The 57671-nt window shown below is 52.3% G+C and carries 58 protein-coding genes and 1 other annotated feature (2 of these 59 running past the window's edge); of the genes, 7 read left to right on the top strand and 51 right to left on the bottom strand.

Annotation, left to right across the window (positions count from 1 at the left end; translation table 11 throughout):
- The 5 genes from alaS to AC0YNW_RS01050 all read right to left on the bottom strand — a co-directional run.
- On the bottom strand, nucleotides 1-1273 hold the beginning of the coding sequence (gene alaS / locus AC0YNW_RS01070; protein ID WP_475830416.1) for an alanine--tRNA ligase. Its footprint begins 1361 nt before the window's first position; only the first 1273 of its 2634 coding nucleotides appear in the window; its start codon is at nucleotides 1271-1273; the stop codon falls past the left edge of the window.
- Nucleotides 1274-1607: 334 nt separating this feature from the next.
- Complete coding sequence (locus AC0YNW_RS01065; protein WP_387472623.1) at nucleotides 1608-2678, bottom strand: AI-2E family transporter; 1071 nt, start codon at nucleotides 2676-2678, stop codon at nucleotides 1608-1610.
- Between the two features lie 165 nt (nucleotides 2679-2843).
- A complete protein-coding gene (locus tag AC0YNW_RS01060; RefSeq protein ID WP_116045676.1) occupies nucleotides 2844-3047 on the bottom strand; it encodes a hypothetical protein in 204 nt (67 codons plus the stop codon).
- Between the two features lie 21 nt (nucleotides 3048-3068).
- Nucleotides 3069-3605, bottom strand: coding sequence for a PRC-barrel domain-containing protein (locus tag AC0YNW_RS01055; protein WP_387472625.1), 537 nt, complete (start codon nucleotides 3603-3605; stop codon nucleotides 3069-3071).
- Between the two features lie 21 nt (nucleotides 3606-3626).
- Nucleotides 3627-4778 (bottom strand): cysteine desulfurase family protein, encoded by a 1152-nt coding sequence (locus tag AC0YNW_RS01050; protein WP_475830415.1) that lies wholly within the window; start codon nucleotides 4776-4778, stop codon nucleotides 3627-3629.
- A 187-nt stretch (nucleotides 4779-4965) separates the two neighbouring features.
- Between AC0YNW_RS01050 and AC0YNW_RS01045 the strand changes: the two genes are divergently transcribed.
- On the top strand, nucleotides 4966-5142 hold the full coding sequence (locus AC0YNW_RS01045) for a hypothetical protein (protein ID WP_475830414.1): 177 nt from the start codon (nucleotides 4966-4968) through the stop codon (nucleotides 5140-5142).
- Nucleotides 5143-5297: 155 nt separating this feature from the next.
- Here AC0YNW_RS01045 and cymR read toward each other — a convergent pair whose 3' ends face one another.
- On the bottom strand, nucleotides 5298-5717 hold the full coding sequence (gene cymR, locus AC0YNW_RS01040; protein ID WP_387472631.1) for a cysteine metabolism transcriptional regulator CymR: 420 nt from the start codon (nucleotides 5715-5717) through the stop codon (nucleotides 5298-5300).
- A 154-nt stretch (nucleotides 5718-5871) separates the two neighbouring features.
- On the opposite strand from cymR, the gene mnmA reads away from it, so the two are divergent.
- Nucleotides 5872-6999 carry a tRNA 2-thiouridine(34) synthase MnmA gene (mnmA, locus tag AC0YNW_RS01035; RefSeq protein WP_387472633.1) on the top strand — a complete coding sequence of 376 codons (1128 nt, stop codon included), beginning with the start codon at nucleotides 5872-5874 and terminating at the stop codon, nucleotides 6997-6999.
- Between the two features lie 26 nt (nucleotides 7000-7025).
- On the opposite strand, the gene AC0YNW_RS01030 is transcribed toward mnmA, so the two are convergent.
- The gene (locus AC0YNW_RS01030) at nucleotides 7026-8372 is read right to left on the bottom strand and encodes a hemolysin family protein (RefSeq protein WP_475830413.1); all 1347 of its coding nucleotides are present in this window, start codon (nucleotides 8370-8372) and stop codon (nucleotides 7026-7028) included.
- Between the two features lie 101 nt (nucleotides 8373-8473).
- On the bottom strand, nucleotides 8474-9052 hold the full coding sequence (locus AC0YNW_RS01025; RefSeq protein WP_475830412.1) for a hypothetical protein: 579 nt from the start codon (nucleotides 9050-9052) through the stop codon (nucleotides 8474-8476).
- 229 nt (nucleotides 9053-9281) lie between these two features.
- Here AC0YNW_RS01025 and AC0YNW_RS01020 point away from each other — a divergent pair, with 229 nt between their 5' ends.
- Together AC0YNW_RS01020 and AC0YNW_RS01015 are read left to right on the top strand one after the other, a co-directional pair.
- Nucleotides 9282-9869, top strand: a complete 588-nt coding sequence (locus AC0YNW_RS01020; protein ID WP_475830411.1) for a copper resistance protein CopC — start codon at nucleotides 9282-9284, stop codon at nucleotides 9867-9869.
- A complete protein-coding gene (locus AC0YNW_RS01015; RefSeq protein WP_475830410.1) occupies nucleotides 9866-10954 on the top strand; it encodes a copper resistance D family protein in 1089 nt (362 codons plus the stop codon). Before AC0YNW_RS01020 ends, AC0YNW_RS01015 begins: the two co-directional genes overlap by 4 nt.
- Before the next feature lie 95 nt (nucleotides 10955-11049).
- On the opposite strand, the gene AC0YNW_RS01010 is transcribed toward AC0YNW_RS01015, so the two are convergent.
- Nucleotides 11050-11325, bottom strand: a complete 276-nt coding sequence (locus AC0YNW_RS01010; RefSeq protein WP_475830409.1) for a hypothetical protein — start codon at nucleotides 11323-11325, stop codon at nucleotides 11050-11052.
- 96 nt (nucleotides 11326-11421) lie between these two features.
- On the opposite strand from AC0YNW_RS01010, the gene AC0YNW_RS01005 reads away from it, so the two are divergent.
- Complete coding sequence (locus AC0YNW_RS01005; protein ID WP_475830408.1) at nucleotides 11422-11892, top strand: DinB family protein; 471 nt, start codon at nucleotides 11422-11424, stop codon at nucleotides 11890-11892.
- A 30-nt stretch (nucleotides 11893-11922) separates the two neighbouring features.
- Here AC0YNW_RS01005 and AC0YNW_RS01000 read toward each other — a convergent pair whose 3' ends face one another.
- The 16 genes from AC0YNW_RS01000 to AC0YNW_RS00925 form a co-directional block, all read right to left on the bottom strand.
- Nucleotides 11923-13227 (bottom strand): replication-associated recombination protein A, encoded by a 1305-nt coding sequence (locus AC0YNW_RS01000; protein ID WP_475830407.1) that lies wholly within the window; start codon nucleotides 13225-13227, stop codon nucleotides 11923-11925.
- Between the two features lie 82 nt (nucleotides 13228-13309).
- Nucleotides 13310-14065: a class I SAM-dependent methyltransferase gene (locus AC0YNW_RS00995; RefSeq protein ID WP_475830406.1), complete on the bottom strand. Its 756-nt coding sequence runs from the start codon at nucleotides 14063-14065 to the stop codon at nucleotides 13310-13312.
- Between the two features lie 26 nt (nucleotides 14066-14091).
- On the bottom strand, nucleotides 14092-14478 hold the full coding sequence (locus AC0YNW_RS00990; RefSeq protein ID WP_475830405.1) for a VOC family protein: 387 nt from the start codon (nucleotides 14476-14478) through the stop codon (nucleotides 14092-14094).
- Nucleotides 14479-14706: 228 nt separating this feature from the next.
- The gene (locus tag AC0YNW_RS00985) at nucleotides 14707-15375 is read right to left on the bottom strand and encodes a YdeI/OmpD-associated family protein (RefSeq protein WP_475830404.1); all 669 of its coding nucleotides are present in this window, start codon (nucleotides 15373-15375) and stop codon (nucleotides 14707-14709) included.
- Nucleotides 15372-16127: a tRNA threonylcarbamoyladenosine dehydratase gene (locus AC0YNW_RS00980; RefSeq protein WP_475830403.1), complete on the bottom strand. Its 756-nt coding sequence runs from the start codon at nucleotides 16125-16127 to the stop codon at nucleotides 15372-15374. The genes AC0YNW_RS00985 and AC0YNW_RS00980 overlap by 4 nt, the downstream gene beginning before the upstream one ends.
- Before the next feature lie 27 nt (nucleotides 16128-16154).
- A complete protein-coding gene (gene aspS, locus AC0YNW_RS00975; protein WP_387472878.1) occupies nucleotides 16155-17975 on the bottom strand; it encodes an aspartate--tRNA ligase in 1821 nt (606 codons plus the stop codon).
- Between the two features lie 65 nt (nucleotides 17976-18040).
- Nucleotides 18041-19288 (bottom strand): histidine--tRNA ligase, encoded by a 1248-nt coding sequence (gene hisS / locus AC0YNW_RS00970; protein WP_387472656.1) that lies wholly within the window; start codon nucleotides 19286-19288, stop codon nucleotides 18041-18043.
- 583 nt (nucleotides 19289-19871) lie between these two features.
- Nucleotides 19872-20039, bottom strand: coding sequence for a hypothetical protein (locus AC0YNW_RS00965; RefSeq protein WP_387472658.1), 168 nt, complete (start codon nucleotides 20037-20039; stop codon nucleotides 19872-19874).
- 97 nt (nucleotides 20040-20136) lie between these two features.
- Nucleotides 20137-20580 carry a D-aminoacyl-tRNA deacylase gene (dtd, locus tag AC0YNW_RS00960; RefSeq protein WP_475830402.1) on the bottom strand — a complete coding sequence of 148 codons (444 nt, stop codon included), beginning with the start codon at nucleotides 20578-20580 and terminating at the stop codon, nucleotides 20137-20139.
- A 13-nt stretch (nucleotides 20581-20593) separates the two neighbouring features.
- A complete protein-coding gene (locus AC0YNW_RS00955) occupies nucleotides 20594-22774 on the bottom strand; it encodes a RelA/SpoT family protein (protein ID WP_387472880.1) in 2181 nt (726 codons plus the stop codon).
- Nucleotides 22775-23044: 270 nt separating this feature from the next.
- Entirely contained in the window at nucleotides 23045-23575 is a 531-nt protein-coding gene (locus AC0YNW_RS00950) for an adenine phosphoribosyltransferase (protein ID WP_387472662.1), read from the bottom strand.
- A 46-nt stretch (nucleotides 23576-23621) separates the two neighbouring features.
- The gene (gene recJ, locus AC0YNW_RS00945; protein ID WP_475830401.1) at nucleotides 23622-25637 is read right to left on the bottom strand and encodes a single-stranded-DNA-specific exonuclease RecJ; all 2016 of its coding nucleotides are present in this window, start codon (nucleotides 25635-25637) and stop codon (nucleotides 23622-23624) included.
- A gap of 34 nt (nucleotides 25638-25671) precedes the next feature.
- On the bottom strand, nucleotides 25672-26088 hold the full coding sequence (locus AC0YNW_RS00940) for a cation transporter dimerization domain-containing protein (protein WP_387472666.1): 417 nt from the start codon (nucleotides 26086-26088) through the stop codon (nucleotides 25672-25674).
- 125 nt (nucleotides 26089-26213) lie between these two features.
- Nucleotides 26214-27134, bottom strand: a complete 921-nt coding sequence (secF, locus tag AC0YNW_RS00935; protein WP_475830400.1) for a protein translocase subunit SecF — start codon at nucleotides 27132-27134, stop codon at nucleotides 26214-26216.
- The gene (secD, locus tag AC0YNW_RS00930) at nucleotides 27124-28362 is read right to left on the bottom strand and encodes a protein translocase subunit SecD (protein ID WP_475830399.1); all 1239 of its coding nucleotides are present in this window, start codon (nucleotides 28360-28362) and stop codon (nucleotides 27124-27126) included. The genes secF and secD overlap by 11 nt, the downstream gene beginning before the upstream one ends.
- 82 nt (nucleotides 28363-28444) lie before the next feature.
- Nucleotides 28445-28690, bottom strand: coding sequence for a post-transcriptional regulator (locus AC0YNW_RS00925; RefSeq protein ID WP_475830398.1), 246 nt, complete (start codon nucleotides 28688-28690; stop codon nucleotides 28445-28447).
- 196 nt (nucleotides 28691-28886) lie between these two features.
- On the opposite strand from AC0YNW_RS00925, the gene spoVB reads away from it, so the two are divergent.
- Nucleotides 28887-30446, top strand: a complete 1560-nt coding sequence (spoVB, locus tag AC0YNW_RS00920) for a stage V sporulation protein B (protein ID WP_387472674.1) — start codon at nucleotides 28887-28889, stop codon at nucleotides 30444-30446.
- Here spoVB and AC0YNW_RS00915 read toward each other — a convergent pair.
- Nucleotides 30439-31200: a YetF domain-containing protein gene (locus AC0YNW_RS00915; protein ID WP_387472676.1), complete on the bottom strand. Its 762-nt coding sequence runs from the start codon at nucleotides 31198-31200 to the stop codon at nucleotides 30439-30441. The two genes, spoVB and AC0YNW_RS00915, sit on opposite strands and share 8 nt — an antisense overlap.
- A gap of 220 nt (nucleotides 31201-31420) precedes the next feature.
- On the opposite strand from AC0YNW_RS00915, the gene AC0YNW_RS00910 reads away from it, so the two are divergent.
- A complete protein-coding gene (locus AC0YNW_RS00910) occupies nucleotides 31421-31813 on the top strand; it encodes a TIGR04086 family membrane protein (RefSeq protein WP_475830397.1) in 393 nt (130 codons plus the stop codon).
- 198 nt (nucleotides 31814-32011) lie between these two features.
- Here AC0YNW_RS00910 and yajC read toward each other — a convergent pair whose 3' ends face one another.
- The 25 genes from yajC to minC form a co-directional block, all read right to left on the bottom strand.
- Nucleotides 32012-32326, bottom strand: coding sequence for a preprotein translocase subunit YajC (yajC, locus tag AC0YNW_RS00905; RefSeq protein ID WP_387472680.1), 315 nt, complete (start codon nucleotides 32324-32326; stop codon nucleotides 32012-32014).
- Between the two features lie 15 nt (nucleotides 32327-32341).
- Nucleotides 32342-33490, bottom strand: a complete 1149-nt coding sequence (gene tgt / locus AC0YNW_RS00900) for a tRNA guanosine(34) transglycosylase Tgt (RefSeq protein ID WP_387472682.1) — start codon at nucleotides 33488-33490, stop codon at nucleotides 32342-32344.
- A 9-nt stretch (nucleotides 33491-33499) separates the two neighbouring features.
- Entirely contained in the window at nucleotides 33500-34546 is a 1047-nt protein-coding gene (gene queA / locus AC0YNW_RS00895; RefSeq protein WP_475830396.1) for a tRNA preQ1(34) S-adenosylmethionine ribosyltransferase-isomerase QueA, read from the bottom strand.
- A 10-nt stretch (nucleotides 34547-34556) separates the two neighbouring features.
- Nucleotides 34557-36674: a SpoIID/LytB domain-containing protein gene (locus tag AC0YNW_RS00890; protein ID WP_475830395.1), complete on the bottom strand. Its 2118-nt coding sequence runs from the start codon at nucleotides 36672-36674 to the stop codon at nucleotides 34557-34559.
- A gap of 23 nt (nucleotides 36675-36697) precedes the next feature.
- Nucleotides 36698-37702, bottom strand: coding sequence for a Holliday junction branch migration DNA helicase RuvB (gene ruvB, locus AC0YNW_RS00885; protein ID WP_387472688.1), 1005 nt, complete (start codon nucleotides 37700-37702; stop codon nucleotides 36698-36700).
- A 25-nt stretch (nucleotides 37703-37727) separates the two neighbouring features.
- Nucleotides 37728-38360 carry a Holliday junction branch migration protein RuvA gene (ruvA, locus tag AC0YNW_RS00880; RefSeq protein ID WP_387472690.1) on the bottom strand — a complete coding sequence of 211 codons (633 nt, stop codon included), beginning with the start codon at nucleotides 38358-38360 and terminating at the stop codon, nucleotides 37728-37730.
- Entirely contained in the window at nucleotides 38357-38860 is a 504-nt protein-coding gene (gene ruvC, locus AC0YNW_RS00875) for a crossover junction endodeoxyribonuclease RuvC (protein ID WP_475830394.1), read from the bottom strand. The genes ruvA and ruvC overlap by 4 nt, the downstream gene beginning before the upstream one ends.
- Nucleotides 38861-39076: 216 nt before the next feature.
- Nucleotides 39077-39760, bottom strand: coding sequence for a BofC C-terminal domain-containing protein (locus AC0YNW_RS00870; protein WP_475830393.1), 684 nt, complete (start codon nucleotides 39758-39760; stop codon nucleotides 39077-39079).
- Nucleotides 39761-39931: 171 nt separating this feature from the next.
- Complete coding sequence (locus AC0YNW_RS00865) at nucleotides 39932-42619, bottom strand: LysM peptidoglycan-binding domain-containing protein (protein ID WP_475830392.1); 2688 nt, start codon at nucleotides 42617-42619, stop codon at nucleotides 39932-39934.
- A 1161-nt stretch (nucleotides 42620-43780) separates the two neighbouring features.
- Complete coding sequence (gene ilvE, locus AC0YNW_RS00860; protein WP_475830391.1) at nucleotides 43781-44662, bottom strand: branched-chain-amino-acid transaminase; 882 nt, start codon at nucleotides 44660-44662, stop codon at nucleotides 43781-43783.
- A gap of 39 nt (nucleotides 44663-44701) precedes the next feature.
- Nucleotides 44702-45577 (bottom strand): prephenate dehydratase, encoded by an 876-nt coding sequence (gene pheA, locus AC0YNW_RS00855; RefSeq protein ID WP_475830390.1) that lies wholly within the window; start codon nucleotides 45575-45577, stop codon nucleotides 44702-44704.
- On the bottom strand, nucleotides 45574-46560 hold the full coding sequence (thrB, locus tag AC0YNW_RS00850) for a homoserine kinase (RefSeq protein WP_475830389.1): 987 nt from the start codon (nucleotides 46558-46560) through the stop codon (nucleotides 45574-45576). The genes pheA and thrB overlap by 4 nt, the downstream gene beginning before the upstream one ends.
- 4 nt (nucleotides 46561-46564) lie before the next feature.
- The gene (locus AC0YNW_RS00845; RefSeq protein WP_475830388.1) at nucleotides 46565-47851 is read right to left on the bottom strand and encodes a homoserine dehydrogenase; all 1287 of its coding nucleotides are present in this window, start codon (nucleotides 47849-47851) and stop codon (nucleotides 46565-46567) included.
- 33 nt (nucleotides 47852-47884) lie between these two features.
- Nucleotides 47885-48322: an ACT domain-containing protein gene (locus AC0YNW_RS00840; protein ID WP_387472706.1), complete on the bottom strand. Its 438-nt coding sequence runs from the start codon at nucleotides 48320-48322 to the stop codon at nucleotides 47885-47887.
- A gap of 113 nt (nucleotides 48323-48435) precedes the next feature.
- A complete protein-coding gene (gene obgE / locus AC0YNW_RS00835) occupies nucleotides 48436-49761 on the bottom strand; it encodes a GTPase ObgE (RefSeq protein WP_387472708.1) in 1326 nt (441 codons plus the stop codon).
- Nucleotides 49762-49774: 13 nt separating this feature from the next.
- A complete protein-coding gene (locus tag AC0YNW_RS00830) occupies nucleotides 49775-50512 on the bottom strand; it encodes a Spo0B domain-containing protein (RefSeq protein WP_475830387.1) in 738 nt (245 codons plus the stop codon).
- Between the two features lie 226 nt (nucleotides 50513-50738).
- Nucleotides 50739-51050 (bottom strand): 50S ribosomal protein L27, encoded by a 312-nt coding sequence (gene rpmA / locus AC0YNW_RS00825; protein ID WP_120107824.1) that lies wholly within the window; start codon nucleotides 51048-51050, stop codon nucleotides 50739-50741.
- A 46-nt stretch (nucleotides 51051-51096) separates the two neighbouring features.
- Nucleotides 51097-51432: a ribosomal-processing cysteine protease Prp gene (locus AC0YNW_RS00820; RefSeq protein ID WP_387472713.1), complete on the bottom strand. Its 336-nt coding sequence runs from the start codon at nucleotides 51430-51432 to the stop codon at nucleotides 51097-51099.
- Between the two features lie 12 nt (nucleotides 51433-51444).
- On the bottom strand, nucleotides 51445-51756 hold the full coding sequence (gene rplU, locus AC0YNW_RS00815; RefSeq protein ID WP_387472714.1) for a 50S ribosomal protein L21: 312 nt from the start codon (nucleotides 51754-51756) through the stop codon (nucleotides 51445-51447).
- A 14-nt stretch (nucleotides 51757-51770) separates the two neighbouring features.
- Nucleotides 51771-51859 (bottom strand) — a sequence feature (ribosomal protein L21 leader region).
- Nucleotides 51860-51959: 100 nt separating this feature from the next.
- Nucleotides 51960-53189 carry an Rne/Rng family ribonuclease gene (locus tag AC0YNW_RS00810; RefSeq protein WP_475830386.1) on the bottom strand — a complete coding sequence of 410 codons (1230 nt, stop codon included), beginning with the start codon at nucleotides 53187-53189 and terminating at the stop codon, nucleotides 51960-51962.
- Between the two features lie 35 nt (nucleotides 53190-53224).
- The gene (locus tag AC0YNW_RS00805) at nucleotides 53225-54103 is read right to left on the bottom strand and encodes a M50 family metallopeptidase (RefSeq protein ID WP_387472717.1); all 879 of its coding nucleotides are present in this window, start codon (nucleotides 54101-54103) and stop codon (nucleotides 53225-53227) included.
- Nucleotides 54096-55085, bottom strand: coding sequence for a peptidoglycan DD-metalloendopeptidase family protein (locus AC0YNW_RS00800; protein ID WP_475830385.1), 990 nt, complete (start codon nucleotides 55083-55085; stop codon nucleotides 54096-54098). Before AC0YNW_RS00800 ends, AC0YNW_RS00805 begins: the two co-directional genes overlap by 8 nt.
- 159 nt (nucleotides 55086-55244) lie before the next feature.
- A complete protein-coding gene (locus AC0YNW_RS00795) occupies nucleotides 55245-56396 on the bottom strand; it encodes an FtsW/RodA/SpoVE family cell cycle protein (RefSeq protein ID WP_387472721.1) in 1152 nt (383 codons plus the stop codon).
- Between the two features lie 7 nt (nucleotides 56397-56403).
- On the bottom strand, nucleotides 56404-57195 hold the full coding sequence (minD, locus tag AC0YNW_RS00790; protein WP_387472723.1) for a septum site-determining protein MinD: 792 nt from the start codon (nucleotides 57193-57195) through the stop codon (nucleotides 56404-56406).
- Between the two features lie 3 nt (nucleotides 57196-57198).
- Nucleotides 57199-57671: the 3' portion of a septum site-determining protein MinC gene (gene minC / locus AC0YNW_RS00785; RefSeq protein ID WP_387472881.1), read on the bottom strand. It continues 172 nt past the right edge of the window; only the last 473 of its 645 coding nucleotides appear in the window; its start codon lies off the right edge, out of view; the stop codon is at nucleotides 57199-57201.

Here is a 57671-nt window from a genome sequence, read left to right as displayed (position 1 = left end):
GAAGCTCCATCTCCGCGTCGAAGCCTTCACGGTCGACGGTCATGCCATGCTCCGCCGCAAAGTCCTCCGTCAGGTCGAACGGGAATCCGTACGTATCGTACAAGCGGAATGCGTCTGCGCCTTGAATGATGGTGCTGTCAGCCGACTTGGCGGATGCCACGATATCAGACAGCATCGCAAGGCCGTCGGACAACGTCTCGTGGAAGCGCTCCTCTTCCGTGCGGATGACACGCTCGATGAATTCGCGCTTCTCGACTACTTCCGGATAGTAGACACCCATGACATCGCCCACAATCGGCGTAAGCTCATAGAGGAACGGACGATCCACGCCCAGCTTCTTGCCATAGCGCACCGCGCGGCGAAGCAGTCTGCGGATGATGTAGCCACGGCCTTCATTCGACGGCATAACACCGTCGCCGACGGAGAATACAACCGTACGGATATGGTCGGCAATCACTTTAAGCGCCACATCCTGCTCTTCGTTCACTTTGTACGTCACGCCTGCGACTTCACAAGTGCGGTCGATGATCGGACGGAACAGATCCGTGTCGAAGTTCGAATCCACGTCTTGCAGAATAGAAGCAAAACGTTCCAGGCCTGCGCCAGTATCGATATTTTTGCTCGGCAGCGGCGTGTAGCTGCCGTCTTTGTTATGGTTGAATTGGGAGAATACGAGGTTCCATACTTCCAGGAAACGCTCGTTCTCGCCGCCCGGCCAGCACTCTGGATCGGACAGATCGCCGTACTTGTCGCCGCGGTCGTAGAAAATCTCCGTACACGGTCCGCACGGTCCTTCGCCGATATCCCAGAAGTTCTCCTCCAGCTTGTAGATGCGCTCAGCCGGCAGGCCGATCTTCTCATTCCAGAAGCGGAATGCTTCTTCGTCCTCCGGGTACACCGTTACGGACAGGCGCTCCGGATCGAAGCCGATCCACTTCTTGTCCGTCAGGAACTCCCACGCCCAAGTGATCACTTCTTCCTTGAAGTAATCGCCGATGGAGAAGTTGCCCAGCATCTCGAAGAACGTATGGTGGCGGCGAGTCTTGCCGACGTTCTCGATATCATTGGTACGAATGCACTTCTGCGAGTTGGCAATCCGCGGATTCTCTGGAATGACGCGGCCGTCAAAATATTGCTTCAACGGCGCCATGCCCGCGTTGATCCATAGCAGGGACGGATCGTTATGCGGCACGAGCGAAGCGCTCGGCTCGATCTTATGCCCTTTCTCTTCAAAAAACTGCATCCACTTGGCTCTGATTTCACTTGCTTTCATCGACGATTGCCTCCTATAGGTTCTATATTCTGAAAAAATAAAAAAGCCCCTGTCAATGACAGGGACGAATCGATATCGCGGTACCACCCTGGTTATCGCGCAGCATGCGCAATCTCCTTAACGGACGATAACGGGTCCAGCCGTTGAAGTTCATTCACACTCCGAAACTAGCTTTCGGCCACTTACGCACATAAACGCTCTCTCAACCGACGCATATCGCCGCGATGGGCAACTGCGAAGAAGCATTCTCTCTGGACGGCTTGCTATGGCTTACTCCATTTCATCATCGTGTTAGCTATTATACGACAAATTATAACTTTGCCCCTGTAGGCTGTCAAATAATCTTTCGGCGCACATAGTAGGCGAACATATGCTGGACGATCACCTTGCAGGCCGCGAAGATCGGCACGGCTAATATCATGCCCACAATGCCCGCAATCTCGCCGCCCACCAGCAAGGCGAAAATAATGAGCAGCGGATGCAGATGAAGCGTTCTGCCGACCACCTGCGGCGAGATGACATTACCCTCAAGGATTTGGCAGGCCGTATTCACAATCGCCACCAAAATCATCATTTTCAGCGAGACGGTCGACGCCATCAGCAAGGCTGGCGCTGCACCGAAGAACGGTCCCAGATAAGGAATCACATTCGTAATCGCTACAATGCTGGCCAGCAATAGCGCATACGGCATGCCGATGAACAAATAGCCGGTATAAGCCAATATACCGACGATCAAGCAGACAAGGAACTGCCCCCTGATGTAGCTGCCAAGCGCATGGTCGATATCCTTCATGAGCCGGACCGTATTTTTCCGATGCGACTTCGGTACGTAAGTAATGACCGTTCGTTCGAAGACATCGAAGTCCTTTAATATATAGAAGGCCAGGAACGGAATGATAAACGCAATGAATACCGCATTCAACATGTTCCCGATATTATTGATAAAATGCAGTAGCGATTCTGACACCCGCTTCTCGATTCCGATCAACGCCTTATTGACGCCATCACGGAAGCTCTCAGGCAGGAACGATGTGTTGTTAATATCGGTCACCAGACTTTGCGCCCGCATGGATAGCTCCGGTATATGGCGGTTCAGCTCCTGGATCTGATTCACGAACATCGGAATCATATTGACAAGCAGCACCGTCACCACAGCGCAAAATACCGCATAGATCAACAACACCGCAATCGTGCGCGGCACCTTCCTCTCATGCAGCAGCGTCACAATGGGATTAAGCACGTAGGATATAATCATGGCAATAATAAACGGCCCCAGCACGGCTTTCAAAAAATCGTAGATGGAGACAATCAGCGGCTTCAGCTGCAATAAAAAGTAGATCGCCACTAAACTCAATATCAAATAAATGAGCCCTACGAACAACCGGTTTTTTGTGAATCGTTCCACCTCTTGCACCCCCGAACATCCCGCGCGCATCTGACCAGCCGCATGCGAGCAAAGGATCTCCTATGTTGTTCAGTATATGTACAAGTCATGCCAATCATCCTTGGAACGCAAAAAAAGACGGCCTTATGGCCGTCCCTGGTTGTTTTATTCAATGGAAGTTATTTGTTAGTTGACGTGAATCTCTTGCGAAGCGATATCGTCCTCGAAGAACAGGTCGTCGAGTGAGCTCAGCGTGCCGTCCTCTTCCACTTGATAGACCGACATTTTCTCGCCATTCACCGTCAGTTCAATAAAGCAGCCCCAGCAGTAAAATTGGTGGGAACCGATCTTGCCGATATCTTTCGAATTGCAATTCGGACATCTGAGCATATTCATCATAAACATTTCTCCCTATTCTCTGAAATTGGAAGCTGCGACAGGCTCCAATTCCGCTTCACTGACAGCAGGAACGATAATCGCGTCTTCCCCGAGCAACACCATATCCGGATCGCTCGGCGCCTTTAGCCACTTACGCCCCTCCATCAGATCCGAAACAAAACCGTCAGTAAGCTCATAGCCTACTATCTGTGTACCCTGTAAAGGGTAAAAATAAACATCCGACAGTAAACCTAATTGATCGCCGTGTACGGTTACAACCGGCATATTCTTCAATTTCACGACGCCGGTGTAAAAAGCGCGGCTTACTTCCTTGGGCTTCATCATCATGACGGCCTCTTCGCTTGCGATGATAACAACATCCTCACCACAGGTGAGTACGTCGCTCCAAGCGACAATGCGAACCTTCGCCGCAAACCATTTGCCGTATTCCAGCACGACGCCGTTCAGCTTCCAGTTCTCATCGAACCAGCAGTCCTTCACGGTTCCTACTTGCTTGCCGGAATGAATAACGATGACCGGCAGCCCGATCAGCTGTTGAAGTTTGATCACTTTGGCCGGAAGCCTCCTAACCTAGCTCCGTATCCGCCTTACGATACCCGCGACAATAGGAGCGGCTTCTTGAAGTTCCTCCAAAGTATTCCCCAACCCGAAGCTAAATCTTACAGCTGAATCCAATCTTTCCTGCGGAATGCCCATCGCTCTTAGCACATGGGACTTTTCCAGCGAACCGGATGTGCAGGCCGAGCCGCTAGCTGCTGCTATACCCGCCATATCGAGATTCATAAGCATCGACTCCGTATGCGCGCCGATAAAGCTAAGATTGATGATATGCGGCAAGCTGTTCTCCAAATCGCCATTCACGATAACCTCATCGCTTGACAATTCGCCTATCATCAGCTCTACCCATTCTTTACGAAGTTTGTCCAAAAAAGGTTGCTTTTTTTTCATTTCGTTCACACAAATGTCAACAGCTTTGGCAAAGCCGGCAATTCCGGCTATATTTTCGGTGCCTGCACGGCGCTTCCGCTCCTGCGAGCCGCCCTGCTGCAGCGACTCGAACGGCGCTCCGGCGGCCGCATACAAGGCGCCGACCCCTTGTGGTCCATTAATCTTGTGCGCAGAGAAGCTCATAAAGTCAACCGGAAGCTCCGATAGCCGATAGTTGGTTGTACCGAACGATTGTACAGCATCGACATGAAACAGAGCGCCCCCCGCATGCGCGGCTTCGCCGATCGCCTCGATCGGCTGCTTCGTGCCGACCTCGTTATTGCCGTGCATGATGCTTACGAGCGCCGTATCCGGACGCAGCGCGTCTCTCACTTGATCCGCATGAATGCGGCCCTGCTGATCGACAGGCAGCACGGTCAGCTTGAAGCCTTCCTCCTGCTCCAGCCACTCGCATGTATGCAGCACGGCATGATGCTCTGCCGCTGAAGTGATCAGGTGGTTTTTGCCGCGCTTGCGCTGCGCCTTCGCCGCGCCGATCAACGCCAGATTGTCGCTCTCCGTGCCGCCGGAAGTGAATAGAAGCTCTCCCGGCTTGCAGCCAATCGCCGCCGAAATCAGATCACGCGCACGACTGAGCTCTCCCTTGGCTGCTCGTCCGTACGCGTGCATGCTCGATGCATTGCCCCCGACTCCCTGCATCAGCCCGAGCATCGTCTTCACGACATCCGGATGCATGGGCGTTGTAGCGGCATGATCAAAATAGTATGTACCCATCTTCCGTCACCCTTATAGTAGATGCTCAAAATCTGCGCCTTGCGGCGAATCCTTCAACCATCGAATTATTTCGCTTGTCCTACAGCTTTATCTAGAAAAGTATAACACATTCGTCAAGGCTCACCTATCGTACGAATTGCGCAACTATAGCGCGTTTTGAAGCGTTTTATAGGCAGGAGGAATTATTATGAAAAAATGGATTTTATTATTGACAATTTTCGCAGGTGGTAGCATACTTCCGGCATACGACTCTGCTCCTGCTGAGCCTTTCCGAAGGATCGTGCAACGGATGACAAGGCTACTGCGTGGTTGGGCTCGATCAAGGCGCTTTTCTGATCGAAATACGGAATTCAAAAATTCATGAACAATAAGGCCAACGAGGATTATGGCTTTTCGTATACATCTTTTAATAAACAATTGAAGCAACTAGCGAAGGAAAATAAACAAAATCCGGGACAAATTGAATAAGAGCCCGCCGAATAAATGATCGGTGGGCTCTTCCTTATGCAAAGTATGCGATTAAATGTAGAACATATAACTATCCTTCGCTTCTTCTTCCTTGAAAGCGATTAAGTTTTCCAGCGTGGTGGAGTCGAGCACCTCAGCGATGCTGTCACGGATGCGCAGCCACAGATGGCGCTTCGCCGGATCGTCTTCTTCTGTGAAATCTACCGGAGAGATTGGGCCCTCCAGAATGCGGATAATATCTCCGGATGTAATTTGCGCCGGGTCCTTGGACAGAATGTACCCTCCATATGCGCCTCTAATACTCTTTACCAATCCTGCGTTGCGCAGCGGAGCGACCAATTGCTCCAAGTAATGTTCGGATAGTGAGTTACGCTCGGCAATGCTCTTCAGCGAGATTGGACCTTCGCCGAACCTTGCTGCAAGCTCCATCATAATGGTAAGACCGTAACGTCCTTTAGTCGATATCTTCAAGGTAGCACCTCTCTTTAATCACTGTATTCCTATTATCTTTATATGGTAACATATTGGACACCCCTCGTGTCAAAAAAGCCCCCACTTCTTCATGAAAACTTTTTTAGCATATGATACAATGATGAAAGTTTCAAGAGACAAGGTGGTGGCATAGATGAGCAAATCAAACGCCGAAACGAGAGTTGTCGTCGGTATGTCCGGCGGCGTCGATTCCTCCGTCACCGCGCTCCTGCTCAAGCAGCAGGGCTATGACGTAATCGGCATATTCATGAAAAACTGGGATGATACCGATGAATTCGGGCATTGCACCGCGGAAGAGGACTCCGAGGATGTCCGCCGCGTCTGCGATCAGATCGGCATTCCTTATTATACGGTCAACTTTGAACGACAGTATCATGATAAAGTATTTACCTATTTCCTCGATGAATATAAGCGGGGCCGCACGCCGAATCCCGATGTCATGTGCAACAGAGAAATTAAATTCGGCGATTTCCTGAACAAAGCGCTTGAGTTGAACGCCGACTATCTGGCGACCGGGCATTATGCCAGAGTCGAGCGGACCGAGGACGGCGTAACGAAGCTGCTGCGCGGCATAGACGCCGGCAAGGACCAAACCTACTTCCTGAGCGCGCTTAATCAGGACCAGCTCGCGAAAGCGATGTTCCCGATCGGCCATCTGCCGAAGCCGGAGGTTCGCCGCATCGCGGAAGAAGCCGGACTGCATACGGCGAAGAAGAAGGACAGCACAGGCGTCTGCTTTATCGGCGAGCGCAACTTCAGGGAATTCCTGAGCGGCTATCTGCCGGCCAAACCAGGCGATATGATTGATATTCGCACGGGCGAGAAGAAAGGCCGTCATGACGGCCTCATGTATTATACACTGGGTCAGCGCCAGGGACTTGGCATCGGCGGCTCCGGAACCGGCTCCGGCGAGCCTTGGTTCGTAGCCGACAAGAACCTGCAGGACAATGTCCTTTATGTCGTGCAAGGAGAAACGCATCCAAGCCTGTATTCCGATAGCCTGATCGCAACAGGCCTCAACTGGATCGCTCCTCTGAACACCAGGGAGCCGTTCGCTTGCAAAGCGAAATTCCGGTACCGTCAGCAGGATCAAGGCGTAACCGTCACGATGCGGGAAGACGGAACGGCGCTTGTTACATTTGATCAGCCTCAGAAGGCCGTTACGCCAGGACAAGCTGTTGTCTTCTATGACGGCGAAGTATGCCTCGGAGGCGGCACGATCGATGTCGTCAACAAGATTCAAGCCGAGACCGTGCAATAAAAACAAACAGGGCTCAATCGGGAGGTTCACACACTCCCGTTGAGCCCTTTCTTTATGGTCCGCTGCATATCTTCGGCCAGAACAATAACCCGTATGCGCAAGATGCGCAGATGCTGCATCTCCTCGACGACAAACTGGAATCTTCCATCCACACTTGCCGAATGCCCCTTCGCCGGGGGAAAAGGAAGCTGCGCGTATAGCCAGCCCCCAATCGTATCGTAATCGCCGCTCTCCAGATTCATGCCGAAAAAGCTGTTCATCTCCTCGATCAGCATCGATCCGCTGACCAGACAAGAGCCGTCCTCCTGCCGTATAATTGCGGCGTGCTCGCGATCGAATTCATCCTGAATATCGCCTACAATCTCCTCCATGATATCCTCCAGCGTCACCAGACCCGAAGTTCCGCCGTACTCGTCAATCAGGATCACCAGCTGCGTTTTGTTTCGTTGCATCAGCTTCAGCAGCACACTAATCGGGATTGAGTCAGGCACCGCTGTGACCGGCCTCATAACTTCCTTGATTGATGCTACTGTTCCAGAGCTTAAGTTAAACAGATCCTTCATATGCACAAAGCCGATAATATCGTCTTTGTCCGTCTCGCAGACGGGATATCTCGTTCGCATATATTGGACGGCGATCGTTTTGTTCGCCTGCAGCGAAAGCCCCGCATGCAAGCAGATCATGTCGGTGCGGGGAATCATAATTTCTCGCGCGGTCGTCTCCGTGAAGTCAAATATGTTATCCACCAGGGTCAGCTCGGTCTGATCAATATAACCGCTGCGGTGGCTTTCCTTCAGCAGATTACGCAGATCCTCTTCCGTGTGGGCTGGCTCCTTCTCGGTTGGGAGTGCGATGCCTCCTATTTTCAGCATAACAGAGGTTGAATGATCGGCCAGCCAGACTAGCGGCCATATGGTGAGGTAGAGGAGATGGAGGGGCCTCGCAGCCCGAATCGCGGCAAGCTCCGCTCTGCGGTGCGCGGCTGCTCTGGGCACCAGCGCGCCTATCGTGACATGCAACAGTACAAGGGGAACAAACACAATCGCTATGGAGCTCCATACCGCAGCGGACGGGCTGATCGTCGCGGCATCCGACATCCAGGGCGCTACCCGCCCGGCTGCCAGGTTCGCTCCCAGCCATCCGAGGCCAATCGAAGACATAGTAATGCCGAGCTGGCAAGCCGTCGCATACCCGCTTCGCTCCAGTATCCGTCTCGCCCGCTCCGCATGAGCGTCCTTCCCAGACGTCAAGCGCTCCATCCGATTCATTCTTGCTCTGGACATCGCATGCTGCGACGCAGCCAAAAAACCGTTCAAGCCAACCAGAAGCATCACAAGCGTCAGCGACAAGCCAAGCGGCAAAGGCTCTCCCAACCCATCCCCGTCAACCGCGGCGCATGGCCCGGCGACGGGTGCACCTCCCTTTTTTGCACATACGTGTATCAGCCTAATCTGCGCGTAGTAGTCATATGTATTCAGGATGGCTTAGTCGATATGCAATGGAATGCGACTTCCTGCTCCTCTGAACTCCCCGCATCGGTTTGAATTACAAATACAAGCGTTTCCTCCGTGTCCTTTAGATAGAGCTTAAACCCTCTGATCGTTGCGCCCGGCTCATAGTCTGCGCTCTGGGAGCTTAAATAAGCGTGCATATTTTCCGTCAGAACAAAGCTGCCGACGCCCTGATCGAATTGTATCTCGGTTACAAGACTAGGCTCTATGTTTTGTTGGGTCTTGTATTTCAGCGTTCCGTCCTTCTTTAATAGGACGTCCCTTATTTCATAACTCCCCGATAAGTCGCGATTTGCCTCAATGGTCATTTTGTCTCCGAGCTTAACGTAAGGAATCTTTGAATAGCTGTTCATCCAGTTCTGAAACAGGCGTTCATCGGATGAGACAAGCCCTTCCTCACCGGCCCCCTTCTCAGTGACTCCCTCAAAAGCTATGGTACCGGACTTGATCACAATATTGGCGGGGTCTGAAGCATTCGAATACGACGATAACGCCAGCACCGCCAGTCCGAAGAACAGCATAACAGCCAGTCTTTTTTTCATAAAGTGCATCCCCCCTTGTCCCTAAAGTTTCCTTATGAGTATTAAACGCGCTGTACCCGGATAAAGTTGTATTTTTTTCTAGCCCGCATTCATCAAACGTTCAAAAGTCTGCAACGAATTGATCACGACCTTGAAGCTTTCCGTATGGTAAAGATGGTATAATGCAAGGAGCGATTGCCATGCTGAAGCGCTGCCACTCGCAAACAAAGAAACGGAGGATTGATCCCTTATGAAACGAGCATTACTCATCGTTATGGCCCTCATCTGGCTCCTGCCCTCCGCGGCACTGGCGCACTCCACGCTGCAAACCGCATTGCCTGCAGTTGACGCCACGGTAGATGTATCTCCAGAGCGTATTGAGATGAAGTTTGACACCAAAATCGAGAAGTTAAGCACATTCAAGCTGTTCAACGAAGCCGGGGAGCAAGTGGAGACCGGCAAAGCCGAAGTAAGCGGCGACACGATGACCGGAGCCGTACCTGCCGCGCTGGATAATGGCAAGTACACGGTGAAATGGACGATTATCGGAGCGGACAGCCATGCGGTAGAGGGCGAATATGCTTTTACGGTAGATGCGCCTGTTCTAGCGACGCCGTCGCCTACCCCATCCGAAGAGCCATCGAACGAGCCAAGCGAGCAGCCGAGCGAACAACCTAGTGAACAGCCGTCCGCTACGCCAACAGCAACGCCGTCGGATAACGATTCCGGCGACGACATCGGCGATGTGCTGGCATCACCGCCTGTGCTGGTCATGATCGGCATCATCCTTGTAGCTGTCGTCATTTTCGTTGTGCTGATGAGGAAAAAATCGTCATGATCTACGTAAGCGAAGGACTTCTTTATATTAGCTTTGCTATTCTGATGGGAACGCTTGTGCTTCGGCTTGTGCCGGAGCGCAAGCGTCCTTCCGTTCATGTCCCGAACGGGCTGTTAATGGCATGTGCGATTGCCATTCCGATCTTGTCCTTCGCGCCGATTCATCAGCTTGCCAGCCAGTATGCCTCCCAATTCGAATTAACGTACGGCGAGATGCTGAAGAGCATTCTGATGGACGTTAAATCGGGCAAGGCGTGGATCTGGACGACTGTTGGTTCTCTTGGCCTGGCTCTCTTGCTGGGCATGAAAGCATTCCGGAACGATAAGCATATGCCCAAGGTGGCGCTGTTCGTTACCGGATTGCTTGTTATATGGCTAGGTTACGCAAGCCATGCTTCGTCGCTTAGTTCCTTCAAAGGTTTGTTTGTACATACGATGCATTTTCTGGCTTTCAGCGTCTGGATCGGCATATTGTTCGTCGTGAGCTGGTTCTCCAAGGATAAGGACAATTGGTCCGCATTCCTGAAGTGGTTTTCGCCGGTCGCGATTATATGCGTGGTCGTCACGCTGCTGGCCGGACTGACGCTAATGACCTTTACTACGCCGCAATACGTCAATTCATGGATGATCCCGTATGGCCAGGCGCTGCTGATCAAGCATTTGCTCATTCTGCCGCTCCTGTTATTCGCCTATACGAACGGCTTTCTGTACAAGTCGGTGGCCGCGAAGGACAGCAGCTTCCAGCCGGTCAAATGGCTCCGGGCGGAAAGCGTGGTTGCGATGCTGGTGCTTGGCGCTACAGCCTTCATGGGCCAGCAGGCGCCGCCGCATAACCTCAAGGATACGCTGCAATCGGTATCGCCGTCACCGCTGTTCACCTGGCTGTACAAGGGGGCGTTCAGCCCGGATGTTCAGCTTGCGTTCACACTCCATATGGAGAGCGTGCTCATGTTCGCCGCAGCGCTACTAATGGCGGTGGGCGTCGTCTGGACGTACCGGATGAATCGCCCAAGCGTAGCCTTCCTTCTGGGGCTGCTTATGGCGGTGTTTGCTTACTTCGGACTCATGTTTTCTATTGCGCAGTAACCAATAAGGAGCATCTTCCCCTTGGCGGGAATGATGCTCCTTTATGTTTAAATCGATTAGACGATGTCGCGGACGTACTCCGCTCTATTCTGCTTTCACCCCGGGGTATTGTCGTCATGGCTAAGCCGAAATCTCTTCTCGAATATTATCCATCTCAATAGAGAGCCTATGCCTCCAACAAGCAGACTAACAGCCAGTACGATTAAAACTTCCTTTATCCCGAACTCATTGCCGTTAAGCAACGACACAAATCCATGAATCAACGTCATAAATAAGAAGAAATACAAGACCCACTTCAACATATAGCGAAACTTTCCTCTTTGCCTAATCAGAGCCCATTTCTTATATTCTTCATGGTCCAATACGTTCATCGCGGCCTCCTCATCATTTGGTATGATTGATCCCAGAATTGAAATCCGAACATTTATTCGTGTATACTTTTAGGATATTTCATTCAGGAGGCAATTATGAACTCAATTTCTCTCATTCTTTTGCATTTCAATGAAGTTCGGCGTCGAAGCATTAAAGTGTGGACATCTATTCCTGAGAATATGCTCGGCTGGATGCCGGACGACAGCGCCCTGACATGCATCGAGATGGTCAGGCATGTACTTGAAAGCGAGCATTATTATCATTTGGCGCTGCAGCATAGAGGCAGTCTGCCGCATTTCGATTCCCCATTTGAGCATCGTTCTTACACAACCGTTCAAGATGAGCTTGAGTTTGCGGAGCCCTATCGCAATCAGTTTCTAGAAACGATTGCCGCTTTCACCGAATCCGATCTGGACGAAATCCAAATCGACCGATCCGATGCGGGGTATATCAGAGGCTTGGGCGATATGCTTCTGCGCATTGCTTATCACGAGTCTGTTCATACGGGGCAATTACTGGATTATCTAAGAACGGCAGACATTCCTCGTGTACGAATATGGGACTAGCAAGATATTAGCAAATAACAATCAGCAGCGTCACTTCAAGCGACGCTGCTGATTTTGCTTGATCTTATCTTCCATTCCCTGTTCTGTCGCTTTGTAGAATGTGACTTTCGCAAGCGGATCGGGCAAATATTGCTGCTTTACGTAGTGGTTCGGGAAGTCATGCGGATACTTGTAGCCCTCGTGTCCGAGCTGCGCCGCGCCTTTGTAATGCGTATCGCGAAGATGGAGCGGCACTTCCAGATTGCCGTTGCGCTCGATCGCATTCATCACATTCCCAATCGCCACCGCAGTCGCATTGGACTTCGGACTTTCAACTGCGAACAAAATTGCCTGGGAAATGTTATATTTGGCCTCGGGCCAGCCGATCTTGTGATAGGCGTCCATCGCAGTCACCGCCTGGACCATCGCTTGCGGATTCGCGAGCCCTATATCTTCGCTGCAAGCTACGATTAATCTGCGCAGGAACGTCATCGGGTCCATGCCGAGCTTCTCCACAGCGTACAGAAACCAGAACAATGCGGCATCGCTGGAGCCTCTGATGCTCTTATGGAAGGCCGACAAAACATCGTATTGCGTGGACATGTCCGCCCGGATGGAAGGCTTGCGCACCGACTCCTGCGCAACCTCCAGCGTGATACGGACGGAGCCATCCGGCTCGGAAGGCGTCGTCACCGCCGCCAGCTCGAGCGCATTGAGGGACCGCCGGATGTCGCCGCCGGACATATCGGCGATATGCTGCAGCGCTTCTTCCTCCGCAATCAGCTTCATAAAGCCAAGACCGCGATCCGCATCCGCAATCGCCCGGCGCATCGCTTCCATGGAATGCTTCTCCTCCAGCGCTTCAAGCTGGAACAGCGTCGACCGGGAGAGAAGAGCCCCGTTCACATGATGAAATGGATTCTCCGTCGTCGCACCAATAAAGATAATAATGCCCTGCTCAACCGCAGGCAGGAGCGCATCCTGACGCGACGTGTTGAAGCGATGCACCTCATCAAGGAACAAAATGGTTTTGCGGCCGTACAGCGTCTTGTTCGACCTTGCCCGGTCAATGACCTCCCTGACATCCTTGACGGAAGCATCTACCGCATTCAGCTTGACGAAATCGCCTTCCGTCCGCAGTGATATGATGTTCGCAAGCGTCGTCTTGCCGCAGCCCGGCGGTCCGTACAGAAGGATAGACGACACCTGGTCGCCCTCAATCGCCCGGCGCAGTAGCTTGCCTTGGCCTATGATATGTTCTTGTCCGATATATTCATCCAGCGTCTGCGGTCTCATCCGATCAGCGAGCAATCTCGCCCGGGGCCGTTCCGCTTCTTCATAGCTAAATAAGTCCATGCCGACACTCAATCCTTTATGATGGTATACCTAGATGATAGCATACAGGCACAGACGTTCGCCAGATCGACAGGCTGTCTACCTAAACTTCTCCCCAATACAGCTCCGTGACATATTCCATCCTGACAACGCCGTCTGCCTCATTGCTCTGGTAGATGTCCTTCAGTTCCTTCATCATGGCCTCATAACGCGGGTGGTCCGGCGTCGGGCTGTACGAGGAGGACAACAGCCTGCCCTTCAGCGCATCTTCGTCCAGCAATTGCTCTATCGAGAACGTATTCAGTGTCGGGCCTCCGTCTGCGAAATATGAACGCAACGTATCCAGTGTGATGTTCTTATGACCGACCTTCTCGTAATCCGTACCGTATTCAAACAGCATCTTCTCGAATTGCTCCAGGAATGGCGTCCCGAAGGTTTTTCTCGAATTCCAGATCAGAACGACCTTGCCGCCCGGCTTCAGGATACGCTTGAATTCCGCCCTCGCAAGCTCCCTGTCGAACCAGTGATACGATTGTGCGCAGACAATGAAATCTACAGAATGCGCCGGCAGTCCCGTCTCCTCCGCCGAGGCTGCAACAGCTTGGTAGCGCTCAGAGCCGCCAAGCGCCTGCACAGCGGCCCCGCGCATCGCTGCATTTGGCTCTACGCCGATAACATGGCTGCCTCTCTCCAGCAGCAGCTTGGAGAAGATGCCCGTACCCGCCCCCAGATCCGCGATGACGCTGTCCGTGCCAAACCCCAGCTTTTCGTATAAGAAATCAATCGCTGCTCCCGGATAGGTCGGGCGATACAACACATAATTGTCTACCCGATTCGTAAATCGTTCCTTATTGTCCATATTTGTTGTCCTCCTTCTTGATTGGATTAAGCCATACTCTCGATACGCTCCAGAAACTCCAGCCGGTTACCGAACGGGTCCGATGCAAAGAAACGGCGATACCCTTCCTCCAGCCTGAGCTCGTCATCGATGACAGGAACGCCGGAGCGGCTCAGCCTTTCCTTCAAATGCTGAAGGCCCCGTACGGCAAAGGCAGGATGGGCTTTCAGCGCCGGTACGAACGCGGGTTGGACGCCAATATGAACCTCATGGCTCCCACAGCGGAACCACACGCCGCCTCTATGCCGCAAGGTCTTCGGCTTCGCAAGCTCACTCCAGCCCAACATGTTCCCATAAAACAACCTCGCCTGCTCCTCGCAGCCCTCTGGAGCAGCCAGCTGCACATGATCAATTCCTTCAAAAACGTAGGACATCCGTTTCCTCCTTCCGATTTAGGATTGGAATTTCCATGTCTGCTAACACTAAGTTCCACCTTATGAAACTCTGTTTCATTTTTATAAACCTATTATATACCAAATCTAGCTGTCCCGCAATCTGCATAGCTACCGCTGCCGAACGAACTGGCGCTAGCGGGCAACTTTCCATGCATAAAAAACAGCGCTGCAACGGGCTTAACCCGTCGCAGCGCTGCTGCTAAACCTTTATTTATCGGTAGGACGCTTAAGTCCCTTTCCAAGCTTCTCGATCGATGCAGACACCCGTTTTGCCCTGGTCTCCTCCCGTTTCGCCTCCAGAATCCAATTCAAATAATCTCTTCTCATGGAATCCGTCAACATGTCGAAAAAAGTCCGGGCTTCCGGTGACGCTGTGAACGCGGCTTTCAGGTCATCCGGTAGATCAGGCACGACCGCAGATGACTTCACCGCCAGAGCTCCAAGCTCGCTCCCCTTCTTGCGGGAACGACTCGATTTGGCAGCGCCCTCCAGCCTGTAACGCATAGCGGACCACGTCTCGTCCATCGAGATCATCGCAACGCCTTCGGTGCCGAACGTCTTCATTAGCGCCCAGCCTGTATCGCGATTGATATCTGTCTTGATGCGAGATGTCCCCTTCGGATAACAAATCCATAGCAAGGCGTCCGTCTCCGCTGCGCGGATAGCGACAGGCGCCCGCTTCTCCAGCTCTGCGAGCGAAGTGACAAACAGCAGAACAAATTCATATGTTCCTTCGCCAAGCTCATCCTCCGTCGACCGGCTGGCGGAAGCCGGCAAGCCCAATTCGCGGATAATATCATAATCATCGGGCGGATGAAGAATGACTGCCCGCTTATCCGGCTCCAGTCTCAGCTTGCGGGAAAGTTCGGCATTCACGCGCCGGCTTCTCCCGATGCAAGCAAATCCTTTACTACCACGCTGACCATGATCAGTCCGGCAACCGGCGGCACAAAGGCGTTGCTGGACGGCGGCTGCTGCGCTTTGCGGATTTCCGGAGCGTTCTCCGGTACAATGCGCTGCGTTACGTCCTCTCGCGGCTTCATCGGCTCCTCATCGGAGAAGACGACCTTCACGCCCTTTTTGATTCCGTCCTTGCGCAGCTTCGTGCGCACGACACGAGCGATCGGGTCTGTATGCGTCTTGGAGATATCCGCGACTTTAAAGCGCGAAGGGTCCATTTTATTAGCTGCGCCCATGCTGGAGATAACAGGAATGCCGCGCTCCAGACATTGCTTGATCAAGTGAACCTTATAGATGATCGTATCCGATGCGTCGACCACATAGTCCAGCGGATAAGCGAACAGTTGCTCATACGTCTCTTCCGTATAGAACATCCGCAAGGAGATGACATCGCACTCCGGATTGATCAGCTTAATGCGGTCACGCATCAGATCTGCCTTCGGCTCGCCGACTGTCGTCAAAAGCGCATGGATCTGACGGTTAATATTCGTAATGTCGACAACGTCCTTGTCGATCAGGATGATGCGGCCGACGCCGGTTCTAGCCAGCGCCTCTGCCGCAATAGAGCCGACTCCGCCGATGCCGAGCACGGCAACCGTGCTCCCTTTCATCCGCTCCAGCCCTTCCGGACCGATCGCAAGCTCCGTACGCGAGAATTGATGCAGCATGCTCTGTAAGCCTCCTTTGCGTTAAGCCTATTTCTCTTCGCCTTGTGCGGAAGCTGGCGCTCCTGCTGCAGCGGCTGCCGGCTTAGGCTTCAGAACCGTACGGATATGAAGCTGCTCAAGCTGGGACAGCTCGACTTCGGACGGCGCGTCGACAAGCAGATCTGTCGCGCTTGCCGTTTTCGGGAAGGCAATCGTCTCTCTCAGGTTTGTGCGGCCTGCCAGCAGCATGACCAGACGGTCGAAGCCGAAGGCGATGCCGCCGTGCGGAGGCGTGCCATATTCGAATGCATCAAGCAGGTAACCGAACTTGTCTTGCGCCACTTCCGGCGACAGACTGAGCGCGTTGAACATTTTCTCCTGAACCTCACGCTTGTAGATACGCATCGAACCGCCCCCTACTTCGTAGCCGTTCAGGACGAGGTCATACGCTTGCGCGCGGATTTTGCCAGGGTCAGTATCGAAGTAGTGCAGATCTTCTTCGTTTGGACGCGTGAACGGATGATGCTCCGCTACATAACGCTTCGCTTCCTCATCCCATCCAAGCAGCGGGAAGTCCACAACCCAAGCGAATTTGAACTTCGAATCGTCGATAAGTCCCAAATCGCGGCCCAGCTTCAGTCGCAGGTTGCCCAGCACATCCGCTACCACTTTCGGCTTGTCCGCGGAGAAGGTCAGCAGGTCGCCTTCCTCAACGCCCAGACGCTCAGTCAACGCTTCGATTTCCTCCGGCTTCAGGAATTTCACGATTGGACCTCTCCACTCGCCATCCTTCACTGTGATCCATGCAAGGCCTTTGCCGCCGTAGCGTGCTGCGAACGGCTGCAGGTCGTCAAGCTCCTTGCGGCTCCAGCTTGCGCAGCCTTTTGCGTTCAGCGCTTTAACCACGCCGCCGCCAGCTGCTACGCTTGCAAATACTTTCACGTCGCTCGATGCGACAATATCAGTAATATCTTCGATCTCCAGTCCAAAACGCAGATCCGGCTTGTCGGAGCCATATTTGTTCATGGCATCTGCATACGTGATGCGTTGGAACGGAAGCTCCAGCTCCACGCCTAATGTCTCGCGAAGCAATCTCGCAGACAGCTCTTCCATCATACCAAGCAATTGATCCTGCGAGAGGAACGAAGTCTCAACGTCGACTTGCGTAAATTCCGGCTGGCGGTCTGCACGAAGATCCTCGTCGCGGAAGCAGCGAGCGATTTGATAATAACGCTCTACGCCGCCGACCATCAGCAATTGCTTGAAAATTTGCGGCGATTGCGGCAGTGCGAAAAATTCGCCTTCATGAACACGGCTAGGCACCAGGTAATCGCGAGCGCCTTCCGGCGAGCTCTTCGTCAGAATCGGCGTTTCTACTTCAATGAAGCCTTGCCCATCCAGGTAGTCGCGGAAAATCTTCGCCGCTTTCGCGCGAAGCAGAAGCGTCTTCTGCATCTCTGGACGACGCAGGTCCAGATAACGGTATTTGAGGCGAAGCGACTCGTCGACTTCCACTTCGTCTTCGATCGGGAATGGAGGCGTCTTCGCCGCGTTCAGCACTTCGATTTCCGTTACACGGATTTCGATCTCGCCTGTTGCCAGGTTCGCGTTGAATGTCTCAGGGTCGCGCTCGACTACTTTGCCTTTGACAGCAAGCACGAACTCGTTGCGCGCACGATCAGCGACAGCCAGCGCCTCGCCGGAGAAATCCGGGTTGAATACAGTCTGTACGATTCCTGTACGGTCACGAAGATCGATGAACAATACTCCGCCCAAGTCACGACGGCGCTGTACCCAGCCGTTCAGTGTTACAATTTGTCCTACATCTGCTTTCGTCAATGTTCCGCAGTTATGCGTCTTCAACATCATCGTCATAATCATGTCTCCTCACTTTATCGTTAGTAGTTGTTCATTCATCCTGCAGGTATTCCCGCTTACGGCTGAAGCTCCGAAGCAAGAGCATTCATTGGAACCATGCGCTGCTCGCCCTTCGCCATATCCTTCAGCGCAATCTCGCCGCGTTCCAGCTCATCGTCGCCAAGAATGGCAGTGAACCTTGCGCCGAGACGATCCGCAGATTTAAGCTGAGCTTTCATCTTGCGGCCTTGGTAGTCGCGCTCCGCGCGAATGCCTTGCTGCCTAAGCTGATAGACCAAGCGGGTTACTTCCCGGTCCGCCGTATCGCCAAGCGCTACGATATACACGTCGATTTCATGCAAATTCGGCAGCTCCGTCTGCTGGTGCTCCAGCAAAATAATCGTACGCTCCAGGCCGAGGCCAAGACCGACGCCCGGCTGCTCCGGACCGCCGACATCGGATACGAGGCCGTTATAGCGTCCGCCGCCGCCGATGGTATCGATGGCGCCAATCCCCTCCGCCTTGTATTCGAATGCGGTATGCGTGTAATAATCAAGACCGCGAACCAGTCGATGATTAATCTCATAAGGAATGTCCATATCCGTCAGACACTGCTTCACCTTCTCAAAGTGAGCGCTGCACTCCTCGTCCAGGCTGTCCAGAATGGAAGGGGCCCCTTCGAAATGCGCCTGATCCACTTTGCAATCCAGCACGCGGAGCGGATTGCGGTCGATTCGGGACTGGCAGTCCTTGCACAGCAGCTCGCGCTTCGGATTGAGGAACTCCAGCAGACGCTCGCGGAATGCCGCGCGTACAGCAGGTGTGCCGACGGAATTGATCTCGACGCGGACACCCTTCAGGCCTACTTCGGTGTAGAAGGTGTAGCCAAGCGCGATAACCTCCGCATCTATCGCCGGATCAACTGCACCGATCGCCTCAATGCCGAATTGGTGGAACTGGCGGTAGCGTCCCGCCTGCGCGCGCTCGTAGCGGAACATCGGGCCGATATAATACAGCTTGCTTACATCCGGATCGCCGAACAGCTTGTTCTCCACGTAGGAGCGCACAACGCCAGCTGTTCCTTCGGGACGCAGCGTCAGGCTGCGCTCGCCACGGTCGATAAAGGTATACATCTCCTTCTCGACAATATCCGTTGTTTCTCCAACGCCGCGCTGGAACAATTCTGTGGATTCAAAGAGCGGCGTTCGAATCTCTCTGAAATTAAAGCGGCGGCATATGTCGCGGGCTTTGCCCTCCACGTATTGCCATTTCTCCACCGCGCCTGGCAATATATCCTGCGTTCCGGGCGATTTCTGAAATTTCATGCCTTTCCCTACTTTCTTCATTGATTCGTGACAATCAAAAAAAGCTCCCATCCAATCGGCATCGCCGAAGGGACGAAAGCTTGTGCTTCCGTGGTACCACCCACATTCCGAACGAATCCGCAATACGGTTCGCTCGCTTGCAACGGGTAACGTCCGTCATTCGCAGAGCAGCTACTAGAGGAATTGCCTGACGCCATCATGCGCCATGCTCTCGTTCGCCATCTGTTCTCGGGGAGGTCTTTCATTCAACCGTCATAAGGACGCTTGCAGCCAATTGGCGTCCCTCTCTGTATATTTCGCGAAGAATTACTTTTTCCCGTCATGGAATCCATATATCTTATACTGATTGTTTATTTTACTTGCCGATGGGTGGAAAGTCAAGAACGCCCTTCTGATCTGAAGCGGTCAGAGCGGTTTTCCGTCCGCAAGACAGAAAAAAACCCGCAACAACGTGCAGGTCCAAAGTAAAAGTATATTTTAAAAAAGGGGGTCGAGATCTATTATAGGTCCTGGATGTTAATAGAACGTTAGCGATTGATTACAGTAATATTACAAATTCGAAAACGCTTTTATCGCGCACGTCTCACATCCGGTTGCCCGAGCGCCCCGCATGCAGCGGTCTGCCTTCCCATTCCTCAGCCGCTTCCATATCCGCATCCAGCTCCGCTGCGATCCTGACTTCACGCAGGTCCGGATTGATTAACGCACTCGCTATTCGTTCCATGGCTTGCTCTTTCCTCGACTGATGCATGACAGACATTCCTCCAACATCGGTATCTCGCATGAGCGGCCAGCTTCGATGCCAACCTTCATGCCGTCTACCTTTATTGTTGCCTGTCTGTCCAATCTTAAGCGCCGCTCTCCAAAATTAACGTCACCGGTCCGTCATTGGTCAACTGCACGTCCATCATGGCGCCGAACCTCCCCGTCTCTACACGCAGACCCAGCTCCCGAAGCGCATCGTTAAACGCGTTATACAGCGTCTCTGCTTGGTCGGGACGCGCGGCAGCCATAAAGTTAGGCCTTCTGCCCTTACGGGAATCTCCGTACAGCGTGAACTGGGATACGGACAGAATAGAGCCGCCGACATCCGTAACCGAAAGATTCATCTTCTCCGATTCATCCTCGAAGATTCTAAGTCCCGCTACCTTATCCGCCATCCAGCGCGCGTCCGCCAATGTATCCTCATGCGTAATGCCGACCAGCAGCACCAGTCCGAAATCGATGGAGCCCGTCACTTCACCTTCCACCGTCACTTTTGCCGCTTTGCTTCGTTGTGCCACGACTTTCAATGCCTTATCTCCTTTATTGCATAATGCGCTGTACAGAGTAGATATCCTGCACACGCTTGATCTTCTCCACAACGGAAGACAAATGGTCTACGTTGCGGATCAGCACCGTCATATGAATAAGCGCCATCTTGTTCTTGACGGAACGTCCCGTCACAGCGGATATATTCGTCTTGCTCTCCGACACTGCATGCAGCACCTCATTCAAGAGGCCTCTGCGATCATGGCCGGTAATCTCGATATCAACGCTGTAGTTCGCTTCCACCGACTCTTCCCATTCCACTTCTATGACGCGTTCCGCTTCTTCTCCGTCCATGCCAAATGGAATGTTGAGACAGTCCATGCGGTGAACCGATACGCCGCGGCCGCGTGTAATATAGCCGACGATCGCGTCTCCCGGAACGGGGTTGCAGCAACGTGCGAAGCGTACGAGCAAATTGTCCACGCCCTTGACCGTGACGCCATGATTCGGGCGTCCCTTCTTGCCTGAGGCCGCTTTAATTTCCTTCTTCTCATTCGTAAGCTCAATTTGGTTCGCTTCTTCCGCTTCGCGGCGCATTTTCTCCGTCAATTTGGTGCAGATCTGAGCCGCCGTAATACCGCCGAATCCAATGGCCGACATCATATCCTCAATATCATTGAACGTGAATTTGCCCGCCGCTTCCTGAAGCTTGTCGTCCGTCATCCATGCAGACGGCTCAAGGCCAAGACGCTTCAGCTCCCGCTCCAGCAGATCGCGTCCCTTGGCGACATTCTCCTCGCGCTTCTCCTTCTTGAACCATTGCCTGATCTTGCTCCGGGCATGTGACGATTGCGCGATCTTCACCCAGTCCTGGCTTGGTCCGTACGAATGCTTAGACGTCAGAATCTCGACGATATCGCCGGTCTTCAGCTTATGATCAAGCGGCACGATCCGGCCGTTCACCTTCGCGCCTATTGTCCGGTTGCCTACTTCCGTATGAATGCGGTAAGCAAAATCAAGCGGGACTGATCCGGCAGGCAGCTCGATCACTTCGCCGCTTGGCGTGAATACGAAGACTAGGTCGGCGAAGAAGTCCATCTTAAGCGACTCCATGAACTCCGCCGCATCGCGCGTTTCATTCTGGAGCTCCAGAATTTCGCGGAACCATGACATTTTGTCTTCAAAGTTGCCGTCAGGCACAACCATGCCTTCTTTATACGCCCAGTGGGCGGCGATCCCGTACTCCGACGTACGGTGCATCTCCCACGTACGGATCTGCACTTCGGTCGGCTCTCCGTTCGGCCCAATCACCGTCGTATGCAAGGATTGATACATATTCGCCTTCGGCATGGCGATATAATCCTTGAACCTGCCCGGCATCGGCTTCCATAGCGTATGAATAATGCCAAGCGTTGCGTAACAATCCTTAATATTATCCACGATAATCCGAATCGCCATCAGATCATAAATCTCATTAAACTGTTTGTTGCGACTCGTCATTTTTTTGTAAATGCTGTATAGATGCTTTGGTCGGCCGGAAATATCGCCTTCGATGCCCATTTCCTCCAGCTTCTCGCTAATGCGGGATATGACATCGTCGATGAACTGCTCCCGCTCCGCCCGCTTCTTCTTCATCAGATTGGCAATACGGTAATATTGCTGCGGATTGAGATAACGAAGCGCGATATCCTCCATTTCCCACTTGATGGCGGAGATGCCGAGCCTGTGCGCGATCGGGCAAAATATCTCCAGCGTCTCGTAAGCGATTCTGCGCTGAGACTCTTCCGACTGATATTTCAGCGTACGCATATTATGAAGGCGGTCTGCAAGCTTAATCAGAATAACGCGAATGTCCTGTGCCATTGCGACGAACATTTTGCGGTAATTCTCATTTTGCTGCTCTTCCTTGGATTGAAACCTGATTTTCTCGAGCTTGGTCAGTCCGTCCACCAGCATGGCACAGGTTTCGCCAAATTTCGCGCGGACGGTCCCCAAATCCACCGTCGTATCTTCCACGACATCGTGAAGAAGCGCTGCGATAATCGACAGCACGTCCATGCCCATATCCACCAATATGTCGGCGACCGTAACAGGATGCAAAATATACGGCTCTCCTGATTTCCGCACTTGTCCATGATGGGCTTGCTCAGCGAAATCATAGGCTTCCTTGATGCGTATGAGATCCTGCTCTTTCATATAGACGGATGCCTTCTCAAGTAACTGCTCTATGCCCATGAAACGTCCCTTTCCAAGCGTACGGGTTAACGCCATCGTATTCTCATATGATATGCCGCTGCGGCACGATCCGAGTTTTCTAATATTATGCCTTTAAGTGAGCGGTTACGTCAACTTCCTGCGGAATAAAATCGACGTCTTATGACGCCCGCGACATAGTCCAGTATCACCCGATAGAAAAAATCGCCCCGGATGGCGTATCGTCCGAAGACGAGTCCATGTCGGGGCGCATTCATCAGCCCGCTCTCGCGGCCTTTAGTGACAATCATCTTATTCGTAGGTCATCAGGGAGAATACGTCTACGCCGTTCAGCTTCTCGCGTCCGTTCAGGTAGGCAAGCTCGATCAGGAAGGCAGCGCCAACCACTTCTCCGCCAAGCTGGCGAATCAGATTCATCGACGTTGCGATCGTGCCGCCTGTAGCCAGCAAATCATCCGCAATGAGAACGCGCTGTCCAGGCGAGATTGCATCTTTATGCATCGCTAGTTGGTCCTTGCCATACTCCAGGTCATAGCTTGCTGTAATCGTCTCGCCCGGCAGCTTGCCGCTCTTGCGAATCGGTGCAAAACCAACGCCTAGAGCCAGCGCAAGCGGAGCGCCTACGACGAAACCGCGCGCTTCTGGGCCGGCAATAACGTCGATTTTCAGATGCTCGACAGCTGTGCGCATCTCTTCGATAACGGCACGATAAGCTGCTCCGTCCTTCAGCAGCGTCGTAATATCTTTAAAGCGGATTCCCGGTTGCGGGAAGTCCGGAATAACTCGAATGTAATCCTTGAAATTGTATGATGCCTTCGACACGAATGGTCAACCCTTTCTTCTACACACTTGTTTAATTGAGAATGTTTTATGCGAGATCATGAAGATGATCATGCTGCTCCTTCGCGGCACGATAACGTTCCGAAGAGGCAAGCTCTCGCTTCTCCGGCGCTGCGGCTGCGACGTAAGCGCCATCATGACGTCCGACAAACTTTAATTCCTCGAATACGTCAAGCATAAGCTGAACAGCTTCCACAGTCAAGCCGACCTGACCCGCAATTCGCATGGCAAGTCCTTGCTCTGGAGCCCTTCTTGTTTGGCGCAGCCACTGGTATACTTGACCGAATTGCTCTCTGCTTGGAAAACTCGCCAGCGGCGCTGGCATATAATGCAAATCATGCACTTGCAGCTGCGGCTTGCGCTGATTGTTCCACTCATTAATCGACAGCTCGCCTACGATGTCCAGCCGGCTGCCTGCCGGCACGGTGGAAGCCATCTCACCCATGCCAAAGCCGATCGCATCCAGCAGCTTGCGTCCGCCGCCAAGCGCCAGCTTGAGGTGCTTGGACTCCTTGCCGATCGCACGCCGGTCTGCAAGCTGGATATCCCGGAACATGATACGCGGGGACGGATTGCCAATGCCGAACGGCTCTAGAAGCGCCAGCTGGCTAATGGTATCAAGCGTTGCATCCTCCAGGCTGCATGCCATATCCACCAGCGTCTTCGGTATCCAATGCTCTGGCGTCAGCCATTGCTTCGCGAGCTCCGACATTCGCTGCTCCAGCTGCTCCAGATTATCCCGATGCAAGCTCATGCCAGCCGCAGCCTGGTGTCCTCCATAGTGGTCCATCAAAGATTCACATTCCGTAAGGGCCGCATGGAGATCGAAGCCTTCGATCGAACGAGCTGAACCTTTGCACATGCCGGTCTCCGCATCGATTCCCAAAATAATGACCGGACGATAATGCCGCTCCAGCAGCTTGGAAGCGACAATGCCAATGACGCCGACATTCCAGCTCTCCCCGCTTAACACAATAACCGACGGCGGATCGATGCCTATCTCCTCGGCGGCAAGCCGCTTCGTCAGCCACTGCTCTTCCGCTTCCTTCACAATCGACTCGACGATTCGCTGGCGCTCCTTGTTCAATGTATCCAATTGGATCGCCGACAGAATCGCTTCATCGTATACAGGAGTTGTAAGCAGCTCGACGGCCTTCTTCGCATGATCCAGCCTGCCTGCAGCATTGATGCGCGGCGCCATCCCGAATGCGATGCCTGTGGAGACGATCGTCTGAAGCTCGATACCTGTCGCTTCCGCCAAGGCCCGGAAGCCCGTTCCTGGCTCCTTGCGCATGCGTTCCAATCCGTATCGAACCAGGATTCTGTTCTCATCCGCCAGCGGCATCAGATCGGCAATCGTGCCGAGACTGACGATATCCGCCCACTCCAGCGGCGGCCTCGCAAGCAACGCACTCGCCAGCTTGAAGGCAACGCCAACGCCGGCCAGCCCCTTGAACGGATATCCGCAATGCGCTTGCTTCGGATTCACCACGGCGCAGGCTTGCGGCAATTGCTCCGGCGGCTCATGATGATCGGTTACGACCACGTCGACACCTAGCGATTTGGCATATTCAATTTCATCATACGCGCTAATGCCGGTATCGACCGTAACGATTAGTTTAACCCCTTCATTCGCGGCCAAAGCTATGGCATTTTTGTTCAGTCCATAGCCTTCCAGCGCCCGATGAGGTATGTAATAGTCAAAATTCAGTTCCATAGCCCGGAAAACATGGATAAGCAGCGACGTGCTAGACACGCCATCTGCATCATAATCCCCGTAAATACGAATTTTCTCTTGATTGTCTCCTGCTAGCCGAATGCGCTTAACCGCTTCCTCCATCCCGCTCAACAAATACGGGTCATGAAGTCTGCTCTCGTCTCCATAGAGGAATATTCGAGCACTCTCCTCGTCACGGTAACCCCGCTGCACGAGCAAGCGAGCAACAAGAGGAGGAAGGTTCAGCCCCTTGCTCAACTTCCCGGCTGCACCTTCCCCCGACTCTTCCCACTCCGCAAGAGCCCAGCGTGTCTTTCTATGAATCATCAGGTTCTCACTCCTTCCTGCTGTCCGATAACGGCTATTGCAGCAGTGTCGGCATCTGCTCCTGATTTGGATCGTGATTGGATTTGTACGGATACCCTGGATCATAAGGCTCTACATAGATGGACACTTCCGTCAAATGATGGAACCTGTGCATGAGCAGCGTTCGAACCCTTTTGGCAATCTCCTGGCCTTCCAATACCGTAATGCGGGGATTGACGCTGATGATGATTTCCGCCACCACGTAATGCCCATGCTCTCTGGCGCGTATGGACTGTACCGTTACGACACCTTCCACACGCTGTACCACCTGCATCAGCTCATCCGCATTTTCGTCCCGATCCGCATCCTTGTGATTTCTTCGTGCGCCCCGAAACAGAACGTCCAGCACGTTGTCCCATATACGAGCTCTGCCCCGGGTCGTCTTATTCCCATCTCGCGGTCTGGTTGACATTTGAACCTCCTGAAAGGTTTTGCGAAGCAAAACCTGACTTCGTAAGCATAAGCTTAGGTTTTACGGAGTAAAACCTGACTTCGTAAGCATTCTATTCATCTATACAAATCGCACTTGCTTCATGATTAAGGTGTCGGTTTGGCAGCAACCTTTGGCTTGTGCTTTTGGTTGCGCTTGAACAGATACCACAGCGGGCTCGCTACGAAAATCGTGGAGTACGCGCCGCTGATAAGACCAACCAATAGCGCAAAGGAGAACATTTTGATCGAAGGGCTGCCCCAGATGAAAATACATACCGTCACGATGACAACCGTCAACACCGTATACAAGTTCCGGGCCATCGTCTGCCAAATACTAGCGTTTACGATTTCAGCAAGCTGAGTCTCGTTTTTAACCGATGCAAAACGCATGTTCTCACGAATACGGTCGAAAATAACGATTTTATCGTTAATGGAATAACCAAGCGTCGTCAGAACTGCAGCAATAAACGGCAGGTCTACCTCAAAACGGAAGATGGAGAATACCGCTATAACGATAAAGCTGTCATACAAGATAGAGATATTCGCGGCAAGCGCGAAACGCCACTCGAAACGGATCATGACATACAGCATAATGCCCAAGCTTGCAATCAGGATCGCCCAGATTGTCTTAATGCCCATCTCGCGGGCAATATCCGGGGAGACGACGTTTACTTCCGTATCGATATCTTCACCAAACTTTGCTTTTAAAGCAGCCGAAACCTTATTGGACTCATCCTGATCAAGAACATCGCTGAAGCGGATCGAGATCCGGTCGTTGTTCTGTCCGCCAATGGTAGGCGCTAAATCCTCATACCCCAAAGATTTCAAAACTTCATTGACCTCTTGCTGAGATACAGCCTTTGTTGTAGCTACGTCCATATTTGAACCTGCTTTAAAATCAATACCCAGATTCAATTGAAAGAACACCAGCGACAATATGCCGATGATCGTCAATGCAAGAGAAGACAATAAAAACTTATTGCGATTTTTTACGACATCATAGCGAATTTTCGTATCAAAGTTCACGAATTTCACTCTCCTTCACGCCATAGTAGCCCGGCTTCATGAACTTGTTGCTTCGAACGAGAAGCGTCAGCAAGAAACGAGCAAGGAAAATATTCGTGACAATACTCACCAAAATACTGAAAATCATCGTCAAAGCAAAGCCTTTGATTGCGCCGTCGCCAATATAATAAAGCACGACGCTGGCAATGATACTCGTAATATTGGCGTCCATAATCGTACGGAAAGAGTTTTTGGAGCCTGTCTTAAGCGATGACAGCATGCTCTTGCCGGTGCGAATTTCTTCTTTGATTCTCTCCGCTGTAATGATATTGGCATCTACAGCCATACCAACACCAAGCACGAATGCCGCAATACCAGGAAGCGTAAGCGTAGCGTTCATTAAATTTTGTACGAGCAAAAGCAGCCATGCGTACGTAATAATAGTAATCGCAGCGACAAAACCCGGTACCCGGAAAATAACGACCATAAATACAAGAACAATCAAAGAGCCGATAATACCGGCTGTAACCGTATCTTTAAGGGATTCCATACCAAGCTTCGCGCCTACGCTTTGCGTATATTTAGCTTCAAGCTTGAGGGGCAAAGAACCCATATTGATCAAATCACGCAATTCTCTCGCTTTGTCGGACGTCGATCCGCGCATTTCGATCACAGCATTTTTACTTGCAATAACCTGATTCACCCCTGGATTAGAGATTAGCTCTTCATCCAAGTAAATAGCCATCGTCTGTCCAACCAATTTGCCAGTCACTTCTTCAAACTTCTTGGCGTCTTTCAGTTCGATCGTAACCATAGGCTGATTCATATTATCAAAGGCTACTCCAGCAGCGTTTTCTACGAAATCCGTACCTGTCAGCATAATTGTGCCATCCGGCGCACGGAACGTCAGGTTGATAGGCTTGGACAACATTTTAAGCACTTCATCGTCCTCGCTGTTGATGCCAGGGAGCTTCACGCGAATGCGGTTTTTGCCCTCCGTCGTAATCTCAGGCTCTACCAATCCCGTATCGTCGATCCTCTTCTGCAAGCTTTGAGCCGTTTTCTTCAACGTTTCAGGCGTTACAGCGGAACCACCCTCGAACGGTACAGCTTCGTACAACACCTCGTAACCGCCCTTTAAATCTAGCCCAAGCTTGACGCCATCGATAACCCACGGGCTTGTTGCGGCCATTGCCGCAAACCCGACGACCACGATAGCAAGGAAGGCAATTATTCTCTTCCCGAACATACGTCTGAATCCCCCTTATGATCTCAATATTCCCATTATACAGATGCGGCAAAAACGAGTCAAAAAAAGAAAGGCCCCGCCACTAGAACGGGTTACCCTTGAAAGCGCTAAGCGTCATGAAATTCATGAATTGCGTAATCTTGAGCGATAAAATATCATTCACCAACTGATGCAGCTCCGGCTGGCCTGTCTTCGCGTATTTGGCGCTGACGCAGTCCCAAATCTCCTTGCCGTCCACATGCTCGTAGCCGATCAGCCGGAATTCCTCCGCTTTGCTATGGCATAATTCCTCAATCACAGCGTCCAATTCCTCATTTGCTTCTGCCATATGCTGCACCTCCTCGTTCACATTGCTGTCCCTTGTATATATTCGATCATGCCCGCCATTCTCCTGCATCCGTTGGAAGATGGGTCAAATTGACTGACATGGAAGAGGACATGCCGAGCATAAAGTGTTAGTACATGCATGTCCGTGCGCTTAAGCGCCCATGAGGCGTTACCTTGAATGAGAAGAGGTCTCCGCTATGACGAAGCAATCCTTTATCAAGGGTGCGATGATTCTGCTCGCAGCAGGCATCGTGAACCGTCTGCTCGGTTTCGTGCCGAGAATCGCTTTGCCCCGCATCATTGGAGCGGAGGGAGTTGGTCTGTATCAGCTGGCCTATCCTTTCCTCATTGTATTGCTGACCATTATAACCGGCGGTATCCCGTTGGCTATCGCTAAGTGGATCGCGGAAGCGGAGTCACTAGGCGATACGCGCCGTGTGAAGCATATTTTTCGAACGGCCATGATCCTGACGATTTCTATTGCGGTTGTGCTGACGATCGGGATGCTGCTATTCGCTCCGTTTATTATCCGTCATATCCTCCCGGACACCAGGGTGTATCGAGCCTTCCTTATGATGACGCCCATGCTGCTCATCGTCGGAGTGTCTTCCGTGTTTCGAGGTTACTTCCAAGGCAAGCAGAATATGATTCCAAGCGCAGTATCCCAGCTGGCTGAGACGATTGTCCGTATAATCGGCTCCCTGTTCTTAGCTTATTTATTCCTCCCGATGGGACTGGAGTGGGCAGCAGCTGGCGCTATGCTTGGCGTTGTAGCCGGAGAGATCGGCGGGCTGCTTGTTCTTCTGTGGAAATATGTACGCGAAAAAAAGAAGGCAGCCGCAGCAAGCGAGCTCCCTTCCATGCCGCCCAGCCGCACGAAACCTCCTATTCTTCGCAAGCTGCTCGGACTGTCTATTCCAGTAACCGGCAGCAAGCTGGTGGGGTCCTTATCCTATTTGCTTGAATCCATCTTCACCGCTCGCAGTCTGGCTGCCGCTGGCATCGTAACCGGTGTGGCTACCGCTCAATACGGCGCCCTGCAGGGTATGATTATTCCGCTGTTGCTGCTTCCTACCGCTTTGACCTATTCACTTGCCGTCTCGCTTGTGCCTTCGCTATCCGAAGCTGCCGCGCGGGGAGACAAAGCGTTGATTCAGAAGAGACTTCACCAGTCGATGCGTATCGCACTGGTATCCGGCGCTCCGTTCGTTGTCGTCATGGGCTTGTTTGCGGAGCCGTTATGCCGGCTGATCTATGATCATCCCGAATACTCGCCGATGCTTCAGCTCTTGAGCCTGGCCGGCATCTTCATCTACCTGCAAGCCCCGCTGCAGGCGGCTCTGCAAGCGCTGAACAAACCAGGAACCGCCCTGATGAATACCTTCATCGGGGCGGCAGTCAAGCTTGTATTGATTGTCCAATTGGCGTCCAAGCCTGAGCTTGGCATCTATGGAGCGATCATTGCCATCAGCGTCAACATCGTATTGGTCACGATTCTTCATGGCATTAGCGTCATGCGATTCATCGGATTCCGAATGAACGTTATGGACTTCCTGAAGGTCGGTGCTGCCATGACCATCATGGGTGCAGCCGCTCAGTGGACGATGAACCATTTTGTGCTATCCGCCGAATGGCTGGGCATGATCTTTGCTTGTCTGGTGAGCGCCATCATTTATATGCTGCTCATGATCTGGATGCGCATCATTGACCGCTATGATATGGCGCGAATTCCATGGCTAGGCGTATGGTTCAAGTAATTTTTTTCTGATTGACATCTACAAACAGCTTCCCTTTATGGTCGATCGTACATAAAAAAACATCCTTGAAATCGGTCACTTTCTGATCCTGCAGCACATTTTTCAGCCAAAAGCGCGTCTTTTCGATTTTCCCCAAATTTTCATCCTGCACTTTGCCATCCATGATGAGCGGAATCGGCAGTATTTCATACCGGAACCCGGGAGGAATGATTTTCTCCCTTCCTCTTGGCAGAGGGGTGTGGCTGGATGTTTCAACATTAATATCTGGCGTCTCTGTACTTTGTACCGAATCCGCTTCCTCTGCCCCATCCTTCGGGATAACAGACAGCTTGCCGCTTGTCTCCAGAATGGCGAATTCTACATCCGCAACCGATGTTATTTTATTTTCTCGGAGCTGCAGCATGAGATCATCCAGGTTATAACGCTGTTTGCGCATCACTTCCCGGTTGATTTTACCTTTTGCGATGATGACGCTTGGCTTGCCATCGAATAGCAAGCGCATCTTGCGATTGTTCATCGATATCATGGCTGTACTGACCTGTATAAGCAATAACATCACCATCGGGACAATACCATCCCACATGGATCGTTCGGTATCCTCTATAACGATTACCGCGATTTCCGCCACCATTACCGATATGACCAGATCAAGCACGGACAGCTTGCCAATTTCCCGCTTGCCCATAAAACGCATGATCAAAAACACGACGAAATAAATAACCGTCGTCCGGATTAAAAGGCTCCAGATTTCCAAGTAAGCGCCTCCTCGAAAGTACCATACTGGCTGCTTGACCAGCTGTAACGTTGTACAGCTATTCTCACCCCGCCAATCGCTCATCATACGAATAAACACACACGAATTAATGGCAATGATGCAACTCATTAGGCAAATATTGATCCTAAGGACCTGTACTATTTCCGCATGCTTGGCCATAAGGTTAAGTAATACGCGAATATCGGATAGGAGGAATAGGATGAATTCCGTCAAGCAAGCTCCCAAACCGCCGATTATCGGCTCGCCTGTGCTCGCCGGCGTCGTCTTTTCAATTATTTGGCTAGCTGCAGGCGCATTGCTGCTCTCCCTGATGCTTCACTTCTCCAGCATGAAGGAAAGCAATCTGGGCACTTACTCACTGCTCGTTCACAGCGTCTCTGCTTTGGCAGGCGGTCTAACTTCCGGCAAGCGATCGGAGCGCAAAGGCTGGTACAACGGCGGCTTGCTCGGTCTGATCTACGGTGTAATCGTCATGATTGTCAGCTTCCTGGCGGCTAATGCCGCCCCGTCATGGAACAGTGCGCTTATCCTGGGAGCCGCATTGCTGGCAGGTGCGCTAGGCGGCATCGTCGGTGTCAACCTGCGCAAATGAGGACACTTCTATCGTGGACTTACGAAGAGAAGCAGTCTTAAGGTTTGCTTAGCAAACCCGCCTCATAAGAATTTGGTAGGTTTTATCGCCAAATAGAGCTTGTAGATCTGGCAATCTCGAAATCTGACATTTCTATTGTGATAAAAGAAATGGCCGACAAACCATAAGGTCTGTCGGCCATTCTATGTATGCAATCATTTATTCCGTTGCAGCTGCTGGTGCAGTGCTAACAATCGTGTTAACTGCACTGCGCTCGAACGTCATCTTTGTCGTATCGTTGACACGAACAACAACTGTGTCATCCGTCAATTCTACAACAGTGCCGTGCAATCCGCCGATCGTCGTAATCTTATCGCCCTTTTTAATTTGATTTAGCATGGCTGAACGCTGCTTTTGCTTCTTCTGTTGCGGACGGATAAGCAAGAAATAGAATACGGCGAACATCAGAATGAAAGGCCAGATCAGCCCCCAAATACCACCTGCATTACCACCTGCTTCGGTTGCCAGAAACATCAAAATTCACCCCTTTCAAAATCCTTTGTCGTTATCATGAAGGCCGTAAGCATCGAAGAAGGAATCCCTGAAGTCTAGCAGCCTATCCTCCATGATAGCTTGACGAACGTCCCGCATGAGCTGCAAAAGGAAATGCAAATTATGATACGTCGTTAATCGCATGCCGAACGTTTCATCCGCTTTCAGCAAATGCCGTATGTAAGCACGGGAATAGTTCTGGCATGTATAGCAGGAGCAATTCGGATCCAGCGGCCCGAAATCCTCCGCGAACTTGGCGTTGCGTATGACGAGTCGCCCTCCGCTTGTCATGGTTGTCCCGTTTCTTGCGATTCGGGTTGGCAGCACGCAGTCGAACATGTCGACTCCGCGGATAGCCCCCTCAACCAATGCATCAGGAGATCCGACGCCCATCAAGTAACGCGGCTTGTTCGCCGGCAATTCAGGCACCGTATAATCAAGCACCTCATACATCAGATGCTTAGGCTCGCCAACGCTCAGTCCACCAATAGCATACCCCGGGAAATCCATGGAAGTCAAATCTTTAGCGCTCTGAATGCGCAAGTCTTTGTGCATGCCCCCCTGAACGATTGCGAACAAGGCTTGATCGTGAGGTCTTGCATGAGCTTTCAAGCAACGCTCGGCCCAACGGGTTGTTCTTTCTGTCGATTGCTTGATATATTCATACTCTGCCGGATAAGGCGGACATTCATCAAAGGCCATCATAATATCCGGACCAAGCGCGTTCTCAATCTCCATGACTACTTCCGGGGAAAGGAACAGCTTGTCGCCATTCAGATGGGAGCGGAAATGCACGCCTTCCTCGGTAATCTTGCGCATTTCGCTCAAGCTGAAAACTTGGAATCCGCCGCTGTCTGTCAGAATCGGGCGATCCCAATTCATGAACTTATGAAGGCCGCCTGCGCGCTTAATCAAGTCATGTCCCGGTCTGAGGAATAAATGATACGTATTGCTTAAAATAATTTGAGCGTCCATCGCCTTCAGCTCTTCCGGACTCATCGTCTTGACGGTTGCCTGAGTGCCTACCGGCATAAAGGTCGGTGTCTCAATAATGCCATGAGGCGTGTGTACGCGTCCAAGACGCGCTCCGGATTGCTTGCATTGTTTAATTAATTCGTATTTTACAGCCACGTTGTCACGTTCCATTCTTCTTATTTAATAAATAAACATCGCGTCTCCAAAACTGAAGAAGCGGTACCTTTGTTCGATTGCTTCGCCATATGCCTTCATAATCGCATCTCTGCCGGCAATCGCGCTCACCAGCATCACCAGTGTCGACTTCGGCAGATGGAAATTTGTCAGCAGTGCATTTACAAGCTTGAAGCTATACCCCGGATAAATAAATATAGAAGTCCAGCCGCTGCAAGCTTGCAGCTCCTCGTCACCGAATCTGTCCGCAAGCGTCTCCAGCGTCCGGGCTGATGTCGTTCCGACAGCTACAATCCGTCGGTCGCTTCTCTTGGCTTCATTCAGAAGTTCGGCATTGGCTTCATCCAGCTCATAATATTCCGAATGCATCTCATGCTCTTCCACCGTATCGACTGACATCGGCCGGAAGGTCCCAAGGCCAACATGCAGCGTGACATAGACGAGCTTGACCCCTTTTTCCTCCAGCTTCCGAAGGAAGTCTTCCGTGAAATGCAGGCCAGCCGTCGGAGCGGCGGCGGAGCCTTCATGACGAGAATAGACCGTCTGATAACGTTCGCGTTCATCCAGACGTTCCTTAATATAAGGAGGCAGCGGCATCTCTCCCAGCCGATCAAGCAGCTCCTGGAAGATGCCCTCATAGCGAAATTGGATTACCCGCGCTCCCATATCTCCTTCCGACAACACCTCCGCTTCCATTAACGGTTCGCCATTGCCATCGTCGCCGAAGACGATTACCGCCCCGGCCCTGAGCCTCTTACCGGGCTTGACCAGAGCTTCCCAGCGATCCTCTCCCAGCTGCTTGAGCAGAAGCAGCTCGGCTTTGGCCCCGGTATCCTTCTTGCTGCCAAGCAGCCTCGCCGGAATTACTCTCGTATTGTTCAAGACAAGCACATCGCCTGCCTGCAGCTTCGCTTCCAAATCCGTAAATATGCCGTGCTCGGTCACTCCCGTCTCCTTATTCACCATAAGCAGCCTGGATGCCGTACGGTCCTGCAGCGGAGTCTGTGCAATCAGCTCCTCCGGCAGGTCAAAATCAAACCAATCTACATTCATCTCTTAACCTTCATTCCTTGGCTATCGTAATGCCCTTATAATAGTATTTCAAAATATATTGATAGTCATACCCTTGCTGGGCCAGACTTAACGCGCCGTATTGCGACATGCCCACGCCGTGGCCGAAGCCCGTGCCGGTAAAGCTGAAGCCCGGATTTTTGGTTGCTGCGCGAATATCTCCGTCGCCATCCAAAACATACATATAATCTTGGCCATAGGAGGTTGATTTGCCGTCCGCTCCTATGACATACACTTGCCTGGAGCTCTCCGTCTTGGTCGATTGTGCGCCGCCGGCGCCTTGAATAACGACCTTGCCCGTTTCCTCTACATTGAACAGCGTGCTAGGCAGAGACTCGCCTACGCCAAAAGTCGATCGAATGGAGTCCGGCGAGGAAAGCGTGAGCTTGGTTCCGTTCACCGTCATCTCAATTGCTCGGCCAGAAATGCCGCGAGCGCTAATTTCCACCGACGTGACCGTACCCGTCAGCTTGGGATTCACACGCGCATTAATCGTCGTTAACAGCTCATCACCCGTGAAGGGTCCTCTTGTCCAGCTCATCGGATTGGATTGGATCACCTGCTCCAGCTCGATGACTCTGGCCCCTTTTTGCAGCTGGGCTACAACCGGGATTGAATCCTGAATGACAGGATGGCGGCGAATATTCGTGCCGTCTGTGGTCAATTCCAGGATGCGGCTGCCTGCCGCTGTCTTCTGACCGGTATCCTTCACCAGATCCTCACGAATATACCCCACCTGCCCGCTTGGCAGAACGATGCGATGCCAGCTTTGCAAGCCTGTCTCCGCCGAAGTGTCCGGACTGGACACGGATTGCAGATAAGGAATTTCGTTTTTCCATACATCCCTCGCATCTGAAGTCTTCCCGCCGCCATTGGAGGAGAATACCGCTTCGATGACTTTCCCGTTATAGAGCGCCACCTCGCCTTTGGTCGCTTCAACCGCTTCCGTGGACGATGGCTTCTCCACGCCTGTTCCATAATAAGCTTGGCTTAATGTCGTATCGACGACATGGGCGATCTGGAAGCCGAAGCCTTTGTTCAAGGCGTAGGACCTTGCCGCTACCGCTTGTGCCTTAAGCGCTTCGATCGGCCAGGATGTGTACATCTCTACCGCCACAACGGAATACAAATACTGTTCAAAGGGAAGCTCATTGATGACGGTCAGCTTGCCATTGAACGCGCTAAGCTCGAAGCTTCCGCGATACGTTCGGTTGCTGCGCTCCGTCAACCCGATCGGCTGAGCGCCGCCAGGTGCTGCCCATACTTTGATCTCGCTCGCCGGGAAGGCATACAGCTCAAGAGCCGAATCCGACTTGCCGCTGACCGAATGATCAGCGCGAATCAGCATGTAAGGCGAGGCTGTGTCCATTGGCTTCAAGGACGCGCCGTTGGGTGCCTTCATGGCTGCCGCCTGAAGGTTCTTCAGCTCATCCGCCGTAGATGCGCCGCCGACCATAACCGAATAGACGGCGCCCTTCTCTCCTGCTCTTACCGCCACATATGCATCCAGGCCGGCGCCGCCGAACGACGCAGCCATCGCTTGCGCCGCAGCCTTGCTCTCCAAGGCTGATGATTCCAAGCGCAGCGGTCCATGTTGTGCCGGCTTATAGCCGCCAAGCAAGCTTGTCAGCTTCGCATCCGCATTCCAGCGGCCAAGCGCAGTTGCAGATTCCTGTGCTGAGGCGTAAGTCCCCTCGAACACCTGATACTGTGTGCCTCCGTTTTTGGGAACCGATGTGATATAGCCCATACCTCTTAAGGATTGGACATGCTGATAGACAGCCCATGCATTCGCAAAGTTCGCCGTCTCGACCAGCTTAACTTTATAATCGTCCACGGCAAAGCGCACGCTTCTGTTCGCCTCTACGTTGAACCATTCTTTAATGCCCGAAGGCTCTCGCGTGCCAATCTTGATTCCACCAGCGGACTGTAAGGTGGCCGCAGCCGTCATCGACTCATATTTGCCCGGCAATTGAAGGAACATCGCAACTCTGATCGTATCTAGCGCGGGGACCGCAGCCCGTGTAGGCTGGACCGACAAGGTCGATACCAGCACCAGCAGCGCAGCAGTCGCCAGAGACAGTCTTTTCCATGAAGCTTTAAACGTCATTCTGTTCTCCTCTCTCATACCGCTTAATTTCGTTTCGGCACAGGCAAGCCCAGATGGGTATAAGCGCTGTCCGTCGCAATCCTTCCTCTCGGCGTACGCTGCAAGAATCCGATTTGCATCAAATACGGCTCGTATACATCCTCGATCGTTTGGCTTTCTTCCCCGATCGTCGCCGCAATCGTGTCCAACCCGACTGGTCTGCCCGAGAAGGTCGTCATCATGGCATGCAGCATTTTATGATCGATATGGTCTAGTCCCATGGGATCTACTTGAAGCAATTCAAGCGCAGAGCGGGCGATGTCATGTGTAATGACGCCGTCTCCCCTCACCTGGGCAAAGTCTCTGACCCGCTTCAGCAGCCGATTGGCGATCCGCGGCGTCCCTCTGGAGCGCATCGCAATCTCCGCCGCGGCTTCTCCGACAATCGATACATCCAAAATCTCGGACGCGCGCGATACGATAAACGCCAGCTCATCCACCGTATAGAACTCCAGACGGCTTACAACCCCGAAGCGATCCCGCAGCGGCGCCGACAATAGTCCGGCTCTCGTCGTCGCGCCGATCAGCGTGAACGGCTGCAGATCGAGTCTTACCGAGCGGGCGCTCGGACCTTTGCCGATCATAATATCCAGCGCAAAATCCTCCATAGCGGGATAAAGCACTTCCTCTACGGTCCGGTGAAGCCGATGAATCTCATCGATGAACAGGACGTCTCCCTCCTGCAAATTCGTCAGCAGAGCAGCCAGGTCGCCAGGCCTTTCAATCGCGGGTCCAGACGTCGTTCTGAGGTTAACCCCCAGTTCATTGGCGATAATATTCGAAAGCGTCGTCTTGCCCAGTCCCGGAGGACCGTAAAGCAAGACATGATCCAGCGCTTCCTTCCTCATCTTGGCGGCTTCAATGTAAATGGTCAGGTTTTCCTTAACCTTTGACTGTCCGATATATTCGGCCAGATACCGCGGACGCAAGCTTAGCTCAACGGCTTGGTCTTCCATCATCAGGTTGGCGGAAATAATTCGATCATCCATCGCTTGCTGTTACCTCCTTCTTCCGTTACCCTTTGAACAATTGCTGCAAGGCCCGCTTCATAAGCGAGTCCACAGTGTCATCCGCTTTCACGCTATCCTGCAATCCATTCCAGGCCTTATCCAGCTCTGCGGCTGTATAGCCAAGCGCGGCCAGCCCCTCCCGGGCTTCCTTCCACGCCGTGCCTGCTCCTTGACCGTCGGCATCGCCTGCAAGCTCGGCTCCGAATCCGGCAGCGGTAAGCAAGCCTCCCTCCGGAACAGCAAAGAGCAGCTTGTCCTTAAGGTCCAGTATCATGCGCTGTGCCGTCTTCTTGCCAATGCCAGGCAGCTTGGTCAGCAGACCTATGTTCTCCTGCTGGATCGCCGAAACGACGGACTCCGGCTTGCCCGCAGACAATACCCCCAGCGCTACTCTTGGACCAATGCCCGATACATCCAGCAGCTTGCGAAACAGCGTCTGCTGCTCTCTCGACTCGAAACCGAACAGCAGAATGGCATCCTCGCGCACATGATGGTGAATAAAGACCGTCACAGCTTCATCCTTGGCTGCAAAGGCATAAGGATTGGGGACGAACACTCGATAACCGATATCCCTGACATCCATTACAATATATTCTGCTTCAATATGTACAACCGGCCCGCGCAAATAGTCGATCACGACCGCTTCACCTCGTTTATTTTCTGTGTCATGACAGCAGAGTGCGCGTGGCAGATTGCCACGGCAAGCGCATCCGCTACGTCGTCAGGCTTCGGAATAGCCGACAGCTTGAGGAACATCTTCACCATTTCCTGCACCTGCCTCTTCTCCGCCTTGCCATATCCGACGACCGACTGCTTCACTTGCAGCGGCGTATATTCCGCAACCGGCAACCCTCTCTGCGCGGCTGCCAATATGATCACGCCCCGCGCCTGGCCAACCGCAAACGCTGTCGTCACGTTGCGATTGAAGAACAGCTTCTCCACCGCGACGGCATCCGGCTTGTACCTGTCCATAAGCGCACTGGCTGACTCGTAAATTTGGACAAGCCTCTCCTCCGGCGGCGTATGCGCTTCTGTCGTAATGGCGCCGTACTGCACAGGCGTGAGCTTATGTCCTGCTTTGTCTATAAATCCGAAACCCGCAATCGCAATACCCGGGTCAATTCCTAAAACGCGCAATTCGCCAACTCCCTACCAACCTATCAAACTAAATAAGACCTGTATATTATTATAGCAAAACTTGCCGTGAATGAGAACGGACGTTTGATGTTTCTAATGAGTGATTACAGATTAAGAGTCTAGCCCACCAAATATAGACGCAACAAAAAACCTCTCTTCGCCAATCTCTAGAGAGGTTGTATTCTGTGGCAACGCCGCTTTTGCAGAGCTTGTCCGCTAATAAGCTTCTTTCATTGCTCTTTCGTCACGCTGAACAGCATAGTCGCTGAACGTCGACAATACACTGTTGTATTCATCGATATCATTAACCCGAATACCTTGATTTAGCAGATCCAGCTGCCGCTGAGGCAAGCTGCTCTCCATATAATGAATATCCAATTGAAAGAAGGTTCGCATCACCTTTTCTTCTTTTGGCATGCCGTCGAATAGGGAGAAATTCCCTCGCTTATCTACACCGAAATGCGCATGCTCCCGGCAATAATCCGAGATGTCCTCAATGCGGTGCACCAGCATCACCGTTTCATTATCCTTTTGCAGCACCGCGTTCCATTCTGGATGATCCGACAGCAGCATCACGACCTCATGGGAGCTCAATTGTCCGATCGGCTCGGTTTCTTCTCCGCACACGTAAATGCGCTGCAGAACAACAGGAACGGCTTCTTTCCGTTTTTTCAAATACGGTATAATGGACGGCCCCATATTCATATATGCCGATTTCATCTCTATGTCTTGTTCGGCTTGTGAAATCCCCCATCTACCGTCCATTGCATGCGCCGATACAGGCATTACGGCAGTTGAAACGATCAGAATCCAGCATATGAGCCCGCCTAACGTCCAGAGCGGTCTGCGGTTTCTGCGCAGCCTTCGTTTCAATTGCTTCCACAGGCTGAATGTCATCATGAGGAAGCCCCCTTTATTACGTTTTCCGATAGTCTGCTCCAAAGTTGTATAATTATTCAAATGAAGTAGCGGATAGCAAAAAACCAAACCGATCGGTTGCTTCCTGATCGGTTTGGCTGTATTTCTAATATGCAGTTTGCCGCTTCGAATTAAATGATCAGCTTAATGCTGCTAACGATTCAGCCACGGCCGGCTGCCGTTTTTTCTTTTCTTTTTGCTGCTGGGAGCAACGGTGCGAATGACCGCTTTTTTGCCTTTTTTGCGCGGCTTGCCGGATGCGGAATTTGTTTTGCCGGTCGTGCCCGTCAACTCATCCTCCCGCTTCCCTCCACAACCGCAATCATCCTTTGATTTGCCTGCAGGCCCTACAGGCGCAGCGTTGTTCGCCCATCCGGGATACGGATAGCCGCTTGGGTAGCTGTTCAAGTAGGCGTTTGGGTTGCTATTCGGATAGCTGTTTGGATATCCGGCATATCCCGGCGGCGGGTACATAGCGGACAGAGCATGCGTGCTAGAGTATGGCGAAATGCCCGCGTTCGACGCGTTGGACATCGGCGAGAACATACCTGCGTTCGGTGCATCCGACATCGGTGAGATCATGCCTGTATTTGGCGCATTCGACATTGGTGAGATCATGCCTGCATTAGGTGCATTGGACATTGGCGAGATCATGCCTGCATTAGGGCCAAAGCTTGACGGGGATAAAGCTGTATTTTCGCCCATTCCATAATAGGAAGGATTACCGCCATGGCCCCAGTCAGGACCTGCCCCGTATGGCATAATGGATGAATTCGGATAGCTGGACATGAACGTTCCCGGCGGACAATCGTAAGGATACATCGGTTGTGTCTCCGAATATGGCGCCAGATTGGGCTCGGCATTTACACTGTAAGGCATGACGCTGTTCGGCATGGCATAGGGCTGAACATTCGGAGCATTGGCTTCCGGATAGTTCGGCAGGTCGTAAAGCGACATGACGTCAGAGGCCGGCATGCCGTATTGTTGGAACAGGTCGATGCTTTCCATATACTCGGAATTAGATGCTTGAATTTTCTTCTCTACCGGCTTTTCAATAGGCAGCGGTTTTTTACCGGCGTATGGCATCACTTTGGTCACAGGCGCATTGGACAATGGACCGATATTGGTATTTGGACCAGCATTGGACGACAATGGCGCAATATTACCCGTGGATAGTGGCGCGATGTTCGATGACATAGGACCCATGTTGCCCATGGATAGAGGTGCTACATTCGAAGACAGCGGACCTACGTTGCCACCAGACAGTGGCGCGATGTTCGATGACATCGGGCCCATGTTGCCCATGGACAGCGGCGCAATGTTCGATGACATCGGGCCCATGTTGCCCATGGACTGCGGCGCAATGTTCGATGACATCGGGCCCATGTTGCCCATGGACAGCGGTGCGATGTTCGATGACATCGGGCCCATGTTGCCCATGGACTCCGGCGCGTAGTTCGATGACATCGGGCCTACGTTGCCCATGGACTGCGGCGCGTAGTTCGATGACATCGGGCCCATGTTACCCATGGACAGCGGTGCAATGTTCGATGACATCGGGCCTACGTTGCCCATAGACTGCGGCGCGTAGTTCGATGACATCGGGCCCATGTTGCCCATGGACTCCGGCGCGTAGTTCGATGACATCGGGCCTACGTTGCCCATGGACTGTGGCGCGTAGTTCGATGACATCGGGCCTACGTTGCCCATAGACTGCGGCGCTATGTTCGATGACATAGGGCTCATGTTGCCCATGGACAGAGGTGCTACATTCGAGGATAACGGCGCAACCTTACCAGTACCTAACGGTGCTACTTTACCAGTGCCTAACGGCGCAGCTTTACCAGTACCTAACGGTGCCGCTTTTGAAGCCAGAGGAGCTACTTTTCCAGTAGCCATAGGCGCAATGTTACTGTTTGGCGCCATATTCGACGACAGCGGAGCAATATTACTGTTTGCAAGCGGTGCGACATTACTGCTTGCAAGTGGTGCGATATTGCTATTCGCAAGCGGTGCGATATTGTTTTCGGCTAAAGGACTTACATTAGATGATAATGGAGCTACTTTTCCAGTAGAGAGTGGCTCTTGTTTTTTCGCTGCAAGCGGTTCTATCTTCGTGGCCAGCGGCTCAACCTTCTTGGATGCCAGAGGCTCTACTTTTGTTGCGAGCGGCTCTACTTTCTTAGCAAGCGGCTCGACCTTTTTCTCTGCGACTGGCTCGACTTTTTTCTCTGCAACTGGCTCGACTTTGGCGGCAGGCGGCTTAGGAGCTGGCGCTGGCGGTACGGGAGAGACGATTGGAGCCGTCGGTTTTTTCTCCGTCACAGGAGCGGTATTTTTCTTCTCCGTGGTAAGGCCTGTGAACGTTTTGCCGACTACCGACGGGGCAGTAGACAATTTGCCTACAATGCCCTGAACGCCTTGCATAAGGGAAGACGGATGAAGCGGATGCGTTGGCGTTTTGCCGCCAGTGCTTTGTTGAGTCACGGTCGGCACCTGCGCATCGGCTTTAGGTATGTTTACAACTTCTCCTGTCAGAAGCACGTTTGGGTTTTTGAGATGCGGGTTCGCATGAATCATCGTGGCCAGCGGAACACCCCAAGCCTTGGATAGCTTCCAAAGCGTATCTCCTTGTTTGACGACATGCTGATGCATGATATCCATTCCACTCACTCCATTCTGTGCAGTAGGGGTCGATGGAATCTTCAGCTTAGTACCTACCTCCAGCATATCCGGATTGGTTATGCCCGGATTGAGCTTCAAAATTTCTTCGAGCGGCACATTATACTTCTGACCGATAAAGTATAAGGTATCGCCACTTTTGACCATATGGATTCTCACTCGCCGATGACCTCCTGTCACGTTCTGAATAACTTGGCAAGGCTAATGCCCGTTATCAATCTCTACATCCTATGCAGATCATGGGCTGGTGTCTCCACTTTCTTGAAAAAATTAGTCTCGCGGCATAAGGAGACAGTTGGTAAGTTGAACGGACGAGAGTAAGTAGATGGGATGGTCTTATTTGAGCAAAAAGTGCGGTTTATGCCTGATTCAGGTCGGTTGAAGCGACTTGGAGATCGTAGTAGTAGGGATACAGCATTTACTTGAACCAGCCAAATGAAGAGAATCACATCGCTATATAACCCTAATTTGCCAAAAGCGCAGAGTGTTCGGAAACAGTGCTGCCAAGCAACACTAAATTGCTGAAAACGATGGAATGGGAAAAACAACGTCGCCTCACACCACTAAATCTCAGAAGTCACAGTAATTCCCGAAATAGCGTTGCAAGACATCACTAAATTGCTGAAAACGATGGAATGGGGAAAACAACTTCGCCTCACATCACTAAATCTCAGAAGTCACAATAATGTCCGAAATAGCGTTGCAAGACATCACTAAATGGCTGAAGACGGTGGAATGTAGAAAACAACGACGCCTCACACTACTAAAACTCAGAAGTCACAGTAATTCCCGAAATAGCGTTGCAAGACATCACTAAATGGCTGAAAACGATGGAATGGGAAAAACAACGACGCCTCACACCACTAAATCTCAGAAATCACAATAATCTCCGGAATAGCGTTGCAAGACATCACTAAATTGCTGAAAACGATGGAATGGGGGAAATAACGCCGCCTCAAACTACTAAATCTCAGAAGTCACGATAATCTCCGAAAGTAACTGATTACTGGTTTTAAGTCGGTCAGGCCGACTTAAAACTCGCAGGGCCGACGCAACGGGTATTTTAAGTCGATGATACCGACTTATTGCTCCGAAAATGGCTGATCACTAGTTTTAAATCGGTGAGGCCGACTTAAACTCGCAAAGCCGACGCATCGAGCATTTTAAGTCGATCAAATCGACTTACAAACCTCCCACGTACCGACCACACAGCGCTACATACGCAAAAACAACCCTTCACCGCATGCAGGAAGTCTTGTGCTTCGCGCACAAGCTTCTCTCCAATCGATCAAAGGGTTGGTTCTTATCTTAATATCCGGTCTACTCGTACACCTTTACGCCGTCAACCTTAACGATACTGCGGAATTCCTGTAGCAGATGGGTTGTGATGGGGCCGGCTTGTCCGGAGCCGATCTTGCGTCCGTCGACCTCGCGCACGGCGATAACCTCGGCGGCCGTTCCGGTGAAGAAGACTTCGTCGGCAATATAGACGTCATGCAGCGTAAACGGCTCTTCTTTCAGCTTGTAGCCGAGCTTGTCGCACAACTGCATAATCGCTCCGCGAGTGATGCCCTCCAGCGCTCCTACATAACAAGGCGGCGTATAGACGGTGCCGTTCTTAATGATGAAGATATTATCGCTGGACCCTTCTGCGACATAACCTTGCGCATTCAGCATGATCGCTTCGCCGACGCCTGCCAGGTTAGCCTGGATTTTGACCAGTATATTATTCAGGTAGTTGAGCGATTTGATCTTCGGATTCAGCGCGTCCGGAATATTGCGGCGCTGCGACACCGAGACAGAGACTAGCCCGTTCTTATAGGCCTCCTCCGGGTAGATCGACAGCTGTTCCACAATAATAATCACCCAAGCGGAGGGGCAGCGTCTCGGATCAAGTCCCAGGTTGCCCGGACCGCGAGAGACGACAAGCCGGATATAGCCGTCGCGCAGCTCATTGCGGCGGATGGTCTCCACGAGCGCCGCTTGCATCTCGTCGAAGGTTAGAGGTATGTCCAGCATAATGGATTTGGCGGAATCATAGAGCCTGTCCAAATGCTCTTTGCACTTAAAGATGTTGCCGTCGTAGATGCGAATGCCTTCGAAAATACCGTCACCGTACAAAAAGCCGTGATCATACACCGATACCTTTGCATCTTCTTTCGTTACATATTCGCCGTTTAAGTAGATCCATTGCTGTGCCATACCTTACCATACACCTCCGCAAAAGTAGTCAGTCATTCATTAAAGCAATTGCTCATACGAAAAACTAGGGTAGCAACCCAACACCCGAATCGAGCAGCCAATCGCTTCAATCTCTTCAAGCGCCGCTGGCAGCAGAACCGAATCCAGCGACATCTCAATTTCGATGTAGAAATAATAGTTGCCCAGCTTCTTCTTCGTGGGACGGGATTCAATCCGCGACAGGTTGATTCTCCGCCATGCGAAAGCGGACAATACTTGATGCAGCGCACCTGGATAGTCCTCAGGCAGCGTCACCAGAATACTGGTCTTGATGCGGTCCGACTTGCGAGCGGTGTAAGGCTCGGAGCCAACCAGCATAAAGCGGGTATAGTTGTTGTCGTGATCGGTAATCTCCGTCGCAAGCATATCCAGCCCGTTATTCGCAGCGGCAATACGAGTGCCGATCGCCGCAATGCCTTCACCCGGATGATCGCGCACAATGCGAACCGCCTCAGCCGTGCTGCTCACATGCTCCGTCTCCACATTCGGCATATGCTCTCTTAGAAATTGCAGGCATTGTGCCATAGCGACGGGATGGCTGATCACTTTTTTGATGCGGGAGAAGTCCAGCTCTCCCGCGCCGTTCAACAGCTCCGACCGTCTGCTGATCAAATTCTGAATGGATGGATACACCCATTCCGCTTGCATAGGCAGATCGACTTCATGAACAAGCCAATCCATATGAAGGCTTACAGAACCCTCAATCGTGTTCTCTATAGGAATGACGCTATAATCGCTTATTCCATTTACTGTGGAATTGAATACATCCGCTATGAGCCGATGATACTTCCACTCGACCCGGTCTTCACTGGCAAATAAATGTTTGGCCGCTTCATCCGATACGGAGCCGGCCGGCAACAAAGCTATCGTCTTCATGCTTTTACTTCTCCTTTAATTCGATCCAACAGCGAATCTTGCCCGCTGCCGCTCGGTCCTTCCTCTATAGTGACAATAGGACCGCTTTTGCAAGGTGAAAGCCATAACGTCTCCGCGTCGATATCTTCCTTCGCAAGTGTCCCCTTGAGAAACGCTTCTAACTCCGCCTTGTCCGAGCTGTTCGCATCAACGAATGCGATCAGCGTCGGCCCCGCTCCGCTAAGCGCTGCGCCCAGCGCGCCAAAGTCGGCGGCGCGCTCCAATATCTCCGCCATGCCTGGAATAAGGGCTGCACGATAAGGCTGGTGCAGCCGATCCTGCATCGCATGGCGGATCAAGCCGAGCTCGCCGCTGGCGAGTGCCGCGACGAGCAGCGAGCTGCGGCCGACGTTGAATACCGCGTCGGCCATGGCAATCTGAGTAGGCAGCGCATGGCGCGCCTTCTCCGTCGCCAGTTGGAACGCTGGGATGGCTACCAGCGTCTGCAGCCGCTCATTCGGCTCGATCCGCACATGCTGCGCCTCCGAGCCGTCCCAAGCAGATACGACAATGCCGCCGAACAGCGAGGCGCCAACATTGTCGGGATGCCCCTCCAGCTCCGTTGCAAGCTGGAACAGCTTATGATCGCTGAGCGGACTGCCGATCAGCGCGTTGGCTGAGACAAGCGCGCCGACAATCGCCGAAGCGCTGCTGCCGAGACCGCGTGCAAGCGGAATATCGCTGTACATGGCGATACGCAGCTCCGGCAATTCCACGCCTGCTTCCTTGAAGACCAGTTGCGCCACCTTGTAGAGCAGATTGGATTTATCCTGAGGCAAGCCATCCATGCCGTCGCCATAATACTCAAATGTTGTCTCGCCTGTAGCGGATGCCGACATTTCAATCCAAGCGTACAGACCGAGCGCCATGCCGAGTGTATCGAAGCCGGGACCCAGATTAGCGGTGCTTGCAGGTACTTTTACAATAACTCTGCGATTATTCATCCGCTTAACCTTCCACCCTGTATACACTCTTCACTTTATGCACAACATCCAGCGATTCGAATGTGCCGAGCACCTTCTGGACCGCAGCTTTGCTCGCGTCATGTGTAATAATGATGATTTCTGCTTCCGGATTCGTCGGATTCGGCTGCTGAAGCACGGACTCCAGGCTTACTTCGGATTCCGCGAACACTTGCGTAATACGCGCGAGCACGCCTGCACGATCGGCCACATGAAGCAGCATGAAATATTTCGAAGAAATCTGCTCGTCGGTTTTCAGCTTTGTTTCTTTGTACGCGATGCCGCTTTGCTTGCCGTTCACGCCCAGCTTCAAGTTTTTAACTATTGCGACCAAGTCCGCAACGATGGATGTTGCCGTCGGCATCTCGCCCGCACCCGCTCCATAGAACATCGTCTCGCCAACCGCTTCGCCATAGACGTACACCGCATTGAACACGCCGTTGACGGACGCGATTGGATGCGAATGCTTCACCATTGTAGGCTGCACGCTGATGCTGATCAGGTCATCCTGACGCTCCGCGATACCGAGCAGCTTCAATTCATAGCCAAGACGCTTCGCATACAGGATATCCTCTTTGCTAACCGCGGAGATGCCTTTGGCGGACACATCCTCAAGGTTCACGTTGGTACGGAAGCCGAGCGTGGCCAGAATCGTCATCTTGCGGGCAGCGTCAAGACCTTCTACGTCGGATGTCGGATCAGATTCAGCATAACCAAGCGCTTGCGCTTCCTTCAGCACGTCGGCGTAGGCTGCACCCTCCTGGCTCATTTTCGTCAGGATATAGTTGGTTGTCCCGTTCACAATGCCCATAATTTTCGTAATGCGATCGGATGAGAAACCTTCCACAAGTGTACGGAGAATTGGAATGCCGCCTGCTACGCTTGCCTCATACAGCACATCGCAGTGATGCTCCTTCGCCTTGGCCAAAATTTCCGGGCCATGCAGCGCCATCAAATCCTTGTTCGCCGTTACGACATGTTTGCCGAGCGCGAGCGCTTCAAGAATGTATTCCTTTGTTTGACCGATGCCGCCCATGACTTCAACAATTACATCAATATCCGGGTGGCGGATAACCTCCCACGGGTCCTCCGTCAGCTTATCTTGGGAAATCGAGATATTCCGCGACTTGCTCTTGTTTTGCACAAGCACCTTCTCGATGATAATGGACGACCCCACCTGGCTTTGCAAATCTTCCTGATGCGCCTCCACGATGCGTACGACTCCTGTCCCCACTGTTCCTAGTCCTAGCAAACCTACTTTTACCTGCTTCATATATTCCCTCCGTTACCTCTTAAATTATATTCGTTATCCTCGTCCGATAATGGACGCTTTGCGTACTCCCGATTGAAGGCGAAGCAGCTCCATCAGCTCAGTAGCGTCACCTGCAACCTGAGAGACATCGATGGAAAGCACGACGTTGGCGAATCCCTGCAATGGAATGCTCTGATTCATCGTCAGCACATTACCTTCCTGACTGGCTACCAGTGCAAGCACGCTCGATAGCACGCCGGACCGATGCTCCAAATCCATGGAGACGGTAATAATCCGCTCTCGCGCAATTTCATTCAACTCGTACACGCCATCCTTGTACTTATAGAAGGCGCTTCGGCTAAGGCCCGCGCGCTCTACGGCCTCGTGTACGGTCGCTGCGCTCCCGCTGCTGAGGAGCGACTTCACCAGTATGGTTTTCTGTATCGCTTCCGGCAAAATATCCTCCCGAACGACAAAATAGCGATCAGCCATCCCAGTCCTCCTCAAAAAGACAATTGTACACCTATAGTGGACATTATATCGAAATCCCGACGATGCGGCAATAGGCTGGAAAGAAAAAAGACGACTTTCGTCGTCTCTTCCATTTAATCGTACGGATTGTAGTCGCTGCCTTCAAAAAATTCAAAAGCAAAATCCGCTACACGCACCATATCTCCGTCCTTCGCTCCCGCTTTGCGGAGTGAGTCGTCTACGCCAAGCTTCCTCATAATACGGGCGAAGCGCATGACCGCATCGTAGGAGTTCAGGTTCATCCGCTTCATCATGCGGGTGATCCCTTCGCTCTCCACCACAAACACTTCGTCTTCGCGGTGGATGGTAAACGTAATATCTTCCTTCTTCTCATAGCTGTATACCTTACGCTCTTCGATGTCCTTCACTTCTTCAATCTCGGTCTGTACCGCGACTGTATCCAGCACATCAGCCGCCTTGTACAGCAGCTCCTGAATGCCTTGCTTCGTCAGTGAAGAAATCGGCATGATCTCGTACACCCGCTCGCTGCCGGACTGCTCCAGCTGCTGCTTGAACAGCTCCAGCTGCTCAGCCGCCTCCGGCATGTCCATCTTGTTGGCTGCGATAATCTGCGGACGCTCCGCCAGCTTCTCATTGTAAAGCGACAGCTCCGCATTAATTTTCTGCCAGTCCTCGTAAGGATCTCGTCCTTCCGAAGCAGCCATGTCAATGACATGGATAATGACTCGCGTCCGCTCTACATGGCGCAGGAATTCGTGGCCAAGTCCAACGCCCTCATGAGCGCCTTCAATTAGCCCCGGCAAATCCGCCATAACGAAGCTGCGGCTGTCGCCTACATCGACAACGCCCAGATTCGGTGTAATCGTCGTGAAGTGATAGGCGCCAATCTTCGGCTTTGCGCCGGATACGACCGACAGCAGCGTGGACTTGCCAACGCTCGGGAAGCCGACGAGTCCGACATCCGCCATCACCTTCAGCTCCAGCACAACCCAGCGCTCCTGGCCTTCCTCTCCATTCTCGGAGATATAAGGTGCAGGGTTGGTCGCAGTCGCGAACCGGATGTTGCCGCGTCCTCCGCGTCCGCCCTTAGCCACGACAACCTGTTGCCCATGACGCGTCAAATCCGCAATAATCTCGTTCGTGTCATCATCGACGATGACCGTACCCGGAGGAATGCGGACGATCGTATCATCGGCGCTCGCTCCGTGCATGCCTTTCACCTTGCCGCGTTCTCCACGCTGCGCTTTAAAGTGCTTCTGATACCGGAAGTCCATCAGCGTACGCAAGCCTTCATCCACGCGGAAGATCAGATCGCCGCCATGGCCGCCGTCACCGCCGGCCGGGCCGCCGTTCTCTACATATTTTTCGCGACGGAACGAGACGATCCCGTCTCCGCCGTCTCCGCCTTTTACAAAAATTTTCGCCTTATCGACAAACATGTCTTGCCTCCGTTCAGGCGCGCATTTCCGCCCTTAGCAGCACCTTGGAGAAGTTCTGCACGGAGCCGACAGGCTTCAGCGGCGCACCCTCCAACTGCTGTTTTATTTTTTGACTCCATTGTTGTTCATTCATCAGTTCGCCTTCATAATAAAACGAAGCATACAGCGCATCCTCATCCGCGCTCAATTCCAGCTTCAACACGGACAGAGCCGCGCTGTCCGTCTTTACGGCGAACCGGTATGCATTAATGGTATGTATGATCGTCTCTGCAACAGCCTCTCCATCCAGAGACAGCTCGTTGAGATGAAGGTCTCCCTTTATATCCACTTCCAGTGCAAGCGAATTGGTAACAGTCCGGAAAGATTGGATAAAACTGATTAGTGAAGGTGAACCAAGCTTCGAGATGGCGCTTTCGGCAGCCATCCTTTCTCTTATTTTCTCCACATACCCTATCGTCTTATCCAGCTTGCCCATTCTAGTGTAGCCAAAAAGGACTTGCAGGTCGTTCATCCAATCGTGGCGATGATGATTCAAGGTGCGAATACCAGCATTCTGCATGGCTCCGATCGTTCTTGCGAGCCGCTCCTGATGTTCCTTGCGCTCCTCGCGAATCCAGATTGCCGCACAAGCGACAAGCCAGATGAGCAACAAGGCTGTCAGCCAGACTTTGCCCGGCCAAATCAATGTGGCGCTTCCCGGCAGCAAGATGGATGCCGCCGCGTAATGCTTCGCTGTCCTAAAGCGTCCCATTCGCAAGAACCTACCTTCACCCTAATGTACTAGCTCATCCAGTATACCATGGCTATCCAGCTTGGTCATCTCTTTAAATCACAAAAGCCCCGGGCCTAGCAATGCCGGCCGGGGCTTTATCGGAATACAAGTCGTATAGGTTTCGCACTTATACCGGGCTTCTATTCCGCCGCAAAACGTACGCTGTGCCGCCTAGAAGACGGCGCCAGCCGCTTACGTTTCTGTCTTAAGCTTCTACTGCCGCGGCTACTGGAGCCTGAGCAACAGGGTATACGCTCACTTTTTTGCGATCGCGTCCGAGGCGCTCGAACTTCACGACGCCGTCCACTTTTGCGTACAGTGTGTCGTCTTTGCCGATGCCCACGTTCGTGCCTGGGTGGATCTTCGTTCCGCGTTGACGGAACAGAATGCTTCCTCCAGTAACGACTTGACCGTCAGCACGCTTAGCGCCAAGGCGCTTGGAGCGGGAGTCGCGTCCGTTCTTCGTGGAACCTACACCTTTCTTCGATGCGAATAGCTGAAGATTCAGTTTCAACATGGTGTATCCCTCCTTCTTAAGTTGTTGCCTTGCCGGGTGGAGCCGCTTATTGCAGCCGCTCCTGTATAACGACGTGCTTGCCGTATGATGTAGCGATCGTCTCGAGCATAACCGCCATCGATTCAAGCAGCAGCTGCATACGGCCATCCGCTTCCGCATCGGGCAGAACCGGAATATCCGAAGACAGCCAGCCGTTCTTCATCGTGTACGGGAGCTCGAGCCCCGCCAATGTCTCAATCGCATTCACCGTGCCGACCGATACCGCCGACACGCCGGCGCAGACAATATCCTTGCCGGGCTTCGCATATTTAGCATGTCCTTCGACCGCAAATGATACGATGCGCTTGTCAGTCTCATTGCGTACAAACGTAACAGTAATCATAGAACAATCCTCTTACGCTTGGATTTTTCCGATTGTTACTTTTGTGTAAGGCTGACGATGACCTTGCTTACGACGGTAGTTCTTTTTGGCTTTGTATTTGTAAACGGTGATCTTTTGGCCTTTGCCGTGTTTCTCGACTTTGCCAGTTACCGTTGCGCCGGATACAACCGGAGCTCCTGTAACCAATCCGTCCTTGCCGGATACGGCCAGAACGCGATCGAACGTTACGTTTTCGCCTTCGTTGCCGTCCAGTTTCTCGATGTAGATAACATCGCCTTCCTGAACTTTGTATTGCTTGCCGCCAGTTTCGATAATTGCGAACATTGTGGTGCACCTCCTTATTTTCGAAGACTCGCCTGATGTAGGTGGCACACGGCCAAAGCCAGTGCGCTTATGTACCTGATCGGAGCGGTACCTGTACATTCGCACCTCTAGATACGGAACATACACCCAAACAGTTTATCACAACCGTCAATCTATTACAACCTATTTCCATTCTAATGATAGGAACGCCCTGCAAAGCCCGACTAACTGCCTCGTCCGCAGGTTTTGCATACGCCGTTCATCTGGCGGATCGCATTGTCTCTCGCCTTCTTGCGCGTCAGCTCCATCAGGCCAAGCCTTGTCCATCCGACGATGGTGCATTTGGTGCCGTCGCGCCTGGTCTCTTCTGTCATTTTGTACAAAATTTTGCTTTTGCTGTCGTCCTGCTGCATATCGATAAAATCAATGACGACAATACCTCCAACATCCCGTACGCGAAGCAGCCTGGATATAAGCTCAGCCGCTTCCATGTTGGTGCGGAAGACGGTATCCTCCAGATTGTCCGTTCCCGTGTACTTGCCCGTATTGACATCAATGACAGTGAGCGCTTCCGTTTCTTCCCAGATCAGATAGCCGCCGTTTCTCATCGGAATGCGTCTGCCGAACGCTTCTTCGATCTGCGCAGAAACTCCAAAAGCCTGGAACAAACCGCCGGGATTCCCATCCGGCTCATATAAGCGCAGCCGTTCCTTAAGCGCAGGAGCCATGTCTGCCAGCAGCCGCGAAGCTTCGTCGAATCGCGACGGACCGTCGATCCATACTTCATCGATATCCAGCATGAGTGAATCGCGTACGACACGATGCATAAGTCCAGCTTCGCTGTGGAGCATTGCCGGCGCTTTTGCTTCGGCAGCACGCGCTTCTACTGCCCGCCACAGATCACGCAGCTTGCCCACGTCCGCATCAAGCGATTCTTCGCCCTCGCCTTCTGCTGCCGTTCGCATGATGATGCCCTCGTCATCATAGCGCAGACGCTCGCCAAGCATCCGCAGACGCTCTCTCTCCGCCTCGCTGTCGATCCGCTTGGATACACCAACGTAGCCCGCGCTCGGCATATAGACCAGCCATCTACCCGCCAAGTTGAAGTGTGTCGTTACACGCGCTCCCTTGCCACCGAGCGGGTCCTTCACGACCTGCACCACCAGCTCCTGCCCTGGCCATGAAATATCGGCAACCGCCGGCTTCTGTTTAGGCTGCTTGTCCGCATGAGGATGAAGCATATCATCGATGTACAAAAATGCGTTTTTGCCGAGCCCGATATCCACAAAAGCCGCTTCCATGCCCGGCAGTACATTTACGACCCTGCCCTTGTACACATTGCCGACGAGGCTTAAGCCACCGGATCTCTCCATAAAAAACTCGTCCAGACAGCCGTCCCGCAAAACAACCGTTTGCAGCGCATCCCCTTCAATATGCATCAGCAATTGTTTCATCCATACCGTCCCTCCCAGCAAGCCTTTTCTCTAGTTTAACTGAAAAGCTCGCTCACTGCACGATACGGGCTTAGTCCCGACAAACAGCCCTCTACGATCTTGCCCTCCGTAAGCACAAGCAAGCCCGGTGCAGCGGAATCCATCACATAGACAAGATGATAGCGCTCCCTGCTGAACAGCCTGGCGACGGATAGAATCGACTGTGTGCCGTTTACGATAAGCGGGCTGACAGACTTGCCTTGGTCTCCCGCTTCAGAGGCTGCGTTGCTGCGATGGGTAAGGAAGCGGTAGAACAAATAAGGGATATTGCGATGGTATGTCCAGTTCGAGAGTAATAGAAACACGCCGACAATAAAGAGATTGAGCTGAATGCCTCCCCCGCCGAGGAGGGGAAGAAAAGCGCTTATCAGCATGAAAGTACTGAATAACAGGCTTAAACGTGCGGACCAAATCAGCATGCGGTAATAATTCATCATATAGCTGAGAAGCGCTTGCAGCAGCTTCCCCCCGTCAAGCGGATAAATGGGCAGCAAATTGAACAAGGCAATCATCAGATTGGCCCCGCCCACATATTGAGCCCATGCCTCATCCCAGACACCCGTCGCGCCTAGTCCCCAGGCAAGCGCGCCCATCCATACGTTTTGCAGAGGTCCCGCGATAGCTACGATCGCGTCCTCTTTGGCCGATATGCCGCCTGCCTCCTCGACTTCCGCCACGCCGCCGAAGGGAAGAAGCTTCACTTCCCGGATGGTCCAGCCGAACCCTTTGGCAACGACGACATGGCCTAATTCATGAACCAATACAATAATAAAAAGCGTAAGCAGCTCGGCAAAATATCCCGTTATGGCGGATGCAAGCATCACGATTACGAATAAGGGATGAATCGACCAGCGTATGCCTCCCCATTTAATCAATCGGTATCACGTCCAGCGGGTCCATGTACCGGTCCTTCTGCTTCACCGCAAAATACAGGAAGCTATGGCCGTCATACCCGGCCGGCTGCAGCTTGCCGATCGTCTGTCCCGCTTCAATCCAATCATTGACGGCTACATTCACCGCCGCCAGCTTGCCGTATATAGTCGTCCGCTCATTGGCATGCTGGATCAATACGCTGTCCCCTTGTACCGAAACCTGAATGACCCTTCCCGTCTCTGCCGCCACGACAGCCGCCTCCGGGTCGCCCGCCAACTCCACGCCGTTCAGCAATTCGGCGAATGTCCGGACCACCGTCGCATTCTCTAAAGGAGAGACGACCGGCTGCTTCGGCTGACCGTCCACCAAAGTCGCCTGACCGCTATTGCCTCCGAATATCGGAATAAAGGATGGCGCCCCCGCAAATACATCTTTGTACCAAGTAGCCACAGAGGCAAAATCAATCTCGCTCGTCATCGCTTCCGATACAAAAGCCTGGCCTTTTGCCGTCCAGGGATATTCGGTTTCAAACATCGCCCAGATCCCGCCAAATAATGCGACGGATACCGCAAATTTCCATGCCAGTTCTTTGCGAAATCTCCTCCACCCGCTTGATCCCGGCGGATCAAAGTCATCCGTATGCTGCGATTTCACGTAGCTTCGAGTCCCTCCCGACTGCCGTTCCTCATCCCAGGTAGCCCAAGGATTCGGATTTTGCTTCCATGCCAGCTCCGGATCAAGCGGTCTCGCCTTTCCTTTGCCAGAAGCGGAAGGATCAACAGCAGACCGCAAGGTCTTGTCAGCGTTATGCCTCGCAACCTTTTCCTCTTGGTGCGTTGTACCGGCATCCATGTTGCTGCCTGGGCCGGAGTTCCATTCACTGGCTTGCTTATCCGGTCCATTGTCCGGTGACTCATTATAATGATGGAGCAGACTTCTAATTTTCTCATGTCTGCGCTGCTTCACGTCATCTCTAAGTCCCATGGCTTGTCCTCCCCGAATCGGCGACCGCTCCCGCTGCCGCCCAGATCTCTTCACTCATAATTATGAGAGGAAGGAGACAAGTATTCGCACTTGCGCTACACAAAAAAAGCATCGTCTGCCAGAGCGGAGCTCCAGCATCCAATGCTTGTTCTTCGACTATTAATTATCGGCCAGCTCATAAACTTCCTGATGCGCCTTTATGCTGAATACCAGCCCGATGGACAGCATATTGAGAAGCAGCGATGTGCCGCCATAACTGATGAATGGAAGCGTAATACCCGTAATTGGCATTAATCCGATCATCATGCCAATGTTCTGGAAGATTTGGAATACGAACATGGATACAACCCCGATGACAATGAATGAGGCTCGCCTGTCATAACACTTGAAGGCAATCATAATCATTCGATAGATCAACAGGAAATAGAGAAGCAACAACACCGCCGCGCCCTGGAATCCGAACTCTTCCCCTATGACGACGAAAATCGAATCCGAATAGGTGTATGGAACGAATCCCCCGTTCTTCATATCGCCTTGCAGGAAGCCGTCGCCGTTTAAGCCGCCCGATCCGATCGCGATCTGCGCATTCAGCGACTGACGCCGCGCATCCGCGCTGGCTTCGCTTGGATTAATGAAGGTATTGATGCGTTCATACCAGTGCGTCTTCTTGTGTCCATCCAAATATTCTTTGATTTCCGTGTTGAAGCTGTTGAACAGAAAGACGAACAGCATAATGCTGCCTACGACAATCGCAAGTCCGATCGCGACATGGGTATATTTGATATTGCCGATCCACAACATGCCAATGACGATAACCAGATAGATGATGGCATTGCCAAGGTCAGGCTGTATCATAACGAGCAGGAACGGAAGAAATACAAACGCTCCGATTGTGAGGATATCGTTCGTAAAGTTCAGCTTATCGCCTTGCCGCCTGCCCATAATATAAGCAATGCCGATAATCAGAATAATCTTCATCATTTCCGCTGGCTGGAAGTTGATCGACTCTCCGAGTCTGAACCATCCTTTGGCACCGTTAATCTCGGCTCCGAAGAAATAAACCAGGATGAGCAGCGCAACTCCTATGCCGTAAAATACATACCAGAACTTCAGCACGATGCGGTAGTCGAACAGTACGGATACAATGGCGACGATAAAGCCAAGGCCGAAGAAAGCCAATTGCTTCATGTCATTATTGTGATACATCGGATTGTTGGCTGTCGCACTGTGGATTACGAGTGCGCTAATCCCCATCAGACAAGCTAGAATGATCAAGATGCCCCAATCCAGTTTTTTCAGTTTGTTAAGCACAAGGCAATCATCCTATTCCCAGGAACTTGCGGAACCGCTTGAAGGCACCCGCCTTTTCGTCCAGCACCATAAGCGGCACCATATCGCCCAGAATGCGGCGTGCAATATTGCGATAGGCGATCGCTGCCCTGGAAGCCGGATTCATGACGGTCGGCTCACCGCTATTGGCCGCTGAAATAACTTTATCATCATCCGGCACAATCCCCAATAAATCAATGGCTAATACTTGGCAGATCTCGTCAATATCAAGCATTTCCCCGTTCTTCACCATGGACTGGCGGATACGGTTAATAACAAGCTTGGACGGGATCTTATCACCCTCCAGCAAGCCGATGACGCGGTCCGCATCTCGAACAGCGGCATTCTCCGGCGTTGTCACCACAATCGCGCGATCCGCTCCCGCAATCGCGTTGCGGAAACCATGCTCGATGCCTGCTGGGCAATCGATGATCACATAATCATGATCCTGCTTCAGCTCCTGCACCATATTCCGGATCTGATCCGGCTTGACGGAATCCTTATCCTTTGTCTGAGCAGCGGGGAGCATATACAGCTCATCAAACCGCTTGTCTTTGACAAGTGCTTGACTCAGGCGGCAGCGTCCTTCCGCTACATCTACCAGATCATATATAATCCGATTCTCGAGGCCCATCACAACATCCAGGTTGCGAAGCCCGATATCGGTATCAATCAAACATACTTTTTTGCCGAGCAGCGCAAGCGCTGTTCCGATATTGGCTGAGGTCGTCGTTTTGCCTACTCCGCCTTTGCCCGATGTTACCACGATCGCTTCTCCCATGCTCTACACCCCTTTAAACATTATAGGATTATGCCTGATTCGGAATAATTGAGATAGCTTGTCGATTTGCATCTGTCCTTCTTCCAAATAAGCAAACTCCATCGCAGCGTCTCCGGTCAGCCATTCCTCCGGCGGTCTGCTTACGACATCCGCTATACGCAGCTGCGTCGGCCTCATAAGAGACGTAGCAATGACGACATCCATCCGCCCCGCTACACCGGCATGAGCCATTCCCCGCAGCGCGCCCAGTACATAGATATCGCCCGTACACAACAAGGTACCGCCCGGATTCACGTCGCCGATCAGCAAGAGATCGCCGTCATGCTCCAGCGTCTGCCCCGAGCGCACGATAGACGTGATGACATGAAGTTTGGATGTGTTTGATGTATGGTCCAAAGGCTCCGGCAAATCTGACTCCATCGATCCGATGATGAGATTGCCTTGAGCTCGGATAATGCTTGCAAGCTGCTCCTTTT

The sequence above is a fragment of the Paenibacillus sp. J31R120 genome (assembly GCF_056269225.1).
This window is presented reverse-complemented; position numbering and strand designations above follow the sequence as displayed.

What these genes read in the sequence shown, in the direction of transcription:
- AC0YNW_RS01020 (WP_475830411.1), top strand. Translation starts at nt 9,282, where the DNA reads ATGAAACGAGCATTACTCATCGTTATGGCCCTCATCTGGCTCCTGCCC.
- obgE (WP_387472708.1), bottom strand. Translation starts at nt 49,761, where the DNA reads ATGTTTGTCGATAAGGCGAAAATTTTTGTAAAAGGCGGAGACGGCGGA.
- AC0YNW_RS00990 (WP_475830405.1), bottom strand. Translation starts at nt 14,478, where the DNA reads ATGTCCTACGTTTTTGAAGGAATTGATCATGTGCAGCTGGCTGCTCCA.
- rpmA (WP_120107824.1), bottom strand. Translation starts at nt 51,050, where the DNA reads ATGTTGAAACTGAATCTTCAGCTATTCGCATCGAAGAAAGGTGTAGGT.
- AC0YNW_RS00955 (WP_387472880.1), bottom strand. Translation starts at nt 22,774, where the DNA reads ATGGGCATAGAGCAGTTACTTGAGAAGGCATCCGTCTATATGAAAGAG.
- secD (WP_475830399.1), bottom strand. Translation starts at nt 28,362, where the DNA reads ATGTTCGGGAAGAGAATAATTGCCTTCCTTGCTATCGTGGTCGTCGGG.
- AC0YNW_RS00965 (WP_387472658.1), bottom strand. Translation starts at nt 20,039, where the DNA reads ATGCATCAGTCGAGGAAAGAGCAAGCCATGGAACGAATAGCGAGTGCG.
- minD (WP_387472723.1), bottom strand. Translation starts at nt 57,195, where the DNA reads ATGGGAGAAGCGATCGTGGTAACATCGGGCAAAGGCGGAGTAGGCAAA.
- AC0YNW_RS01045 (WP_475830414.1), top strand. Translation starts at nt 4,966, where the DNA reads ATGAAAAAATGGATTTTATTATTGACAATTTTCGCAGGTGGTAGCATA.
- rplU (WP_387472714.1), bottom strand. Translation starts at nt 51,756, where the DNA reads ATGTTCGCAATTATCGAAACTGGCGGCAAGCAATACAAAGTTCAGGAA.
- queA (WP_475830396.1), bottom strand. Translation starts at nt 34,546, where the DNA reads ATGAATGTAGATTGGTTTGATTTTGACCTGCCGGAGGAGCTGATTGCA.
- AC0YNW_RS01050 (WP_475830415.1), bottom strand. Translation starts at nt 4,778, where the DNA reads ATGGGTACATACTATTTTGATCATGCCGCTACAACGCCCATGCATCCG.
- AC0YNW_RS00810 (WP_475830386.1), bottom strand. Translation starts at nt 53,189, where the DNA reads ATGAAACAATTGCTGATGCATATTGAAGGGGATGCGCTGCAAACGGTT.
- AC0YNW_RS00845 (WP_475830388.1), bottom strand. Translation starts at nt 47,851, where the DNA reads ATGAAGCAGGTAAAAGTAGGTTTGCTAGGACTAGGAACAGTGGGGACA.
- recJ (WP_475830401.1), bottom strand. Translation starts at nt 25,637, where the DNA reads ATGATTCATAGAAAGACACGCTGGGCTCTTGCGGAGTGGGAAGAGTCG.
- aspS (WP_387472878.1), bottom strand. Translation starts at nt 17,975, where the DNA reads ATGATGTTGAAGACGCATAACTGCGGAACATTGACGAAAGCAGATGTA.
- mnmA (WP_387472633.1), top strand. Translation starts at nt 5,872, where the DNA reads ATGAGCAAATCAAACGCCGAAACGAGAGTTGTCGTCGGTATGTCCGGC.
- tgt (WP_387472682.1), bottom strand. Translation starts at nt 33,490, where the DNA reads ATGGAACGTGACAACGTGGCTGTAAAATACGAATTAATTAAACAATGC.
- spoVB (WP_387472674.1), top strand. Translation starts at nt 28,887, where the DNA reads ATGACGAAGCAATCCTTTATCAAGGGTGCGATGATTCTGCTCGCAGCA.
- AC0YNW_RS01025 (WP_475830412.1), bottom strand. Translation starts at nt 9,052, where the DNA reads ATGAAAAAAAGACTGGCTGTTATGCTGTTCTTCGGACTGGCGGTGCTG.
- AC0YNW_RS00800 (WP_475830385.1), bottom strand. Translation starts at nt 55,085, where the DNA reads ATGGGACTTAGAGATGACGTGAAGCAGCGCAGACATGAGAAAATTAGA.
- yajC (WP_387472680.1), bottom strand. Translation starts at nt 32,326, where the DNA reads ATGTTTCTGGCAACCGAAGCAGGTGGTAATGCAGGTGGTATTTGGGGG.
- AC0YNW_RS00940 (WP_387472666.1), bottom strand. Translation starts at nt 26,088, where the DNA reads ATGTCAACCAGACCGCGAGATGGGAATAAGACGACCCGGGGCAGAGCT.
- AC0YNW_RS01005 (WP_475830408.1), top strand. Translation starts at nt 11,422, where the DNA reads ATGAACTCAATTTCTCTCATTCTTTTGCATTTCAATGAAGTTCGGCGT.
- hisS (WP_387472656.1), bottom strand. Translation starts at nt 19,288, where the DNA reads ATGAAATTTCAGAAATCGCCCGGAACGCAGGATATATTGCCAGGCGCG.
- AC0YNW_RS00870 (WP_475830393.1), bottom strand. Translation starts at nt 39,760, where the DNA reads ATGATGACATTCAGCCTGTGGAAGCAATTGAAACGAAGGCTGCGCAGA.
- AC0YNW_RS00820 (WP_387472713.1), bottom strand. Translation starts at nt 51,432, where the DNA reads ATGATTACTGTTACGTTTGTACGCAATGAGACTGACAAGCGCATCGTA.
- AC0YNW_RS00890 (WP_475830395.1), bottom strand. Translation starts at nt 36,674, where the DNA reads ATGACGTTTAAAGCTTCATGGAAAAGACTGTCTCTGGCGACTGCTGCG.
- pheA (WP_475830390.1), bottom strand. Translation starts at nt 45,577, where the DNA reads ATGAAGACGATAGCTTTGTTGCCGGCCGGCTCCGTATCGGATGAAGCG.
- AC0YNW_RS01060 (WP_116045676.1), bottom strand. Translation starts at nt 3,047, where the DNA reads ATGCTCAGATGTCCGAATTGCAATTCGAAAGATATCGGCAAGATCGGT.
- AC0YNW_RS00995 (WP_475830406.1), bottom strand. Translation starts at nt 14,065, where the DNA reads ATGGACAATAAGGAACGATTTACGAATCGGGTAGACAATTATGTGTTG.
- AC0YNW_RS00925 (WP_475830398.1), bottom strand. Translation starts at nt 28,690, where the DNA reads ATGGCAGAAGCAAATGAGGAATTGGACGCTGTGATTGAGGAATTATGC.
- AC0YNW_RS00840 (WP_387472706.1), bottom strand. Translation starts at nt 48,322, where the DNA reads ATGGCTGATCGCTATTTTGTCGTTCGGGAGGATATTTTGCCGGAAGCG.
- AC0YNW_RS01000 (WP_475830407.1), bottom strand. Translation starts at nt 13,227, where the DNA reads ATGGACTTATTTAGCTATGAAGAAGCGGAACGGCCCCGGGCGAGATTG.
- AC0YNW_RS00910 (WP_475830397.1), top strand. Translation starts at nt 31,421, where the DNA reads ATGAATTCCGTCAAGCAAGCTCCCAAACCGCCGATTATCGGCTCGCCT.
- ruvB (WP_387472688.1), bottom strand. Translation starts at nt 37,702, where the DNA reads ATGGATGATCGAATTATTTCCGCCAACCTGATGATGGAAGACCAAGCC.
- AC0YNW_RS00980 (WP_475830403.1), bottom strand. Translation starts at nt 16,127, where the DNA reads ATGCTGCATCAATTCTCGCGTACGGAGCTTGCGATCGGTCCGGAAGGG.
- AC0YNW_RS00830 (WP_475830387.1), bottom strand. Translation starts at nt 50,512, where the DNA reads ATGGGACGCTTTAGGACAGCGAAGCATTACGCGGCGGCATCCATCTTG.
- AC0YNW_RS01015 (WP_475830410.1), top strand. Translation starts at nt 9,866, where the DNA reads ATGATCTACGTAAGCGAAGGACTTCTTTATATTAGCTTTGCTATTCTG.
- AC0YNW_RS01010 (WP_475830409.1), bottom strand. Translation starts at nt 11,325, where the DNA reads ATGAACGTATTGGACCATGAAGAATATAAGAAATGGGCTCTGATTAGG.
- ilvE (WP_475830391.1), bottom strand. Translation starts at nt 44,662, where the DNA reads ATGGCACAGCAATGGATCTACTTAAACGGCGAATATGTAACGAAAGAA.
- thrB (WP_475830389.1), bottom strand. Translation starts at nt 46,560, where the DNA reads ATGAATAATCGCAGAGTTATTGTAAAAGTACCTGCAAGCACCGCTAAT.